This window comes from Streptomyces sp. NPDC033845, from assembly GCF_055576225.1.
In genome coordinates this window covers 675,592-731,782 of record NZ_JBVIRI010000001.1, presented here as the reverse complement: position 1 = coordinate 731,782, position 56,191 = coordinate 675,592, and the positions used below count along the sequence as shown (strand labels likewise).

At 73.1% G+C, this 56,191-nt stretch carries 51 protein-coding genes (1 of these 51 cut by a window edge); 28 read left to right on the top strand and 23 right to left on the bottom strand.

Going from position 1 to position 56,191, the window contains the following annotated elements; all coding sequences use genetic code 11:
- From ACZ50K_RS03395 to ACZ50K_RS03370, 6 genes are all read left to right on the top strand, one after another.
- Nucleotides 1-21 carry the end of a PfkB family carbohydrate kinase gene (locus ACZ50K_RS03395; protein ID WP_468896872.1) on the top strand. 1,086 nt of this gene lie to the left of the window's left edge, so only the last 21 of its 1,107 coding nucleotides appear in the window; its start codon lies off the left edge, out of view; it ends in the stop codon at nt 19-21.
- Nucleotides 22-209: 188 nt separating this feature from the next.
- Nucleotides 210-1,226, top strand: coding sequence for a PhoH family protein (locus ACZ50K_RS03390; protein ID WP_468896870.1), 1,017 nt, complete (start codon nt 210-212; stop codon nt 1,224-1,226).
- A 14-nt stretch (nt 1,227-1,240) separates the two neighbouring features.
- Nucleotides 1,241-1,738, top strand: coding sequence for an rRNA maturation RNase YbeY (ybeY, locus tag ACZ50K_RS03385; RefSeq protein ID WP_468896868.1), 498 nt, complete (start codon nt 1,241-1,243; stop codon nt 1,736-1,738).
- Complete coding sequence (locus ACZ50K_RS03380) at nt 1,735-3,039, top strand: hemolysin family protein (RefSeq protein ID WP_468896866.1); 1,305 nt, start codon at nt 1,735-1,737, stop codon at nt 3,037-3,039. Before ybeY ends, ACZ50K_RS03380 begins: the two co-directional genes overlap by 4 nt.
- Nucleotides 3,036-3,398, top strand: a complete 363-nt coding sequence (locus ACZ50K_RS03375) for an MmcQ/YjbR family DNA-binding protein (RefSeq protein ID WP_468896864.1) — start codon at nt 3,036-3,038, stop codon at nt 3,396-3,398. The genes ACZ50K_RS03380 and ACZ50K_RS03375 overlap by 4 nt, the downstream gene beginning before the upstream one ends.
- Before the next feature lie 163 nt (nt 3,399-3,561).
- Nucleotides 3,562-3,915 carry a cytidine deaminase gene (locus ACZ50K_RS03370; protein WP_468896862.1) on the top strand — a complete coding sequence of 118 codons (354 nt, stop codon included), beginning with the start codon at nt 3,562-3,564 and terminating at the stop codon, nt 3,913-3,915.
- Here the strand turns inward: ACZ50K_RS03370 and ACZ50K_RS03365 are convergent.
- The gene (locus ACZ50K_RS03365; RefSeq protein WP_468896860.1) at nt 3,912-5,267 is read right to left on the bottom strand and encodes an MFS transporter; all 1,356 of its coding nucleotides are present in this window, start codon (nt 5,265-5,267) and stop codon (nt 3,912-3,914) included. The genes ACZ50K_RS03370 and ACZ50K_RS03365 overlap by 4 nt on opposite strands.
- Before the next feature lie 19 nt (nt 5,268-5,286).
- On the opposite strand from ACZ50K_RS03365, the gene ACZ50K_RS03360 reads away from it, so the two are divergent.
- The 3 genes from ACZ50K_RS03360 (at nt 5,287) to era (ending at nt 9,704) form a co-directional block, all read left to right on the top strand.
- Nucleotides 5,287-6,285, top strand: a complete 999-nt coding sequence (locus ACZ50K_RS03360) for a GlxA family transcriptional regulator (protein ID WP_468896858.1) — start codon at nt 5,287-5,289, stop codon at nt 6,283-6,285.
- A gap of 138 nt (nt 6,286-6,423) precedes the next feature.
- Nucleotides 6,424-7,770 (top strand): beta-xylosidase, encoded by a 1,347-nt coding sequence (locus ACZ50K_RS03355; protein WP_468896856.1) that lies wholly within the window; start codon nt 6,424-6,426, stop codon nt 7,768-7,770.
- Between the two features lie 983 nt (nt 7,771-8,753).
- Nucleotides 8,754-9,704, top strand: a complete 951-nt coding sequence (era, locus tag ACZ50K_RS03350; protein WP_468897205.1) for a GTPase Era — start codon at nt 8,754-8,756, stop codon at nt 9,702-9,704.
- A 44-nt stretch (nt 9,705-9,748) separates the two neighbouring features.
- On the opposite strand, the gene ACZ50K_RS03345 is transcribed toward era, so the two are convergent.
- The 4 genes from ACZ50K_RS03345 to ACZ50K_RS03330 all read right to left on the bottom strand — a co-directional run bounded on the left by ACZ50K_RS03345 (nt 9,749) and on the right by ACZ50K_RS03330 (nt 12,717).
- A complete protein-coding gene (locus tag ACZ50K_RS03345) occupies nt 9,749-10,408 on the bottom strand; it encodes an SAM-dependent methyltransferase (protein WP_468896854.1) in 660 nt (219 codons plus the stop codon).
- Between the two features lie 128 nt (nt 10,409-10,536).
- Nucleotides 10,537-11,334 (bottom strand): GNAT family N-acetyltransferase, encoded by a 798-nt coding sequence (locus tag ACZ50K_RS03340; RefSeq protein ID WP_468896852.1) that lies wholly within the window; start codon nt 11,332-11,334, stop codon nt 10,537-10,539.
- Nucleotides 11,335-11,361: 27 nt separating this feature from the next.
- Nucleotides 11,362-11,637, bottom strand: coding sequence for a protealysin inhibitor emfourin (locus ACZ50K_RS03335; protein WP_468896850.1), 276 nt, complete (start codon nt 11,635-11,637; stop codon nt 11,362-11,364).
- Nucleotides 11,638-11,646: 9 nt separating this feature from the next.
- Nucleotides 11,647-12,717, bottom strand: a complete 1,071-nt coding sequence (locus ACZ50K_RS03330) for a M4 family metallopeptidase (protein ID WP_468896848.1) — start codon at nt 12,715-12,717, stop codon at nt 11,647-11,649.
- Between the two features lie 365 nt (nt 12,718-13,082).
- Between ACZ50K_RS03330 and leuA the strand changes: the two genes are divergently transcribed.
- The 5 genes from leuA to ACZ50K_RS03305 all read left to right on the top strand — a co-directional run bounded on the left by leuA (nt 13,083) and on the right by ACZ50K_RS03305 (nt 19,555).
- On the top strand, nt 13,083-14,855 hold the full coding sequence (gene leuA / locus ACZ50K_RS03325; protein ID WP_468896846.1) for a 2-isopropylmalate synthase: 1,773 nt from the start codon (nt 13,083-13,085) through the stop codon (nt 14,853-14,855).
- A 214-nt stretch (nt 14,856-15,069) separates the two neighbouring features.
- Nucleotides 15,070-15,771 (top strand): TerB family tellurite resistance protein, encoded by a 702-nt coding sequence (locus ACZ50K_RS03320; protein WP_468896844.1) that lies wholly within the window; start codon nt 15,070-15,072, stop codon nt 15,769-15,771.
- Between the two features lie 585 nt (nt 15,772-16,356).
- Entirely contained in the window at nt 16,357-17,877 is a 1,521-nt protein-coding gene (locus ACZ50K_RS03315; RefSeq protein WP_468896843.1) for a nucleobase:cation symporter-2 family protein, read from the top strand.
- Between the two features lie 98 nt (nt 17,878-17,975).
- Entirely contained in the window at nt 17,976-18,722 is a 747-nt protein-coding gene (recO, locus tag ACZ50K_RS03310; protein WP_468896841.1) for a DNA repair protein RecO, read from the top strand.
- An 11-nt stretch (nt 18,723-18,733) separates the two neighbouring features.
- The gene (locus ACZ50K_RS03305; protein WP_468896839.1) at nt 18,734-19,555 is read left to right on the top strand and encodes an isoprenyl transferase; all 822 of its coding nucleotides are present in this window, start codon (nt 18,734-18,736) and stop codon (nt 19,553-19,555) included.
- Between the two features lie 104 nt (nt 19,556-19,659).
- Here ACZ50K_RS03305 and ACZ50K_RS03300 read toward each other — a convergent pair whose 3' ends face one another.
- The 4 genes from ACZ50K_RS03300 to ACZ50K_RS03285 all read right to left on the bottom strand — a co-directional run bounded on the left by ACZ50K_RS03300 (nt 19,660) and on the right by ACZ50K_RS03285 (nt 22,840).
- Nucleotides 19,660-20,115 carry a Fur family transcriptional regulator gene (locus ACZ50K_RS03300; protein ID WP_468896837.1) on the bottom strand — a complete coding sequence of 152 codons (456 nt, stop codon included), beginning with the start codon at nt 20,113-20,115 and terminating at the stop codon, nt 19,660-19,662.
- A 78-nt stretch (nt 20,116-20,193) separates the two neighbouring features.
- Nucleotides 20,194-21,063 (bottom strand): metal ABC transporter permease, encoded by an 870-nt coding sequence (locus ACZ50K_RS03295; protein WP_468896835.1) that lies wholly within the window; start codon nt 21,061-21,063, stop codon nt 20,194-20,196.
- Nucleotides 21,063-21,854 carry a metal ABC transporter ATP-binding protein gene (locus tag ACZ50K_RS03290; RefSeq protein ID WP_468896833.1) on the bottom strand — a complete coding sequence of 264 codons (792 nt, stop codon included), beginning with the start codon at nt 21,852-21,854 and terminating at the stop codon, nt 21,063-21,065. Before ACZ50K_RS03290 ends, ACZ50K_RS03295 begins: the two co-directional genes overlap by 1 nt.
- Before the next feature lie 23 nt (nt 21,855-21,877).
- Complete coding sequence (locus ACZ50K_RS03285; protein WP_468896831.1) at nt 21,878-22,840, bottom strand: metal ABC transporter substrate-binding protein; 963 nt, start codon at nt 22,838-22,840, stop codon at nt 21,878-21,880.
- A 147-nt stretch (nt 22,841-22,987) separates the two neighbouring features.
- On the opposite strand from ACZ50K_RS03285, the gene ACZ50K_RS03280 reads away from it, so the two are divergent.
- Nucleotides 22,988-24,370, top strand: coding sequence for a glycine--tRNA ligase (locus ACZ50K_RS03280; protein ID WP_468896829.1), 1,383 nt, complete (start codon nt 22,988-22,990; stop codon nt 24,368-24,370).
- A 211-nt stretch (nt 24,371-24,581) separates the two neighbouring features.
- Here ACZ50K_RS03280 and ACZ50K_RS03275 read toward each other — a convergent pair whose 3' ends face one another.
- Genes ACZ50K_RS03275 through ACZ50K_RS03265 form a run of 3 tightly spaced genes read right to left on the bottom strand, consistent with a single transcriptional unit; the run spans nt 24,582 to nt 27,765 of the window.
- Complete coding sequence (locus ACZ50K_RS03275; RefSeq protein WP_468896827.1) at nt 24,582-25,175, bottom strand: TetR/AcrR family transcriptional regulator; 594 nt, start codon at nt 25,173-25,175, stop codon at nt 24,582-24,584.
- 20 nt (nt 25,176-25,195) lie between these two features.
- Nucleotides 25,196-26,227 carry an aldo/keto reductase gene (locus ACZ50K_RS03270; protein WP_468896825.1) on the bottom strand — a complete coding sequence of 344 codons (1,032 nt, stop codon included), beginning with the start codon at nt 26,225-26,227 and terminating at the stop codon, nt 25,196-25,198.
- A gap of 41 nt (nt 26,228-26,268) precedes the next feature.
- Complete coding sequence (locus ACZ50K_RS03265; protein ID WP_468896823.1) at nt 26,269-27,765, bottom strand: MFS transporter; 1,497 nt, start codon at nt 27,763-27,765, stop codon at nt 26,269-26,271.
- A 52-nt stretch (nt 27,766-27,817) separates the two neighbouring features.
- Here ACZ50K_RS03265 and dusB point away from each other — a divergent pair, with 52 nt between their 5' ends.
- The 3 genes from dusB to ACZ50K_RS03250 all read left to right on the top strand — a co-directional run bounded on the left by dusB (nt 27,818) and on the right by ACZ50K_RS03250 (nt 33,444).
- Nucleotides 27,818-28,960: a tRNA dihydrouridine synthase DusB gene (gene dusB, locus ACZ50K_RS03260; RefSeq protein ID WP_468896821.1), complete on the top strand. Its 1,143-nt coding sequence runs from the start codon at nt 27,818-27,820 to the stop codon at nt 28,958-28,960.
- A gap of 366 nt (nt 28,961-29,326) precedes the next feature.
- Nucleotides 29,327-32,038: a pyruvate, phosphate dikinase gene (gene ppdK / locus ACZ50K_RS03255; RefSeq protein ID WP_468896819.1), complete on the top strand. Its 2,712-nt coding sequence runs from the start codon at nt 29,327-29,329 to the stop codon at nt 32,036-32,038.
- Nucleotides 32,039-32,430: 392 nt separating this feature from the next.
- Nucleotides 32,431-33,444 carry an ArsR/SmtB family transcription factor gene (locus tag ACZ50K_RS03250; RefSeq protein WP_468896817.1) on the top strand — a complete coding sequence of 338 codons (1,014 nt, stop codon included), beginning with the start codon at nt 32,431-32,433 and terminating at the stop codon, nt 33,442-33,444.
- Between the two features lie 69 nt (nt 33,445-33,513).
- Here ACZ50K_RS03250 and ACZ50K_RS03245 read toward each other — a convergent pair whose 3' ends face one another.
- The gene (locus ACZ50K_RS03245; RefSeq protein WP_468896815.1) at nt 33,514-34,674 is read right to left on the bottom strand and encodes an alkaline phosphatase PhoX; all 1,161 of its coding nucleotides are present in this window, start codon (nt 34,672-34,674) and stop codon (nt 33,514-33,516) included.
- A gap of 253 nt (nt 34,675-34,927) precedes the next feature.
- On the opposite strand from ACZ50K_RS03245, the gene ACZ50K_RS03240 reads away from it, so the two are divergent.
- Together ACZ50K_RS03240 and ACZ50K_RS03235 are read left to right on the top strand one after the other, a co-directional pair.
- Nucleotides 34,928-35,404 carry a group III truncated hemoglobin gene (locus tag ACZ50K_RS03240; protein WP_468896813.1) on the top strand — a complete coding sequence of 159 codons (477 nt, stop codon included), beginning with the start codon at nt 34,928-34,930 and terminating at the stop codon, nt 35,402-35,404.
- 130 nt (nt 35,405-35,534) lie between these two features.
- Nucleotides 35,535-35,945: a VOC family protein gene (locus ACZ50K_RS03235; protein WP_468896811.1), complete on the top strand. Its 411-nt coding sequence runs from the start codon at nt 35,535-35,537 to the stop codon at nt 35,943-35,945.
- Nucleotides 35,946-35,989: 44 nt separating this feature from the next.
- Here the strand turns inward: ACZ50K_RS03235 and nirD are convergent, their stop codons facing one another.
- Genes nirD through ACZ50K_RS03220 form a run of 3 tightly spaced genes read right to left on the bottom strand, consistent with a single transcriptional unit; the run spans nt 35,990 to nt 40,208 of the window.
- Nucleotides 35,990-36,328 carry a nitrite reductase small subunit NirD gene (nirD, locus tag ACZ50K_RS03230; protein ID WP_468896809.1) on the bottom strand — a complete coding sequence of 113 codons (339 nt, stop codon included), beginning with the start codon at nt 36,326-36,328 and terminating at the stop codon, nt 35,990-35,992.
- Nucleotides 36,325-38,871, bottom strand: a complete 2,547-nt coding sequence (gene nirB, locus ACZ50K_RS03225) for a nitrite reductase large subunit NirB (RefSeq protein WP_468896807.1) — start codon at nt 38,869-38,871, stop codon at nt 36,325-36,327. The genes nirD and nirB overlap by 4 nt, the downstream gene beginning before the upstream one ends.
- 2 nt (nt 38,872-38,873) lie before the next feature.
- Nucleotides 38,874-40,208 carry an NAD(P)/FAD-dependent oxidoreductase gene (locus ACZ50K_RS03220; RefSeq protein ID WP_468896805.1) on the bottom strand — a complete coding sequence of 445 codons (1,335 nt, stop codon included), beginning with the start codon at nt 40,206-40,208 and terminating at the stop codon, nt 38,874-38,876.
- Nucleotides 40,209-40,376: 168 nt separating this feature from the next.
- On the opposite strand from ACZ50K_RS03220, the gene ACZ50K_RS03215 reads away from it, so the two are divergent.
- From ACZ50K_RS03215 to ACZ50K_RS03205, 3 genes are all read left to right on the top strand, one after another.
- On the top strand, nt 40,377-41,672 hold the full coding sequence (locus tag ACZ50K_RS03215) for a ferredoxin reductase family protein (RefSeq protein ID WP_468896803.1): 1,296 nt from the start codon (nt 40,377-40,379) through the stop codon (nt 41,670-41,672).
- A 65-nt stretch (nt 41,673-41,737) separates the two neighbouring features.
- Nucleotides 41,738-42,076 carry a hypothetical protein gene (locus ACZ50K_RS03210; protein WP_468896801.1) on the top strand — a complete coding sequence of 113 codons (339 nt, stop codon included), beginning with the start codon at nt 41,738-41,740 and terminating at the stop codon, nt 42,074-42,076.
- 37 nt (nt 42,077-42,113) lie between these two features.
- Nucleotides 42,114-42,893: a sulfite exporter TauE/SafE family protein gene (locus ACZ50K_RS03205; protein WP_468896799.1), complete on the top strand. Its 780-nt coding sequence runs from the start codon at nt 42,114-42,116 to the stop codon at nt 42,891-42,893.
- Between the two features lie 139 nt (nt 42,894-43,032).
- Here the strand turns inward: ACZ50K_RS03205 and ACZ50K_RS03200 are convergent, their stop codons facing one another.
- The 3 genes from ACZ50K_RS03200 to ACZ50K_RS03190 all read right to left on the bottom strand — a co-directional run bounded on the left by ACZ50K_RS03200 (nt 43,033) and on the right by ACZ50K_RS03190 (nt 45,556).
- Nucleotides 43,033-43,338 (bottom strand): hypothetical protein, encoded by a 306-nt coding sequence (locus ACZ50K_RS03200; protein WP_468896797.1) that lies wholly within the window; start codon nt 43,336-43,338, stop codon nt 43,033-43,035.
- An 80-nt stretch (nt 43,339-43,418) separates the two neighbouring features.
- Entirely contained in the window at nt 43,419-44,792 is a 1,374-nt protein-coding gene (locus tag ACZ50K_RS03195; RefSeq protein WP_468896796.1) for an ATP-binding protein, read from the bottom strand.
- The gene (locus ACZ50K_RS03190) at nt 44,789-45,556 is read right to left on the bottom strand and encodes a hypothetical protein (RefSeq protein WP_468896794.1); all 768 of its coding nucleotides are present in this window, start codon (nt 45,554-45,556) and stop codon (nt 44,789-44,791) included. Before ACZ50K_RS03190 ends, ACZ50K_RS03195 begins: the two co-directional genes overlap by 4 nt.
- Nucleotides 45,557-45,649: 93 nt before the next feature.
- On the opposite strand from ACZ50K_RS03190, the gene cutA reads away from it, so the two are divergent.
- Together cutA and ACZ50K_RS03180 are read left to right on the top strand one after the other, a co-directional pair.
- On the top strand, nt 45,650-46,018 hold the full coding sequence (gene cutA / locus ACZ50K_RS03185) for a divalent-cation tolerance protein CutA (protein ID WP_468896792.1): 369 nt from the start codon (nt 45,650-45,652) through the stop codon (nt 46,016-46,018).
- Nucleotides 46,015-46,467: a gamma-glutamylcyclotransferase family protein gene (locus ACZ50K_RS03180; protein ID WP_468896790.1), complete on the top strand. Its 453-nt coding sequence runs from the start codon at nt 46,015-46,017 to the stop codon at nt 46,465-46,467. The genes cutA and ACZ50K_RS03180 overlap by 4 nt, the downstream gene beginning before the upstream one ends.
- Before the next feature lie 8 nt (nt 46,468-46,475).
- On the opposite strand, the gene dnaG is transcribed toward ACZ50K_RS03180, so the two are convergent.
- The 4 genes from dnaG to ACZ50K_RS03160 form a co-directional block, all read right to left on the bottom strand.
- Nucleotides 46,476-48,389, bottom strand: a complete 1,914-nt coding sequence (dnaG, locus tag ACZ50K_RS03175) for a DNA primase (protein WP_468896788.1) — start codon at nt 48,387-48,389, stop codon at nt 46,476-46,478.
- Between the two features lie 60 nt (nt 48,390-48,449).
- On the bottom strand, nt 48,450-49,718 hold the full coding sequence (locus ACZ50K_RS03170) for an NAD(P)/FAD-dependent oxidoreductase (RefSeq protein WP_468896786.1): 1,269 nt from the start codon (nt 49,716-49,718) through the stop codon (nt 48,450-48,452).
- Nucleotides 49,719-49,811: 93 nt separating this feature from the next.
- Nucleotides 49,812-51,116: a deoxyguanosinetriphosphate triphosphohydrolase gene (locus ACZ50K_RS03165; RefSeq protein ID WP_468896784.1), complete on the bottom strand. Its 1,305-nt coding sequence runs from the start codon at nt 51,114-51,116 to the stop codon at nt 49,812-49,814.
- Nucleotides 51,117-51,152: 36 nt separating this feature from the next.
- Nucleotides 51,153-51,884 carry a sirohydrochlorin chelatase gene (locus tag ACZ50K_RS03160; RefSeq protein WP_468896783.1) on the bottom strand — a complete coding sequence of 244 codons (732 nt, stop codon included), beginning with the start codon at nt 51,882-51,884 and terminating at the stop codon, nt 51,153-51,155.
- A gap of 364 nt (nt 51,885-52,248) precedes the next feature.
- On the opposite strand from ACZ50K_RS03160, the gene ACZ50K_RS03155 reads away from it, so the two are divergent.
- The 3 genes from ACZ50K_RS03155 (at nt 52,249) to ACZ50K_RS03145 (ending at nt 56,032) form a co-directional block, all read left to right on the top strand.
- On the top strand, nt 52,249-53,031 hold the full coding sequence (locus ACZ50K_RS03155) for a SanA/YdcF family protein (protein ID WP_468896781.1): 783 nt from the start codon (nt 52,249-52,251) through the stop codon (nt 53,029-53,031).
- 75 nt (nt 53,032-53,106) lie between these two features.
- Complete coding sequence (locus ACZ50K_RS03150; protein WP_468897203.1) at nt 53,107-53,883, top strand: glucose 1-dehydrogenase; 777 nt, start codon at nt 53,107-53,109, stop codon at nt 53,881-53,883.
- A gap of 67 nt (nt 53,884-53,950) precedes the next feature.
- Nucleotides 53,951-56,032 carry a molybdopterin oxidoreductase family protein gene (locus ACZ50K_RS03145; protein WP_468896779.1) on the top strand — a complete coding sequence of 694 codons (2,082 nt, stop codon included), beginning with the start codon at nt 53,951-53,953 and terminating at the stop codon, nt 56,030-56,032.
- Nucleotides 56,033-56,191: the final 159 nt, after the last annotated feature.

The following is a 56,191-nucleotide window of genomic DNA, read 5'->3' as shown; positions in this document are numbered from 1 at the left end:
GGTTTCCGGCACTCCGCCTGAGCCGCCCGCCCGCCGGGACCGCGCCCCGGGCCGCGCCCCGGCCGCGCACCGGGCCGGCCGGGCGGCCCCGGCGGGCCCCGGAAAACCCCTCGGGCAACCCCCGGGCGCGTCGTACGCTTGGTATTCCAGAGGTCGTCGAACGGCGAGACCTCTCAACGGGAGGTATGTGCAGGCCAGAGAGCCGGCCCATGACTCAGACACCCACAGCCCAGACCCCCGCGCCGGGGCAGGCGCGAGCCCACTTCACCGTCCCCGCCAAGCATCCGATGGTGATGGTGCTCGGCTCGGGTGACGCCCTGTTGCGCGTGATCGAGAACGCCTTCCCGATGGCCGACATCCATGTCCGGGGGAACCAGATCAGCGCGGTCGGACAGGCGGCGGAAGTCGCACTGATCCAGCGCCTGTTCGACGAGATGATGCTGGTGCTCCGCACCGGGCAGCCGATGACGGAGGACTCAGTGGAACGATCCATCGCGATGCTCAAGGCGACCGAGAACGGCGACGGCCCGGAGGAGACCCCGGCGGAGGTCCTGACCCAGAACATCCTCTCCAGCCGCGGCCGGACCATCCGTCCCAAGACCCTCAACCAGAAGCGCTACGTCGACGCGATCGACAAGCACACCATCGTCTTCGGCATCGGCCCGGCCGGCACCGGCAAGACCTACCTCGCCATGGCCAAGGCGGTCCAGGCCCTGCAGTCCAAGCAGATCAGCCGGATCATCCTGACCCGCCCCGCCGTCGAGGCCGGCGAACGGCTCGGCTTCCTGCCCGGCACCCTCTACGAGAAGATCGACCCGTACCTGCGCCCGCTGTACGACGCCCTGCACGACATGCTGGACCCGGACTCGATCCCCCGCCTGATGGCGGCCGGCACCATCGAGGTCGCCCCGCTGGCGTACATGCGCGGGCGCACCCTGAATGACGCCTTCATCATTCTGGACGAGGCGCAGAACACCAATCCGGCGCAGATGAAGATGTTCCTGACCCGTCTCGGCTTCGATTCGAAGATCGTCATCACCGGTGACGTGACCCAGGTCGACCTGCCCGGCGGGACCAAGTCCGGGCTGAAGCAGGTGCAGGAGATCCTCGAAGGGGTCCCGGACGTCGCCTTCTCGCGGCTCACCTCCCAGGATGTGGTCCGGCACAAGCTCGTCGGCCGTATCGTCGACGCGTACGAGCAGTACGACAGCCGAAACGGGAAGTAGAGCCGAAGCGCACCATGTCGATCGACGTCAACAACGAGTCCGGAACCGAGGTCGACGAGCAGGCGATCCTCGACATCGCCCGCTACGCGCTCACCCGGATGCGGATCCACCCGCTGTCCGAGCTGTCCGTCATCGTCATCGACGAGGACGCGATGGAGCAGCTCCACATCCAGTGGATGGACCTGCCCGGACCCACCGACGTGATGTCCTTCCCGATGGACGAGCTCCGGCCGCCGTCGAAGGACGAGGAGGAGCCCCCGCAGGGGCTCCTCGGTGACATCGTGCTCTGCCCGGAGGTGGCCAAGCGGCAGGGCGAGGAGGCCCCGACGCAGCACTCCATGGACGAGGAGCTCCAGCTCCTGACCGTCCACGGGGTGCTGCACCTGCTGGGCTACGACCACGAGGAGCCGGACGAGAAGGCCGAGATGTTCGGTCTCCAGGCCGCCATCGTGGACGGCTGGCGGGGCGAGCGCGGTCTGACCGGGCCGTCGCCGGCGCCCACCGTCTCGTGACCGCCGCCCAGCTGATCACCGGGGCGGTCCTGCTGGTGATGGTCGCCTGGCTGGCGGCCTGCGCCGAGGCGGGCATCGCCCGGGTCTCCGGTTTCCGTGCCGAGCAGGCCGTCCGGGACGGCCGCCGGGGCAGCGCCAAGCTGATCCAGGTCGCCTCCGACCCGACCCGCTATCTGAACGTGGCCCTGCTGGTCCGGGTCACCTGCGAGATGGCCGCCGGGGTGCTGGTCACCTACGTCTGCCTGGACCACTTCGGCGAGAACTGGACCGCGCTGCTGGTGGCCATCGCCGTGATGGTGCTGGTCTCCTTCGTGGCCGTCGGGGTCTCGCCCCGGACCATCGGCCGCCAGCACCCGCTGAACACCGCGACCGCCGCCGCGTACGTCCTGCTGCCGCTGGCCCGGGTGATGGGCCCGATCCCGCAGCTGCTGATCCTCATCGGCAACGCGCTCACCCCCGGCAAGGGCTTCCGCAAGGGCCCCTTCGCCTCCGAGGCCGAGCTCCGCGCCATGGTGGACCTGGCGGAGAAGGAGTCGCTGATCGAGGACGACGAGCGCCGGATGGTGCACCAGGTCTTCGAGCTCGGCGACACCCTGGTCCGCGAGGTGATGGTGCCGCGCACCGACCTGGTGTGCATCGAGCGGTACAAGACGGTCCGTCAGGCCACCACGCTGGCGCTCCGTTCGGGGTTCTCGCGGATCCCGGTGACCGGGGAGAACGAGGACGACATCGTCGGGATCGTCTATCTGAAGGACCTGGTCCGCAAGACCCATGTGAACCGGGACGCCGAGACCGACCCGGTGTCCACCGCCATGCGGTCGGCGGTCTTCGTCCCCGACACCAAGAACGCGGGCGACCTGCTGCGCGAGATGCAGCAGGTCCGCAACCATGTCGCGGTGGTCATCGACGAGTACGGCGGCACCGCCGGCATCGTCACCATCGAGGACATCCTGGAGGAGATCGTCGGGGAGATCACCGACGAGTACGACCGGGAGATCCCGCCGGTGGAGGACCTGGGGGAGGACCGCTACCGGGTCACCGCCCGCCTCGACATCACCGACCTGGGCGAGCTGTTCGGCCTGGACTCCTTCGACGACGAGGACGTGGAGACGGTCGGCGGGCTCCTCGCCAAGGCCCTCGGCCGGGTCCCGATCGCCGGGGCCTCCGCCCTGGTGGAGCTGCCGGACGGCCGTTCGCTGCGGCTGACCGCGGAGTCCCCGGCCGGCCGCCGCAACAAGATCGTGACGGTGCTGGCCGAGCCGCTGCCCAAGGCCGAGGACGACGAGGAGGCCGCGGGATGACCCCGGCCGAGCTGCGGGCGTTCTGCCTGGGGTTCAACGCGGCGGTGGAGGAGTTCCCCTTCACCCCCGAGACCTCGGTGTTCAAGGTGCTGGGCAAGGTGTTCGCGCTGTCCGCGCTGGACGCGGAACCGCTGAAGGTCAACCTCAAGTGCGAGCCCGAGCAGGCGGTGCGGCTGCGGGCCGAGCACCCGGCCGTGGCGCCCGGCTACCACATGAACAAGAGGCACTGGAACACCGTGACGGCGGGCGGCCCGGACGGGCTGCCGGACCCTCTGCTGCGGGAGCTGATCGAGGACTCCTACGACCTGGTGGTCGCGGGCCTGCCCCGGGCGGAACGGCTCCGGCTGGACCGCCCCTGAGCCCGAACGGGACCAAGGTCACAGCGCTCCGGGCCCCTCAGGCCCGGAGCGCTGCTTATTGAGCGCTTATATTTGCTATCGCCAAGCCAGGGGGGATGGAGGGGAGAGCACCTCGGCGGGGTCGTCGCACGACCCCGCCGAGGCGCTCCATATGCTTCCGTCCATGACCGACACCACCGGGATCGACCCCGAGGACAGCAAGATCATCACGCTGGCGCGCAGCGCCCGCGCCCGCAACGGAGTGCCCGAGGGGGCCGCCGTCCGCGACGAGACCGGCCGCACCTACGTCGCCGGCACGGTCGACCTCGACTCCCTCAAGCTGACCGCCCTGCAGACCGCCGTCGCCATGGCCGTGGCCAGCGGCGCGCGCTCGCTGGAGGCCGCCGCCGTGGTCAGCGCAGCCGACGCCCCCGCCGAAGCCGACCGGGCCGCCGTACGCGACCTCGGCGGCCCGGACACCCCGGTCCTGCTGGCCGCCCCCGACGGCACCTGGAAGTCCACCACCCCGGCCGGCTAGAGGGCAGTCGGGCGGGCGGCGGGCCGCCTGATCACCATGGCCATCAGCGCGGCCACCGCGCACAGCGCCCCCGAGGCGTACCAGACCGGGTCGTACGAGCCGAACGCGTCCCGGGCCGCCCCGCCCAGGAACGCCACCAGCGCCGCGCCGACCTGGTGCGAGGCCAGCACCCAGCCGAACACGATCGCGCTGTCCTCTCCGTAGTGCTCGCGGCACAGCGCGATCGTCGGCGGCACCGTCGCGACCCAGTCCAGGCCGTAGAAGACGATGAAGAAGACCATCGGCAGGCGCACGCTCGGCGCCAGCAGCAGCGGCAGGAACAGCAGCGAGATCCCGCGCAGCGCGTAGTAGACGGCGAGCAGCCGGCGGGCCTCGAAGCGGTCGGTGAACCAGCCGGAGGCGATCGTGCCGACCACGTCGAACACCCCGATCACCGCGAGCAGCCCGGCGGCCGCCGTCACCGGCATCCCGTGGTCATGGGCGGCGGGCACGAAATGCGTCTTCACCAGGCCGTTCGTCGAGGCCCCGCAGATCGCGAAGGTGCCGGCCAGCAGCCAGAACGGCCCGGTCCGGGCCGCCTTCAGCAGCACCGTGACCGCCCGCCGGGCCGCCCCCGGCACCGGTGCCGGCTTGGCCGCGTACGTGCCCCCGTACGGGGCGAGGCCCACATCGGCCGGGTGGTCGCGCAGCAGCAGCCAGACGAACGGCACCACGGCCAGCGCGGACAGCGAGACGGTCACCGTGGCCGGCCGCCAGCCGTGGTGCTCCACCAGCCAGGCCAGCAGCGGCAGGAACACCAGCTGGCCGGAGGCCCCGGCCGCGGTCAGCACACCGGTGACCAGCCCGCGCCGCGCGGTGAACCAGCGGTTGGTGACGGTGGCCGCGAAGGCCAGCGCCATCGAGCCGCTGCCCAGCCCCACCAGCACCCCCCAGAACAGCACCAGCTGCCAGGAGGCCGTCATCCACACGGTGGCCATCGAACCCGCGGCGATCACCGTCAGCGCGCAGGCCACCACCCGGCGGATCCCGAACCGGTCCATCAGGGCGGCCGCGAAGGGCGCCGTCAGTCCGTAGAGCGCGAGGTTGACCGAGACGGCGAAGCCGATGGTGCCGCGCGACCAGTCGAACTCCCCGTGCAGCGGCTCGATCAGCAGCCCGGGCAGCGAGGCGAACCCGGCCGCGCCGATGATCGTCACGAACGCGACGGCGGCGACGAACCAGGCGCGGTGGATCCGGCCGGGCCGGCGCGGGGCGGGGCCGGGGGAGCCGGCGGGGGCGGGAACGGCTTCTGTCGAGGTCACCCGGTCAGCTTCGGGCCGCCCGGGCCGGCGCTCCAGTGGCCCGAACGCCATGGATCGATATGATCGGGCCATGGCCGCCCTCCCTCCCGCACCGCACCGCGTCGTGGTCCTCGCCCTGGCCGGACTGCTGCCCTTCGAGCTGGGCATCCCGCACCGCATCTTCGGCCGGGCCAAGGATCCGGCCGGCCGGCCGCTGTACGAGATCCTCACCTGCGCCCTGGCCCCCGGACCGGTCCGCACCGACGCCGACTTCTCGGTGCTCGTGGAGCACGGGCCGGAGCTGCTGGCCACCGCCGACACCGTGGTGGTGCCCGCCTCCTACGAGCTCGGGCCCGCCTACGAGCAGGGCCGGCTGGGCCCCGAGACGGCCGCCGCCCTGGCCCTGGTTCGCCCCGGCACCCGGCTGGTCTCCATCTGCACCGGCGGCTACGTGCTGGCCGCCGCCGGACTCCTGGACGGCCGCCGGGCCACCACCCACTGGGCCTCCGCCGAGCACTTCCAGCGGCTCTTCCCGGCCGTCCGGGTCGAACCCGACGTGCTCTACACCGATGACGGGGACGTGCTGACCTCCGCCGGGGTGGCCGCCGGGATCGACCTCTGCCTGCACATCGTGCGCCGCGACCACGGCTCCGCGGTGGCCAACGACGTGGCCCGGCGGACCGTCGTGCCCCCGCACCGGGACGGCGGGCAGAGCCAGTTCGTGGAACGCCCGGTGCCCGCCCCCGGGCTGTCCGGCACCACCGCCGCCCGCGCCTGGGCGCTGGACCGGCTCCACGAGCCGCTGCGGCTCACCGACATGGCCCGCCAGGAGGCCATGTCGGTACGGACCTTCACCCGCCGGTTCCGCGAGGAGTGCGGGATCAGCCCCGGCCAGTGGCTGGTCCTCCAGCGGGTGGACCGGGCCCGGCACCTGCTGGAGTCCACCGCGCTGTCCATGGAGCAGGTCGCCCACCGCACCGGTTTCGGGACCGCCCAGTCGCTGCGCAAGCACCTCCAGGCGGCCCTCGGGGTCAGTCCGACCGCCTACCGCCGCACCTTCCGGACCGGCACCGACCCCGCCATGACCTGATGGGCCATCAGTCGGTGGGTGGACCGTGCATTGACTTCTGCCGCCGCCCGCTCGTGAATGGCCGCCACAGACGACGCCACAGACGACGCCACAGACGACGCCACAGACGACCGGCGGACCCAGGGGGGTGGGCGGGCAGTGGGGACCACCGCGCGCAGCAGGAACTGGCCGACAGCCGTGGGATGCGCCCTGGGGATGGCCGTGCTCGCCGCCGCCGGCGGCGCCCTGGGCGGCACCGCCGCCGCCGACCCCGCCGCCGAGCCCCCGCCCGGACAGGTCGGGTTCCCCACCCAGTGCACCCCGCCGCAGGAGGCCGGACTGCCGCCCGCCGACGGCCCGACCACCGCCCGGATCACCGTGGACAACCCCGAGCCCCGGGCCGGGGACACCGTCACCGTCACCTACCAGGTCGACCGCACCCCCGCCGTGAACCCCCTGGGCACCGAACTCCCGGCCGACACCCTCACCCCCACCGGCACGGTCCTGCTGGGCGGCGCCCAGACCGGCCCGGTCACCGTGGTCGGCACCCGCCGCAACGCCCCGGTCCGGCAGGGCGCGGCCTTCGGGCCCTTCCTGATGACCGGGACCTTCACCGTCACCGCCCCCGGGGAGATCACCCTGGCCCCCGGCGGCTACTCCCTGCACACCGGCCACCTCGCCGAACTCGACACCCCCTGCGTCCCGTCCGGCCCCGCCCCGGTCGCCGGCCGGCTCACCGCGGCCCCGCTGCCCACCGCGAACCTCCGCCACCTGGCCCTCGGCACGGCGGGCGGGAAGCCCGGGGCCGTGGTGCGGGTGACCGCCGCCGGGTTCACCCCCGGGACCGCCGTCACCGTCGCCGGGCGGGCGGGCGCCGCCCAGACCACGGACCGGGCCACCGCCACCGCCGACCGGGACGGCCGCTTCACCGCCGACCTGCCGGTCACCGACCCGGCCACCACCGCCGTGGTCGGGTACGAGGGGCCCGACTGGAGCCGGGACCGGGGCTCCGGGCCCGCCGCCTACACCGTGGTCGTCCCGGCCCCCCGGCCGCCCGGCACCCAGAGGCTGACCGCCACCGTGGAACCCGGCGCGCTCTCCATGACCCAGGCCGACGGGGACGTGGCCCTGGGCGCGGTGCCCTACGGGGAGGGCGGCGGAGCCGCCGGGGAGCTGGCCACCGTCACCGTCAAGGACGCCCGCGGCGGCCCGGCCGGCTGGTCCCTGGTCGGCAAGGTCACCGACTTCGCCGGACCCGGCGGCAGCCGGATCCCGGGCGGCTCCCTCGACTGGGCGCCGCGCTGCGCCACCGCCGCCGGCAGCCCCAGCACCTGTGTGCCCGGCAGCCCTGGACCGGTCGGCGCGGACGGGGCCGTACTGGCCTCCGCCCCCGACGCCGAGCTGGTCGGCGGCACCTTCACGGTGGACGCCGGGGTCACCCTCAGGATCCCGCCGTACGCCCTGCCGGGCGCCTACACGGCGGTGCTGACCCTCACCCTGTCGTGACGGGCCGCCGGTCCGCGCCGCCGGCCGGACCGCTGCCGCTGCCGCCGCTGTCGCCTGTCCTGCTCCTGGTCCTGCTGCTCCTGCTCCTGCTGCTGGTGGGCGGGCCGGGGGCCGGCCCGGCCCGGGCCGCCGACAACGGCCAGTGGTCGGTGCTGCCCGCCGTCACCGAGGTCGGCCGGCGGCCCTACTTCTATCTGGCCGCCGCACCCGGCGGCACCCTCACCGACACCGTCACCGTCACCAACCGGACGGCCGCCCCGCGCACCTTCCGGCTCTACGCCGCCGACGCCCACCAGACCGCCCGGGACGGCGGCTTCGCCGTCAGCGGCCCCGAGGAGCCCCGCCGGGCCACCGGCGCCTGGATCCGCCTCGGCCGGGACCGGGTGACCGTGCCCGCCCGGTCGGCCGTGGACGTCCCGTTCACCCTCACGGTCCCCGAGCGGGCCGAGCCCGGCGACCACCCCGGGGCCGTGGTCGCCCTGGAGGAGGAGCCCCGGGACGCGGGCGGCGGCCTCGGGGTCCGCCAGGCCGTCGCCGCCCGGGTCCACCTCCGGGTCTCCGGGCCCCTGGCACCCGCCCTGGCGGTGGAGGACCTCACCGTCCGCACGGTGCCCGCGCCGGGCGGCGGCCACCGCGCGGAGATCGCGTACACCCTGCACAACCTGGGCAACGTCACCCTCCGGCCGCAGGTGGCCATCGACGCCGAGGGGCTGCTGGGGAGGACCCTGCTGGCGCGCACCGCCACCGGCCCGGCCGCCGGTCTGCTGCCCGGACGGCGGGTGCGGCTCACCGAGCGCTGGGCCGGGCCGCCCGCCCTCGACCGGGCCGTGGTGACGGTCCGGGCGACCGCCCCCGGCACCACCGCCACCCCCCATTCGGCCACCGCCGGATACGCCCTCCACCCCCGGCTGACCACCCTGCTGGCAGCCCTGACGGCCCTCCTGGCGGCGGCCTGGTCGGCGCGGGCAGCCGCATCGGGGAGAATGGCCCGTATGAGCGATCGTTCCCCCGAGCCCACCGCCCCGCACCGTGCGGGCTTCGCCTGCTTCGTCGGACGCCCCAACGCGGGCAAGTCGACCCTGACCAACGCACTGGTGGGCACGAAGGTCGCGATCACCTCCAACCGGCCGCAGACCACCCGGCACACGGTCCGGGGCATCGTGCACCGCCCCGACGCCCAGCTGGTGCTGGTCGACACGCCGGGTCTGCACAAGCCCCGCACCCTGCTGGGCGAGCGGCTCAACGACGTGGTCCGCACCACCTGGGCCGAGGTCGACGTGATCGGCTTCTGCCTGCCGGCCGACCAGAAGCTCGGCCCGGGCGACAAGTTCATCGCCAAGGAACTCGCCGGGATCAAGAAGACCCCCAAGATCGCCATCGTGACCAAGACCGACCTGGTCGACTCCAAGACCCTCGCCGAGCAGCTGATCGCCATCTCCCAGCTGTCCGAGGAGCTCGGTTTCGAGTGGGCCGAGATCGTGCCGGTCTCCGCGGTCGGCGACAGCCAGGTCCAGCTGCTGGCCGACCTGATCGCCCCGCTCCTCCCGGAGAGCCCGCCGCTCTACCCGGAGGGCGACCTCACCGACGAGCCCGAGATGGTGATGGTCGCGGAACTGATCCGCGAGGCCGCGCTGGAGGGCGTACGGGACGAGCTCCCGCACTCCATCGCGGTGGTCGTCGAGGAGATGATCCCCCGGGAGAACCGCCCGGCGGACCGCCCGCTGCTGGACATCCACGCGAACGTCTACATCGAGCGGCCGAGTCAGAAGGGCATCATCATCGGCCCGAAGGGCTCCCGGCTGAAGGAGGTCGGGATGAAGTCGCGCAAGCACATCGAGGCGCTGCTCGGCACCCCCGTCTTCCTCGACCTCCATGTGAAGGTCGCCAAGGACTGGCAGCGCGACCCCAAGCAGCTCCGCAAGCTCGGTTTCTGACCCCGCCGGGGCAGGGGTCAGGGGTCAGGGCGGGGCAGGCCGGGTCAGGCCGGGAGCCGGCGGACCTTGACGGCGTTGTCGGTGCGGACGCCCGGGCGGCCGTCCGGCATGATCTGGGTCCGCTCGTGCTCCGCGCACACCAGCACCTCCCAGCCGTCCTCGGCCAGCTCCAGGTCCGCCAGCACCTCCTGGGGCGAGGGCAGCGTCATGCCCGGGTGCGGGTTCTCCTGCCAGGACGGCCAGCCGCTGTGCCCGGCCACCAGCAGGACCCCGCCGGGGGCCACCGCGGCGGCCGCCCGCCGCAGGATCCGCTCGCGCGGCATCCCGCCGGGGGAGTGCAGGAAGCAGGCCGAGACCAGGTCGTACTCCCCGGCCGGGAAGGACTCGCCCAGGTCGTGCCGCTGCCAGTCCACCCGGTCGGCCAGCCCGGCCTCGGCGGCATGGCCGGACGCCCGCTCCAGGGCCACCGCGGAGATGTCGGTGCCGGTCACCGTCCACCCCTTCCGGGCCAGCCAGACGGCGTCGGCCCCCTCGCCGCAGCCGAGGTCCAGGGCCCGGCCGGGGGCGATCCCCCCGGCCTCCCGGACCAGTACCGCATTGGGTTCGCCGCTCCAGATCCGGTCGCTCTCCCGGTAGCGGCCGTCCCAGAACTCGGCCCCCGAACCTCCGGCGGGGACGCTGTGCTGCGGGGTGTGCTCGGTCACGGATACCTCCGGTGCGCTGGGGACTGCCGACCCGTCCGATGCTGCGCCCCCGCCCGGCCCCCCGACAAAGAACTTTGCCGTTCCGGCAAACCGCCCGGTCCGCCGGAGGCCCGGCAAGATCCGGAAGCCTAGGCGGGCTCGGCGATCAGGGCGGTGCCCACCCGGCGGAACCCGGCCCGGCCGTAGATCCGGGCCACGTCCTCGTCGCCCGCGGAGAGGAACACCAGCCCGGCCCCCCGGGCCCGGGCGTCGGCGACCAGCGCCGCGGTGACGCCCAGCGCCAGTCCCTGCCGGCGGGCCGCGGGCAGCGTGCCCACGCCCACCACCTCGGCGACCGCGCCGACCGGGTTGTACATGCCGGAGGCCAGCACCACCCCGTCCCGCACGGCCGCCGCCATCCCGCTCCGCCCGGAGTCCAGCCGGGCCGACACATGGGCGGTCCGGTCCGCCGCGGAGGGGTCGGCCACGGCCGCCGCCAGCTCCTCCGGCCCGGCCTCGCCGAGTCCGGTGCCGGGGGCCGCGAAGGCCAGCGCGGGCACGGTCACCGCCGCCCGCAGCCGGGGATCACCGGCCCCCAGCATCCGCACCTCGGGATGCGGCGCCGGCGGTGCGGCCTCCGGGTCCAGGGCCATCAGCGGGTGCGCGTGCACGGCCAGGCCGGCGGCCTCGGCCGCGGCCCGCAGCGAGGGGGTGGTCTCGGCGACCCATTCGAAGGCCTCCGGGACCCCCAGCTCCCGCTGCCGCTCCCGGACCCGCCGCACCTCCCCGGCGGTCACCGGGCCGCCGCCGAGCGAGGGCCGGGCGTAGTAGGGCCAGCCCTCGCCGGTCTGCACGAACAGGGTCAGGGAGCCGAACTCCTCGGTCCGGGCGCCGCCGGTCCGGGGTACCGCGTCGTAGTACCGCTCAAGGTCCTCAAGAATCGTCACCGGTCAATCCAAACAAAGACGACCAGCTCAGGCACCTTCTTTCAGGACCCGCCCGATCAGCTCCCGCTGGGCGTCCGTCAGGTGCGGGTCGGCGCACCGGACGGTCCGCCCGTCCACGGTGATCACGTAGTGGAAGCCGTCCGGGACCCCGGCGGGGCCGCCGGGCGCCCCCGTGCGGTCCGGGGCCAGGGCCCGCTCGGCCAGCGCCTGCCACACCCCGGCGTCGGGCCGGCCGGCGGTGTCCACCTCGGCCTGCCGCTCGATCCCGGCGAAACCGCCGGTCCGCTTCACATGAATCCGCATGCCGACTGTCTACCCGGCGAGCGGCACGCCCACCAGGGACCAGGCCTTCTGGAGGGCCTGGTGCTCGGCGCCGCCCTCGCCGAACCGGGCGACGGCGGCCGCGGCCGTCAGCCGGGCGAAGTCGGTGAACCCGGCGTCCGGGGCCAGCTCCCCGCCGGTCAGGGTGTCGTACCAGATCCGCCCGGCCCGCTCCCAGGCCTTGCCGCCCAGCTCGGTGGCCAGCAGGTAGAAGGCGTGGTTGGGGATGCCGGAGTTGATGTGCACCCCGCCGTTGTCCCGGGTGGTCCGGACGTAGTCGTCCATGGTGGCGGGCTGCGGGTCCTTGCCGAGCTCGTCGTCCTCGTAGGCGGTGCCGGGGGCCTTCATCGAGCGCAGTGCCTGGCCGCTGTCCACCGCCGGGCCCAGCAGTCCGGCGCCGATCAGCCAGTCCGCCTGTTCGGCGGTCTGGTCCAGCGAGTACTGCTTGATCAGGGAGCCGAAGACGTCCGACATGGACTCGTTGAGGGCGCCGGACTGCCCGTAGTACTCCAGGTTCGCCGAGTACTGGGTGACCCCGTGGGCCAGCTCGTGGCCGATGACGTCCACCGAGACGGTGAAGTCGAGGAACAGGTCCCCGTCGCCGTCGCCGAAGACCATCTGGCTGCCGTCCCAGAAGGCGTTGTTGTAGAGCCGGTCGTAGTGGACGGTGGCGATCAGGGGGAGTCCGGCGTCGTCGATGGAGTGCCGGCCGAAGGCTTGGAGGAACAGGTCGAAGGTGGCGCCCAGGCCGGCGTAGGCGCGGTTGACGCTGGCGTCCCGGCCGGGCTCCTCGCCCTCCCCGCGCACCTTGGTGCCGGGCAGCCGGGTGCGGTGCTCGGCGTCGTGGATGGTCCGGCGGGGGGTGTCGGAGACGGGGGTGCCGAGGGCGACCGCGGTGAGCGGGGCGATCTGGCGGCGGACCCGGTGGGAGGCGTCGACCTCCAGGGTGTGCTGGGCGGCGGCGGCCCGGGCGGGGTCCCCGGAGCGGGCGACGCGGTCGAGGATGTGCGGCGGCACGACCCCGCAGAAGACGGGGCGGCGGTGGGTGTGGGAGGCATCCATGTCCGGCAATGTGGCAGTGAGTGACTTCGCTGTCACTACCTGCGACCATGATTCATTCCCTCGTCTGAAACCGGCGGGGCCGGGTTGACGGATCGCCCGGACCTCGGGGGCCAGGTCGAGGCTTAGCTCACATTCGTCGCAAATCGGGCGAGCGGGTCTTGCATACTGGAACAGGACCTCGCGTACGGCGCGGCTCGGCTAGGCTCGGCCCATCATGCGTTTCGGGCTGCTTCTCCTTAGCTGCCGCGGCGAGGGCCTGTAGTCGTAGGCCGACCCCCTCCCCGCGGAGTTTGGTGTTGCGGTCATTGCGACCGCCGTCGGCCGTCCCAGCGAACTACACGCGGACACGCGAGGAGCCCAACGCCATGAGCCAGCAGCCTTTTGTCGGTCGCCCCACGCCCATCACCAGCGCGACCCACACCCAGCGCCCCTCCGGGATGCCGATCCACAAGTACGGCTTCTACGAGCAGGTGGACATCCCGGACCGCAGCTGGCCGGACGCCCGTGTCACCAAGGCCCCCCGCTGGCTGTCCACCGACCTGCGCGACGGCAACCAGTCGCTGATCGACCCGATGACCCCCGCCCGCAAGCGCGAGATGTTCGACCTGCTGGTGCGGATGGGCTACAAGGAGATCGAGGTCGGCTTCCCCTCCTCCGGCGACACCGACTTCGCCTTCGTCCGCTCCATCATCGAAGAGGGCGCGATCCCGGACGACGTCACCATCTCCGTACTGACCCAGGCCCGCGAGGACCTGATCGAGCGGACCGTGGAGTCCCTGGTCGGCGCCAAGCGCGCCACCGTCCACCTGTACAACGCCACCGCGCCCACCTTCCGCCGGGTGGTCTTCCGCGGCTCCAAGGAGCAGATCAAGCAGATCGCCGTGGACGGCACCCGCCTGGTCATGGAGTACGCCGAGAAGATCCTGGGCGAGGAGACCGTCTTCGGCTACCAGTACAGCCCGGAGATCTTCACCGACACCGAGCTGGACTTCGCCCTGGAGGTCTGCGAGGCCGTCTGCGACGTCTGGCAGCCCGGCCCCGGCCGCGAGATCATCCTGAACCTGCCCGCCACCGTGGAGCGCTCCACCCCCTCCACCCACGCGGACCGCTTCGAGTGGATGGCCCGCAACCTGACCCGCCGCGAGCACATCTGCATCTCCGTCCACCCGCACAACGACCGCGGCACCGCCGTGGCCGCCGCCGAACTGGCCCTGATGGCCGGTGCCGACCGCGTCGAGGGCTGTCTGTTCGGCCAGGGCGAGCGCACCGGCAACGTCGACCTGATCACCCTGGGCATGAACCTGTTCTCCCAGGGCATCGACCCGCAGATCGACTTCTCGCAGATCGACGAGATCCGCCGCACCAGCGAGTACTGCAACCAGATGGAGGTCCACCCGCGCCACCCCTACGCGGGCGACCTGGTCTACACCGCCTTCTCCGGCTCCCACCAGGACGCCATCAAGAAGGGCTTCGACGCCATGGAGGCCGACGCGGCCGCCGCCGGCAAGACCGTCGACGAGATCGAATGGGCCGTGCCCTACCTGCCCATCGACCCCAAGGACGTCGGCCGCTCCTACGAGGCCGTCATCCGGGTCAACTCCCAGTCCGGCAAGGGCGGCATCGCCTACGTCCTGAAGAACGACCACAAGCTGGACCTGCCGCGCCGGATGCAGATCGAGTTCTCCCGCATCATCCAGGCCAAGACCGACGCCGAGGGCGGCGAGGTCACCCCGAAGGCCATCTGGGACGTGTTCGCGGACGAGTACCTGCCGAACCCCGAAAACGCCGGGTCCCGCTGGGGGCGCATCCAGCTGCGCTCCGGCTCCACGGCCACCGACAAGGACGGCACGGACACGCTGACCGTCGAGGCGGTCGTGGACGGCGTGGAGACGGTGCTGAACGGCACCGGCAACGGTCCGATCTCCGCCTTCTTCGACGCGCTGGCCGCCATCGGCATCGACGCCCGCCTGCTGGACTACACCGAGCACACCATGAGCGAGGGCGCCTCCGCCGTCGCCGCCTCCTACATCGAGTGCGCGATCGACGGCCGGGTCCTGTGGGGCATCGGCATCGACGCCAACACCACCCGCGCCTCCCTGAAGGCGGTCATCTCGGCCGTCAACCGGGCCGGCCGCTGATCCACCCCGCCGGCACCCGGATCCCGCGTCACCCCCACGGGCGGCGCGGGATCCGCCGTCTCCGCCCCGTACCGGCCCGATCGGGCGGGGGCGCAGATCGGCCAACTCCGCGCGGCGGGGCATGTTGTCTTGTCACACGACTGACGCCCGGTCACGGATGTGGCTAACATCACGCCAGCGCGGCGATGTTGCCGCGGTGTTACGGAGGTGGGACGTGCTGCCAGTTCGGGGTGGGACCAGCCGGAAACTACGTGTCTGGGGCATCCGTACCGCCTGGAACACCGTGAGCGACGGGGAGTTCTTCTGCCCGGACTGCGGAGGCGACCGCAACTACCGCCGCCGGACCGGCCGCCGCCGGTTCACCGTGCTCGGGGTCCCGGTGCTCTCCCGGGGCCGGGTCGGGCCGGTCGTCGAATGCGCGGCCTGCCGCGAGCGGTTCGCCACCGACGTCCTGGACCACCCCACCACCGCCCGGCTCTCCGCACTGCTGCGCGACGGGGTGCACACGGTCGCCCTGGCCGTCCTGACGGCCGGCGGGGCCTCCTCCCGCAGCGCCCTAGAGGCCGCCGCGGGCGGGGTCCGCGCCGCCGGCTTCCAGGACTGTACGGAGGACCAGCTCGCCGAGCTGGTCGAGACCCTGACCTCCGAGGCGGGCCGGCTGCCCGGCCTGTACGACGGCCCCGAGTGCTGCGGGGCCGCGCTCTCCATCGAACTGCACGAGGCGCTGGAGCCGCTGGGCCCGCACCTGGCCTCGGCCGGCCGCGAGTCCGTCCTCCTCCAGGGCGCCCGGATCGCGCTCGCCGACGGCCCCTACACGCCCGCCGAGCGCGAGGTGCTCGCCACCGTGGGCGCCGCGCTGCGACTGGACTCCGACGAGGTCTCCCGGCTGCTGGCCTCGGCCCGCACCCCCCGCTGAGCACCCCCCCCGCTGAGCCCTCCGCGCTCCGCGCGTCCGGGCGTACCGGTTTCGGCCGGTGCGCCCCCTCGGCATGCCGTCCGGCAGCCGGGACCGGGGCGGCCGCGCGTATAACGATCCGGCCCGCCGGGGCTTGTGGAGCCCTGGTGAACACCCTGTGGAGCCGGTGGAGGAGATCGTTCCGTGCCGGCTCGGGCTGTCCGGAACCCATCGGCCCTCTGTGCGCAATCGAACCGGTGTCCAGGGCGTTCCCACAGTTCAGGGCCTGTCTGATGCGCAGGCGTGTGGCTCGAAACCGCTCATCCGGCGGACCCCGTCATACTCCCGGCGAAGCGGGGGCACCAGTGGAGGAAGCGACAGTTCTGGGATCCCCAGAACTCAACACTTTGTAGAAGTCGACGATATCTGTGGCGCCCTTCACAGGCGTTCAATTCCGGTCACACGAAGAGTCGCCCGCTGTAACACGGTGGGGCTTCGATCCACGTGAACGCACTGAAACCCTGGCGGAACCACGCACCACGATCCGCGCCTTGCCAGGGATAACCAGATCTCCTCTCATTTACCTCCCCGAAGGGCAAGGCAGAGATGGCACGTGTCGCCGCCCGGCTTTCCGATGACGGAAAGCAGAGCACGCACCCGGTCGACGAGGTGCTCCCCCTCCCCAAGCTCGCGCTGTACGGCTTCCAGCACGTACTCGCCTTCTACGCCGGTGCGGTGATCGTCCCGATCATCGTCGGCAGCGCCCTGGGCCTCAGCCCCGAGCAGCTCGTCTACCTGATCAACGCCGACCTCTTCACCTGCGGCATCGCCTCGATCATCCAGGCCTGGGGCATAGGCCGGATCGGAGCCCGGCTGCCCCTCATCCAGGGCGTCACCTTCACCGCGGTCTCCCCGATGATCGCCATCGGCCTCGGCGCCGGCGGCGGCACCGCCGCCCTGCTGGTGATCTACGGCGCCGTGATCACCGCGGGCATCGCCACCTTCGCCTTCGCCTGGCTGCCCCCCAAGGCCTTCCGGGCCGTGATGCGGCTGTTCCCGCCGGTGGTCACCGGCACCGTCATCACCGTGCTCGGCATCGTCCTCATCCCGGTCGGGCTCAAGGACGCGGCGGGCGGCGCCACCACCATCGGCGAGGGCGGGGTCCCGGTCCAGCTCGCCTACGCGGCCGGCACCATGGCCTTCATCCTGCTGCTGATGAAGTTCGGCGGACCGTTCCTGCGCAGCATCAGCATCCTGGTCGGCCTGGTCGGCGGCAGCCTGCTGGCCTTCGCCCTCGGCGACGCCAAGTTCGCCGGGGTCGGCGACGCCGACTGGATCGGCGTCACCACCCCCTTCCACTTCGGCGCCCCCAAGTTCGAGTGGTTCCCGATCCTGCTGATGCTCATCGTCATGCTGATCACCATGGTGGAGACCACCGGCGACACCTACGCCGTCGGCGACATCGTCGGCAAGGAGGTCGACAGCGAGACCGTGGCCCGCGCCCTGCGCGCCGACGGAGCCGCCACCGCCCTCGGCGGCGTGCTCAACTCCTTCCCGTACGTGGCCTTCGCCGAGAACGTCGGCCTGGTCCGGATGACCAAGGTCAAGAGCCGCTTCGTGGTCGTCGCCGCCGGTCTGTTCATGATCATCCTGGGTCTGCTGCCCAAGGCCGGCGCCATCGTGGCCGCCGTCCCGCACGGGGTCCTCGGCGGAGCCGCCACCGTGATGTTCGGCATGGTCGCCCTGGCCGGCATCCAGACCCTGGCCAAGGTGGACCTCAAGGAGGAGAAGAACGCCCTGATCGTCGGCGTCTCCATCGCCCTCGCGCTCTTCCCCGCCACCGTCCCGCTCTACTTCGAGAAGCACGTCGACGCCGACCTCTCCTCGCTCCTCAACAGCGGCGTCACCCTCGGCGCCACCGCCGCCATCCTCCTCAACCTGCTCTTCAACGGCCTGGGCGGCAAGAACGACCCCCACGCCACCGACATCCCGGCCCCGGCCACCGCCCCCGTCGGCCAGCCGGCCGCCGCGGTGCCCGCCCAGCCCGCCCAGCCCGCCCAGTCCGCCCAGTCCGCCGCCGGCGGCACGGCGGACGAGGCGCCCACCCCGGCCACCCCGGCCACCTGACCCTCCCAAGGGGTGACGGCCCCCGACCGGACCCACGTCCGGCCGGGGGCCGTCGCCGCCGGTACCGGGCTGTCGGCGGCACGGGCGACAATGGGCCCATGAGCCTGTTCCGCGACGACGGCATCGTGCTGCGCACCCAGAAGCTGGGCGAGGCGGACCGCATCATCACCCTGCTCACCCGCGGCCACGGACGGGTCCGGGCGGTGGCCCGCGGGGTCCGCCGCACCAAGTCCAAGTTCGGCGCCGGACTGGAACCCTTCTCCCACGCCGACGTGCAGTTCTTCGCCCGCGGCAGCGAGCTGATCGGCCGCAGCCTGCCCCTCTGCACCCAGACCCAGATCATCGCCCCGTACGGCAACGGCATCGTCACCGACTACGCCCGCTACACCGCCGGCACCGCCATGCTGGAGACCGCCGAACGCTTCACCGAGAACGAGGGCGAGCCCGCCGTGCAGCAGTACCTGCTGCTGGTCGGCGCGCTGCGCACGCTCGCCCGCGGCGAACACCAGCCCCATCTCGTGCTCGACGCCTTCCTGCTGCGCTCGCTGGCCGTCAACGGCTACGCCCCCAGCTTCCGGGACTGCGCCAAGTGCGGCATCCACGGCCCCAACCGGCACTTCTCCGTCGCCGCGGGCGGAGTGATATGCGGGGACTGCCGGGTGCCCGGCAGCGTCGTACCCTCGACGGAGGCCATCGCACTGCTCAGCGCCCTGCTGACCGGCGACTGGGCCCACGCGGACGCGTGCGAGGCGCGCCATGTGCGGGAGGGCAGCGGCCTGGTCTCCGCCTACTTGCACTGGCATCTGGAGCGCGGGCTACGCTCCCTGCGTTACGTCGAGAAATAGGAGCTGGGCACATGGCACGACGCGGGATCCTGGGACGCCGCCGCGACGACTACAAGCTTCCCGAGCCGCACCCCTCCGGTGAGCGCCCGCCGAAGATCCCGGGCGAGCTGGTCCCCAACCACGTGGCCATCGTCATGGACGGCAATGGCCGCTGGGCCAAGGAGCGCGGACTGCCCCGCACCGAGGGCCACAAGGTCGGCGAGGGCGTGGTCCTCGACGTCCTCAAGGGCTGCCTGGAGATGGGCGTCAAGAACCTCTCCCTCTACGCCTTCTCGACGGAGAATTGGAAGCGCTCGCCCGACGAGGTCCGCTTCCTGATGAACTTCAACCGCGACGTCATCCGGCGCCGCCGGGACGAGATGAACGAGCTGGGCATCCGGATCCGCTGGGTCGGCCGGATGCCGAAGATGTGGAAGTCCGTCGTCCAGGAGCTCCAGGTCGCTCAGGAGCAGACCGTCGGCAACGACGCCATGACCCTGTACTTCTGCGTCAACTACGGCGGCCGCGCGGAGATCGCGGACGCCGCCCAGGCCATCGCCCGCGATGTCGCGGCCGGCCGGCTGGACCCCTCGAAGGTGAACGAGAAGACCTTCGCCAAGTACATGTACTACCCGGACATGCCCGACGTGGACCTCTTCCTGCGCCCCAGCGGCGAGCAGCGCACCTCGAACTACCTGCTCTGGCAGAGCGCGTACGCCGAGATGGTCTTCCAGGACGTGCTGTGGCCGGACTTCGACCGCCGCAACCTCTGGGCGGCCTGCCTGGAGTACGCCCAGCGCGACCGCCGCTTCGGCGGCGCCGTCCCCAACCAGCCCGAGGGCCCGACCGGCTGACCCGCCGGTTGCGCTCTGCCCCCACCGGGGGCCGAGCGCGGCGCGGCCGGTCCGGCGCATCCGGACCGGCCGCGGGACATGCTCGACGGGCGGCTGGAACGCCTCTAGACGGCCTGGGCGCTGCCGGCGGCTGCGGTGCCGCCGGAGCAGTCGGCGCAGGTGCCGAAGATCTCCACGGTGTGGGCCACGTTCACGAAGCCGTGTTCGGCGGCGATGGACTCGGCCCACTTCTCCACGGCCGGGCCCTCCACCTCGACGGCCTTGCCGCACTTGCGGCAGACCAGATGGTGGTGGTGGTCGCCGGTGGAGCAGCGGCGGTAGACGGACTCGCCGTCGCTGGTGCGCAGCACGTCGACCTCGCCGGCGTCGGCGAGGGACTGGAGGGTGCGGTACACGGTGGTCAGGCCCACGGAGGCGCCGCGGTGCTTGAGCATGTCGTGCAGCTCCTGGGCGCTGCGGAACTCGTCCACCTCGTCCAGGGCGGCCGCGACGGCGGCCCGCTGCCGGGTGGACCGTCCTCGTACTGGCGCGGCATTCGTCTCGCCAGGGGCAGTCGCCACCGGTTCCTCCTCGTCTCGGCCTCGGCCCCCATTGTGCCAGTCATCGGAGGCCGCGACCCGGGTCACTGCCCCTTCACGTCAGTGCACCTTCACGTCGTCCCGGGTGCAGAGCTGCTCGGCCTCGCGGGCCGCGCGGGCACGGCGCCGGGCCAGCGGGGTGGACACCGCCGCCATGACGGCGAACACGGCGATGGCGAGCAGCACGATGGTGGCGCCGGAGGGCGCGTCGATGTAGTACGTGGTCACGGTGCCGCTCAGCGAGACGATCACGCCGATGGCCATGGCCAGGGTCAGGGTGGCGGTGAACCCGCGGGTGACCCGCTGGGCGGCCGCGACCGGGATCACCATCATGGCGCTGACCAGCAGCAGGCCCACGATGCGCATGGCGACGGTGATGGTGACCGCGGCGGTGACCGCGATCAGCAGGTTCAGGGCCCGTACGGGCAGGCCGGTGACGCGGGCGAACTCCTCGTCCTGGCAGACGGCAAAGAGCTGTTTGCGCAGCCCCAGGGTGACGGCGACGACGAGGGCAGCGAGGATGACCACGGCGGTGATGTCCTCGTCGGAGACGGCGGTGATGGCGCCGAAGAGGTAGCTGCTCAGGCTGGCGTTGGAGCCGCTGGGCGACAGGTTGATGATCAGGACGCCGCCGGCCAGGCCGCCGTAGAAGAGCATGGCGAGCGCGATGTCGCCGGTGGTCTTGCCGCGGGAGCGGATCAGTTCCATGCCGACGGCGCCGATGACGGCGACCAGGGTGGCCGTCCACACCGGGCTGGTGTTGAGGAGGAAGCCGAGGGCGACGCCGGTGAGGGCGACATGGCCGATGCCGTCGCCCATGACCGCCTGCCGGCGCTGGACCAGGTATGTGCCGATGGCGGGGGCGGTGATGCCGACCAGGGCGGCGGCGATCAGGGCCCGCTGCATGAAGGCGTAGTCGAGGATGTCCATCAGCTCAGCAGTCCCGTCCGCAGGGGTTCGGCGTCGTGTGCCGAGTGGGGGTGGACATGGTCGTGGCCGGGCAGCGCGTGCTGGCCCACGGCCTCGGGGGGAGGTCCGTCGTGGACGACGCAGCCGTCGCGGAGCACCACGGCGCGGTCGATCAGGGGCTCCAGCGGGCCGAGTTCGTGCAGCACCAGCAGGACGGTGGCTCCGGCGGCGACCTGCTCGCGGAGGGCGTTCGCGAGGACTTCCTGGTTGGCGAGGTCCACGCCGGCCATCGGCTCGTCCATGATCAGGAGTTCGGGTTCCACGGCGAGCGCGCGGGCGATCAGGACCCGCTGGTGCTGGCCGCCGGAGAGGGCGTTCACGGAGGTGGCGGCGTGGCCGTCCATGTCGACCAGGGCCAGGGCGCGGTCCACGGCCTCCCGGTCCGCCTTGCGGATCAGGCCGAAGCGGGTGCGTGCCAGCCGGCCGGCGGTGACCACCTCGCGGACCGTGGCGGGGACCCCGCTGGCGGCGGTGGTGCGCTGCGGCACGTATCCGATGCGGGACCAGCCACGGAAGGAGCGGAAGGGCTCGCCGAAGAGCGAGAGGGTGCCGTTGACCAGCGGGACCTGGCCGACGACCGCGCGGACGGCGGTCGACTTGCCGGAGCCGTTGGCGCCGAGCAGGGCGACGACCTCGCCGCGCTCGACGGTGAGGTCGACCCCGCGCAGCACGGGGCGGGAGCCGAGCGAGGCGGTGGCCCCGCGGAGCGATATGACGGGTCGGTCGGCCGGGGTGTCCGTCGTGGGCTGCATGGCTCGCGCCTCCGTGACTGCCATTACTTGCTCCCGAGTGCCTTCTGGAGGTTCTTCAGGTTGGACCGCATGACCTCGAAGTAGTCGGCGCCCTGGGACTTGTCGGTGATGCCTTCGAGGGGGTCGAGGACATCGGTCTTCAGGCCCGTGTCACCGGCGAGGGTCTTGGCGGTCTTGTCGCTGGCCAGGGTCTCGAAGAACACGGTGGAGACATTGTCCTTCTTCGCCAGGGCCTGGAGCTCCTTCAGCCGGGCCGGGCTGGGCTCGGACTCGGGGTCCACCCCGGAGATGCCCTCCTGGTCGAGGCCGTAGCGCTCGGCGAGATAGCCGAAGGCGGAGTGGGTGGTGATGAAGGTCCTGGTGGCGGTGTTCTTCAGGCCGTCCTTGAACTGGGTGTCCAGGGCGTTCAGTTCGGTGACCAGGTCGGCGGCGTTCTTGGTGTAGTCGGCCGCGTGGGCGGGGTCGGCCTTGGCGAGGGCGGCGCCGACCCCCTTGGCGACCTCGGCGTACTTCACCGGGTCCAGCCAGATGTGCGGGTCCTCGCCGGCCTCGCCGTGGCTGTGGCCGTGCTCCTCGCCCGCGGCGTGGTCCTCGTGGCCGGAGGTGCCGTGGGTCTCCAGGGTGGTCAGGGTGGCGGCGTCGACCTTGGTCTTCGCGCCGGACTGGGCGACGGCCTTGTCCACGGCGGGCTGGAGGTGCGCCAGATAGAGGACCACGTCGGACTCGTCGAGCCGGGCGGTCTGCTTGGGGGTGATCTCCAGGTCGTGCGGCTCGACTCCCGGCTTGGTCAGGGAGGAGACCTGCACGTGGTCCTTGCCGATCCGCTCGGCGAGGAACTGCATCGGATAGAACGAGGCGACGACGTCGAGCTTGCCGTCCTTGCCGGGACCCGCGGCGTCCGCGCCGGAGCAGGCGGTCAGGGCCGCGCCGCCGAGGACGACGGAGGCGGTGAGGGCGGTCGCGGGTATGAGGCGTCGTACGTTCATGACATCCATTTTCATCAAAGATGGAAACGATTGTCAAAAAGCCTGGTGGGGGGCGGCGAGCGGGACCGGGAACCGATTTGAAAGGGGAGGGGAGGGCGCCGGTAACCTAAAGGCTTCGCCGTTCGTCCTCGTAATGAAGAGAGCACCGTGGCCGCCGACAAGATCGACACCATCGTCAGCCTCAGCAAGCGCCGTGGCTTCGTCTACCCGTGCAGTGAGATCTACGGCGGCTCCAGGGCCGCCTGGGACTACGGCCCGCTGGGTGTCGAGCTCAAGGAGAACATCAAGCGCCAGTGGTGGAAGGCGATGGTCACCGGCCGTGAGGACGTCGTCGGTCTCGACTCCTCGGTGATCCTGGCCCCCGAGGTGTGGGTGGCCTCCGGCCACGTCGCCACCTTCTCGGACCCGCTGACCGAGTGCACCTCCTGCCACAAGCGGCAGCGCGCCGACCACCTGGAAGAGGCGTACGAGGCCAAGCACGGCCGCCTCCCCGCGAACGGCCTGGCCGACGTCAACTGCCCCCACTGCGGCGTGAAGGGCCAGTTCACCGAGCCCAAGCAGTTCTCCGGCATGCTGGAGACCCACCTCGGCCCCACCCAGGACACCGGCTCCAAGGCGTACCTGCGCCCGGAGACCGCCCAGGGCATCTTCACCAACTTCGCCCTGGTGCAGACCAGCTCGCGCAAGAAGCCGCCGTTCGGCATCGCGCAGATGGGCAAGTCCTTCCGGAACGAGATCACTCCGGGCAACTTCATCTTCCGCACCCGCGAGTTCGAGCAGATGGAGATGGAGTTCTTCGTCAAGCCCGGCGAGGACGAGCAGTGGCACGAGTACTGGATGGAGCAGCGCTGGAACTGGTACCGCGGCCTCGGCATCCGCGAGGAGAACATCCGCTGGTACGAGCACCCGAAGGAGAAGCTGTCCCACTACTCGAAGCGCACCACTGACATCGAGTACCGCTTCAACTTCGGCGGCAACGAGTTCTCCGAGCTGGAGGGCGTGGCCAACCGCACCGACTTCGACCTGAAGGCCCACTCCGCTGCCTCGGGCCAGGACCTCACCTTCTTCGACCAGGAGTCCGGTGAGCGCTGGACCCCTTACGTCATCGAGCCGGCGGCCGGTGTGAACCGGGCCATGCTCGCCTTCATGCTCGACGCCTACATCGAGGACGAGGCCCCCAACGCCAAGGGCGTCATGGAGAAGCGCACCGTGATGCGCCTCGACCCGCGACTGGCCCCGGTCAAGGTCGCGGTGCTGCCGCTGTCCCGCAACGCCCAGCTCTCCCCGAAGGCCAAGGGCCTCGCGGACGACCTGCGGCGCAACTGGAACATCGAGTTCGACGACGCGGGCGCCATCGGCCGCCGCTACCGCCGCCAGGACGAGATCGGCACGCCGTTCTGCGTGACCGTCGACTTCGACACCCTGGACGACAACGCGGTGACCGTGCGCGAGCGCGACACCATGCAGCAGGAGCGCGTCTCCCTGGACCAGATCCAGGCCTACCTGGGCGCCCGTCTGCTGGGCTGCTAGTCCCGCCGGGAACGAGACGAGGACCGCCGTCCCGGTGCGCCGCCCGCGCACCGGACGGCGGTCCTTCCGCGTTCCCAGGCCCCAGCCCCGCGGCCCTCGGCTCGGGAGCCCCCAGCTCCGCGGGCCGCAGCCCGGCAGCTCTCAGCTAGGGAGCCCTCTGCTCCGCGGGCCTCGGCTCCGCAGGGCCGGAGCCCCGGAGATCTGCGGGCCGTCAGGCCCGTAGGCCACGGATCACCAGGGAGCTGACGGCCTCGAACTCGGCGGTGATGGACGGCGACAGCCAGTCCGCGGCGAACTGCGGGTCATGGAACCGGGCCGTCGCGTCGAAGACGGCGCGGGCCGCCCCCGGCACGTCCGGCGCGACCAGGGTGCCGGAGTCCACGCCCTCCCCGATGATCCGCGCCAACTGCCCGATCAGTTCGACCAGATGGGCCTCCACCACCCCGCTGTTCTCGGTGAGCAGCACGGTGTAGGTGGCGAACAGCTCCGGGTCGTCGCCCGCCTTGTGCCGCTTGGCCTCGAACAGGCCCTCCAGCCAGGCCTCCAGCCGGCCGGCCGCGGGCCGGCCGTCGGCCGCCACGATCTCCTCCAGCCGCTCCGCGGTGCGGCTGAGCCAGCGGTCGGTGACCGCCTCGCGCAGGGCGGCCTTGGACGGGAAGTGCCGGTAGACGCTTCCGTGGCTCACCCCCAGGGCGCGTGCCACGTCCACCACGGTGGCCTTCGCCGGGCCGTAGCGGCGCAGCACCTCCTCGGTGGCTTCGAGGATGCGCTCGGGGGTCAGGGGTTCGGCGGCTGCGGGTGGCATGTGTCGACCGTACAGCCGGGTCAGTGCTCGCTGTCCAGGTGGGCCATCTGCGCCTGGGGGTAGCGGTCGCCGGCGGCGGCCCCGGCCGGCACGGCCTCCTCGATGGCCGCGAGGTCCGCGGGCTCCAGGGTGGTCTCCAGGGCCCCCAGTGCCTCGGCCAGCCGGTCCCGGCGGCGCGCGCCGATCAGCGGCACGATGTCCTCGCCCCGGGAGAGCACCCAGGCGATCGCGGCCTGGGCCACGGTGATCCCCTTGTCCCCGGCCACCTTGCGCAGGGCCTCGACCAGATCGAGGTTGTGGTCGAGGTTGGCGCCCTGGAAGCGCGGGCTCATGCCCCGGAAGTCGCCGGGGGCCAGCTGGCGGTCCCGGCTGAAGTGCCCGCTGATCAGACCGCGGGACAGCACCCCGTACGCCGTCACGCCGATGCCCAGCTCACGGGCGGTGGGCAGGATCTCCGCCTCGATGCCCCGGGAGACCAGCGAGTACTCGATCTGGAGGTCGGCGATCGGGGCGACGGCCGCGGCCCGCCGCAGGGTGTCCGCACCGACCTCGGAGAGCCCGATGTGCCGGACGTGCCCGGCCCGCACGGCGTCGGCGATCGCCCCGACGGTCTCCTCGATCGGGACGTCCGGGTCGACCCGGGCGATCCGGTAGATGTCGATGTGGTCCCGGCCGAGGCGCTGCAGGGAGTAGGCCAGGAAGTTCTTCACGGCGTCCGGACGGCCGTCGTACCCGGTGAACCCGCCCTCGACGGTGCGCAGCGCGCCGAACTTGACGCTGGTCAGAGCACGCTCGCGGGCCGCCGCCGGGGCGGTCCGCAGGGCTTCGCCGATCAGCAGTTCGTTGTGCCCCATGCCGTAGAAGTCGCCGGTGTCGAGCAGGGTGACGCCGGCGTCCAGGGCGGCATGCAGGGTGGCGATCGACTCGGCCCGGTCGGCCTCGCCGTAGAGCGCGGACATGCCCATGCAGCCGAGGCCGAGCGGGAAGACGGCCGGACCGGTGCGGCCGAGGGGGCGGTGTGCGGGGACGGGGACGTTCTCGTATGAGGTCATGGAAGAACCATGGCATGACGGGTGACAGATTTCAATATCTGTCACTCCATCGAGTCCCGGGCCGGCCGGTGGGCGGGAGGTCCGGTTGGTCCGGTGGGTCCGGTGGGTCTTGCGGGGCCGGCGGGTCTGGCGGGCTCCAGTTCGGCCGCCGTGCGGGCCGCCGTCTCGCGCGCCCAGCGGCCGCTGCTCAGCAGCCCCAGCACCAGCACGGCCAGCCCGCAGCCCGAGATGATCCACCAGCCGGGCCGGGCCGCCGCCGCGTAGCCGCCGCCTCCGGACAGGCCGGCCGCCAGCACCGCCCCGACCACCGCCACGCCCAGGGTGCCGCCGGTCTGCCGGCTGGTGGAGGCGATGGCCGCCGCCACTCCCGCCTGGCTGCGCGGCATCCCCGACACCGCCGTGTAGGTGACCGGGGCGTTCACCATGCCGAAGCCCACCCCGAACATCAGGTACGCGGTGAACAGCAGCGGATCGGAGGTCTCGGCGGACAGGACGGCGAACATCAGCCCGCTGCCGCCCATCGCCACCCCGGCCACCACCAGCGGCAGCCGCGGCCCCCGGGTGCCCACCAGCCGCCCCGACAGGGGGGCGAACAGCAGGGTCGGCGCGGCCAGCGGGATCATGTACAGCCCGGCGTGCAGCGCGGACAGCCCGCGCACCTCCTGGAGGTACAGGGTGTTCAGGAACAGGAACCCGGCCAGCCCGGCGAAGGTGCAGATGGCGATCACGTTCGCGCCGCTGAACGGCACGCTGCGGAAGAACCGCAGGTCGATCAGCGGCTCCTCGCGGCGCGGCTCGTACCAGAGCAGTCCGGCCAGCGAGGCCACCGCGACCAGCGCGCACCCCAGGATCAGCGGGGAGGTCGCCCCGGCGGCCGGGGCCTCGATGATCCCGTAGGTCAGCGAGCCCAGCATGGCCATGATCAGCAGCTGTCCGACCGGGTCCGGCCGGCGGGGCCGCTCGGCCCGCGACTCCGGGACGTACCGCAGGGTGAGCAGCAGGGCGGCCAGTCCGATCGGGATGTTGATCCAGAAGATGGACCGCCAGCCCACCGTGTCGACCAGCACCCCGCCGATCAGCGGTCCGGCCGCCATCGAGATGCCCGCCACCGCACCCCAGACCCCGATCGCGCGGGCCCGTTCCCGGGGGTCGGTGAAGGTGTTGGTGATGATCGACATGGCCACCGGGTTGAGCATCGCCCCGCCCACCGCCTGGACCATCCGGAACACGATCAGCCAGTCCAGGCTCGGGGCCATCGAGCAGAGCAGCGAACCCGCCGAGAACAGCACCAGCCCGGTCAGGAACACCTTGCGGCGGCCGATCCGGTCCGCGGTGGAGCCCGCCAGCATCAGCAGCGAGCCGAGCACCAGCGTGTAGGAGTCGACCGTCCACTGCATGCCCGCCACCGAGGCGTGCAGCTCGCGCCGCATCTCGGGCAGCGCGACGTTCAGGACGGTGTTGTCGAGGCTGACGATCAGCAGGCTGATGCAGCAGATCGACAGGATGAGCATGCGACGCCGGGGACTCAGCTCGTGCATGCGGCCGACTCTAAGGCCGACCGCCCCCCGGGGCATGCGCGACAATAGGGGGATGACCACGCTGCCCCCCGCCCTCGCGATCGGCCCGCACACCGTGCAGCCGCCGGTGGTGCTCGCCCCCATGGCCGGCATCACCAATGCCCCGTTCCGCACCCTCTGCCGCGAGTTCAGTGGCGGCAAGGGGCTGTTCGTGAGCGAGATGATCACGACGCGTGCGCTGGTCGAGCGCAACGAGAAGACCATGCAGATGATCCACTTCGACGCGACCGAGAAGCCGCGCTCGATTCAGCTGTACGGGGTGGACCCGGCCACCGTGGGCAAGGCGGTCCGGATGATCGTCGAGGAGGACCGGGCCGACCACATCGACCTGAACTTCGGCTGCCCGGTCCCCAAGGTCACCCGCAAGGGCGGCGGCTCGGCCCTCCCGTACAAGCGGAACCTGCTGCGCGCCATCCTCAAGGAGGCGGTCGCCGGGGCCGGGGACCTGCCGGTCACCATGAAGATGCGCAAGGGCATCGACGACGACCACCTGACCTATCTGGACGCCGGCCGGATCGCCGTGGAGGAGGGCGTCACCGCCATAGCCCTGCACGGCCGCACCACCGCCCAGCACTACGGCGGCACCGCCGACTGGGAGGCCATCGCCCGGCTGAAGGAGCACGTCCCGGAGATCCCGGTGCTCGGCAACGGGGACATCTGGTGCGCCGAGGACGCCCTGCGGATGGTCCGGGAGACCGGCTGTGACGGCGTGGTCGTCGGCCGGGGCTGCCTGGGCCGTCCGTGGCTGTTCAACGACCTGGTGGCGGCCTTCGAGGGCCGTCCGCAGGACTACTACGCCCCGGCGCTGCGCGAGGTCGCGGCGGTCATGGTGCGGCACGCGACCCTGCTGGGGGAGTGGATCGGCGACGAGGCCCGCGGGGTGATCGACTTCCGTAAGCACGTGGCCTGGTACCTCAAGGGCTTCTCGGTGGGTTCCGAGATGCGGAAGAAGCTGGCGGTGACCTCCTCCCTGGCCGAGCTCGATGCTCATCTGAGCGAGCTCGACCTGGACCAGCCCTGGCCCGAGGGGGCCGACGGCCCGCGCGGCCGGACCTCCGGAAACAACCGGGTGGTCCTGCCCGAGGGCTGGCTGAAGGACCCGTACGACTGCGCGGGCGTCAGCGAGGACGCCGAGCTGGATACGTCCGGCGGCTGAGAATCCGACCCGCGGGCGGCGTGAGATACGCCACGCATGGGTGGGGTTGCGCTCAGATGAGCGGCGAAATCACGGCTAAGACCCTTCAAGGGGTGGCACTGGGTGCCACCCCTTGTTCGTTCAAGAGTTGAACGCAAATGTATCGATGATCGCTCATCCGAGCGTGAACAAGCCTCAATCGAGGGTTTCATCTTCGGGATCTGAAGGCTGTTCGTAGGTTTTGGCTACTCATCAGTTACTTTCGATCTGGTGGCGCACGGGTGGTTACGGCCGTATGACGACCAAGTGGACGTACCCAGAAGCCTTCGATCTGGGTATGTTCCTCGCCGTCAGGGCAGCCACCGAGTCCTCGAGGAGTCGAGACCCGTGTCGGAAAACAAAGATCAGAAGTTCGTCTACGACTTCACCGAGGGCAACCGGGACCTCAAGGACCTTCTCGGCGGCAAGGGGGCCAACCTCGCCGAGATGACCAACCTGGGTCTCCCCGTCCCTCCCGGCTTCACCATCACCACCGAGGCCTGCAAGGTCTACCTGGAGAGCGGCGAGGCCCCGGCCGAGCTGCGCGAGGAGGTGTCCGCGCACCTGGTCGCCCTTGAGGCGAAGATGGGCAAGAAGCTCGGCCAGTCCGACGACCCGCTGCTGGTCTCCGTCCGGTCCGGCGCCAAGTTCTCCATGCCCGGCATGATGGACACGGTCCTCAACATCGGCCTCTCCGACGCCTCGGTGAAGGGCCTGGCCAAGCAGGCCGGCGACGAGCGCTTCGCCTGGGACTCCTACCGCCGCCTCATCCAGATGTTCGGCAAGACCGTCCTCGGGGTGGAGGGCGAGCTCTTCGAGGAGGCCCTCGAAGAGGCCAAGGCCGCCAAGAAGGTCACCGTCGACACCGACCTCGACGCCGCCGACCTCAAGAAGCTGGTCACCCGCTTCAAGAAGATCGTCGCCAAGGAGGCCGGCCGGGAGTTCCCGCAGGAGCCCCGCGAGCAGCTCGACCTCGCCGTCTACGCCGTCTTCGACTCCTGGAACGGCGACCGCGCCAAGCTCTACCGCCGCCAGGAGCGCATCCCCGGCGACCTGGGCACCGCCGTCAACATCTGCTCCATGGTCTTCGGCAACCTGGGCCCCGACTCGGGCACCGGTGTCGCCTTCACCCGCGACCCGGCCAGCGGGCACCAGGGCGTCTACGGGGACTACCTGCAGAACGCGCAGGGCGAGGACGTGGTCGCGGGCATCCGCAACACCGTGCCGCTCGCCGATCTGGAGGGCCTCGACAAGAAGTCCTACGACCAGCTCATGAGCATCATGGAGACCCTCGAAACGCACTACAAGGACCTGTGCGACATCGAGTTCACCATCGAGCGCGGCCAGCTGTGGATGCTGCAGACCCGGGTCGGCAAGCGCACCGCCGGTGCCGCCTTCCGGATCGCCACCCAGCTCGTGGACCAGGGCCTGATCGACGAGGCGGAGGCCCTCCAGCGGGTCAACGGCCACCAGCTGGCCCAGCTGATGTTCCCCCGGTTCGACGAGGACGCGGCCGTCCGGCTGCTGGGCCGCGGCATCGCCGCCTCCCCGGGCGCGGCCGTCGGCAAGGCCGTCTTCGACTCCTACACGGCCGTCAAGTGGTCCCGGTCCGGCGAGAAGGTCATCCTGATCCGCCGCGAGACCAACCCGGACGACCTGGACGGCATGATCGCCTCCGAGGGCATCCTGACCTCCCGCGGCGGCAAGACCTCGCACGCGGCCGTGGTCGCCCGCGGCATGGGCAAGACCTGTGTCTGCGGTGCCGAGGAGCTCGACGTCGACACCAAGCGCCGCCGGATGACCACCTCCGACGGCACGGTGATCGAGGAGGGCGACGTCGTCTCCGTGGACGGCTCCACCGGCAAGGTGTACCTCGGCGAGGTACCGGTCGTACCCTCCCCGGTCGTCGAGTACTTCGAGGGCCGGATGCACGCGGGCGCCGACGACGCCGACGAGCTGGTCGCCGCCGTGCACCGGATCATGGCCTACGCGGACCGGGTCCGCCGGCTGCGGGTGCGCGCCAACGCCGACAACGCCGAGGACGCGCTGCGCGCCCGCCGGTTCGGCGCCCAGGGCATCGGCCTGTGCCGCACCGAGCACATGTTCCTCGGCGAGCGCCGGGAGATGGTGGAGCGGCTGATCCTCGCCGACACCGACTCCGAGCGCGAGGAGGCACTCAGTGCCCTCCTGCCGCTGCAGAAGAAGGACTTCATCGAGCTGTTCGAGGCGATGGACGGGCTGCCCGTCACCGTCCGGCTGCTCGACCCGCCGCTGCACGAGTTCCTCCCCGACATCACCGAGCTGTCGGTCCGGGTCGCGCTCGCCGAGTCCCGCAAGGACCCCAACGAGAACGACCTGCGACTGCTCCAGGCGGTGCACAAGCTGCACGAGCAGAACCCGATGCTCGGTCTGCGCGGGGTCCGTCTCGGCCTGGTCATCCCCGGTCTGTTCGCCATGCAGGTCCGGGCGATCGCCGAGGCCGCGGCCGAGCGGAAGAACGCCAAGGGCGACCCGCGGGCCGAGATCATGATCCCGCTGGTGGGCACCGTCCAGGAGCTGGAGATCGTCCGCGAGGAGGCCGACCAGGTCATCGCCGAGGTGGAGGCCGCCACCGGCACCACCCTCAAGCTGTCCATCGGCACGATGATCGAGCTGCCCCGGGCCGCGCTGACCGCCGGCCAGATCGCCGAGGCCGCGCAGTTCTTCTCCTTCGGCACCAACGACCTGACCCAGACGGTGTGGGGCTTCTCCCGCGACGACGTCGAGGCCAGCTTCTTCACCGCCTACCTGGAGAAGGGCATCTTCGGGGTCTCCCCGTTCGAGACCATCGACAAGGACGGGGTCGGCTCCCTGGTCCGCAGCGCCGTCCAGGCCGGCCGGGCCACCCGCCCCGACCTCAAGCTCGGCGTCTGCGGCGAGCACGGCGGCGACCCGGAGTCCGTCCACTTCTTCCACGAGGCGGGTCTGGACTACGTCTCCTGCTCCCCGTTCCGGATCCCCGTGGCCCGGCTGGAGGCCGGCCGCGCCGCCGCCGAGGCGAAGGGCTCCGACAGCCGCTGAGTGCCGCCGACAGGCACCTGGCGCCCGTTGACCGCGCCCGCCCCCGGGATCCCTGACACCCGGCGGCGGGCGCGTCCCCATTCGCGGACTTGTTTGTCACCGGTTCACGCAGCAGGCGGCGGACGGATCCCCACCCGTCCACCGCCTGCTGTCAAACTGCCGGGCACGTCGGCGCTTCCCGGTGCGACCGACCGCCAGGCCCCGCAAAGCCCCCCACGGCCTTCGCGGAGCGTTTCGGTCGCGCCGGAGTGTGCCCGGCGGAGTACAGGATTTCGGTTGTCACGCCTTCGCCGAAAGGGGTTTCAACTGTGGCCGAAAGGGCGTGGTGACGTCGTGTGACGGCATGCATACTCATGGGGCGGGGGGATTGCGGTTGCACAGGTGGGGGTTCGGTGCTGCGTATCCATTTCACTGGAGTGGACCTGGCACGCGTAAGGATGGCAGGGCGTCCCGATGCGTTGTGGGAAACGATTCTCAGTTTTCACCGCTTAAGAGACCGGAGGGATGCCCGGCTGTTCGGTGAATGGCGCACGGAAACGCGAAGCAGGTTGAATGGTGAAACACGTCTGCTGGGCGCGCTGATACCGGGTCGCGGCTATTTCCCCGATTTCCTGACCCCTTCCGAGGGGCAGTACGGGTGGGATGTCGGACTCGACGCGCTGCGCGGGATCCGGGCGGACCGGCTGCGCCGCGAGCTGGCGCTGGTCGGCGGTGGAGCGGGGGCCCAACGGCCCACGAGGCTAAGGGAGTTCGCGGAGGCGGGCAGTTCCCACCTGCCCCGGCTGCTGGGGGAGCTGCGGGGGTACCACCGGGCTGCCGTGGAGCCGTACTGGCCGCACATACAGGCCCAGATAGAGGCCGAGCGGGCGGCCCGCGGCCGCGCATTGCTGGACGGCGGGGCCGATGAACTCCTGGCCTCGCTGCCGCCGATGCTGCGCTGGCGGGCGCCGGTCCTGGAATGCGACTACCCGGTGGACCGGGACGTCCGGCTGCGCGGCCGGGGGCTGCTGTTGCAGCCCTCGTTCTTCTGCCGGCGCACCGCGGTCACCCTGCACGATCCGGAACTGCCGCCGGTGCTGGTCTATCCGGCGGCCGCCCAGCTGGCCTCCGCGCCGGCCGGGGTGGACACGGTCGGCCGGCCGGCCGGGCCGGAGGAGCGGCGGGTGCGGACCCTGGGCAAACTCGTCGGGCACACCCGGTCGGTGGTGCTCCGGGCGATCGGCGACGGTGCCACCACCAGCGAGCTGGCCCGGCGGGCCGGGGTCTCGCTGGCCTCGGCCAGCCAGCACGCCTGTGTGATGCGGGAGGCCGGTCTGGTGACCACCCTCCGGCACGGCAACGCGGTGCTGCACACCGTCACCCCGCTCGGCGCGGCCCTGCTGAACGGGGGCGCGGTGGCCTCCTGAGCGCGGGACTCCGGAACACGGCCGCACCCCGGCGGGCCCGGGCCCGCCGGGGTGCGGCCGTCCGCCGGGTCAGACCCGGAACGGGCCGGTGACCTCGTAGGTGATGCCGGCCGAGGAGCTGCCGCTGGTGCCGCGCTGGCTGGAGAAGTACAGCCGGTTGCCGGCCGGGGAGAAGGCCGGGCCGGTGATCTCCGAGGAGGACTGGCCGTTGATCCGCAGGAACGGCGCGACCACGTCGTCCGGGGTGATCATGCAGATCTCCATGTTGCCGCCGTCCTCGGCGATGTACAGGTCGCCGAAGGTGGAGCCGGTGACGTTGTCGACCCCGGTCAGCGGGGCGCTCCCGCCGGGGACCAGGGAGTCGTCGTAGGCGAGCTCGTAGGTGTTGGTGAGCAGGTTGAGCTGCCAGACCCGGTTGTCGCCCTTGGTGGTGAACCAGACGGTGTCGTTGGCGTAGTGGCAGCCCTCGCCGCCGTTGAACTTCTTGGAGCCGGAGACCTGGCTGCGGGTGGCGGTCGGCGAGCCGTCCGGGTCCGGGACGTTGGCCCAGGTGAAGGAGCCGGAGGTGGCGGTGCCGGCCTTGAGGACCTGGAGGGTGCCGGCGGAGAGGTTGCCCCAGGTGGTGGGGACGAAGCGGTAGAAGCAGCCGCTGGTCTCGTCCTCGGTGAGGTAGACCACCTTGCGGACCGGGTCGGCGGCCGCGGCCTCGTGCTTGAAGCGGCCCATCGCGGGACGCTGCACGGCGGCGTTCACCCCGTACGGGTCGGTCTCGTAGACGAAGCCGCGGTCGACCTCCTCGCAGGACAGCCAGGTGTTCCAGGGGGTCTTGCCGCCGGCGCAGTTCTGCCGGGTGCTGCCCAGGATGCGGTAGGCGCCGGTGACGGTGCCCGAGGAGTTGAACTTCACCGCGCTGGCGCCGCCGCCAGGGTTGATCTCCGAGTTGGAGACGTAGATCCATCCGGTGCCGTCGGCGTAGCAGGCGCCGCCGTCGGGGGCGTTGTGCCAGGTGTACGAGGTGCCGGCGACGGTCTGGCCGGAGCGGGCGATGATCCGGCTGGTGAACCCGGCGGGCAGCATGATGCCGTTGGCGTCGGCCGCGCCGAGGGCCCCGTACGGGCCGGTGCCGGGCTGGGCCGGGGCCGCGTAGGCGGCACCCCGGGCCAGGGTCCCGCCGAAGGCGGCGGCCGAGGAGCCGATGACGGCACCGCGCAGGAAGGTACGACGTTCCACGGTCACTCCTGTGGGAGGAAGGCCCCGGGGCCGGTCGGCCGCACGGGGTCGCACGCGTCGAGGAACCTAGGAGCCCAGAATTGACTGGACGTCAATTCCTCATTACGCCCGGGCGACCGGCCGGGGTTCAATCCCGCGTTCGGCCGTCGGACCGGGCATTTCCGGACACGGCCGGGACGCCTTGGCCGAAAGGCCCGGCATTTCGGGACCTTCCGCCCTGGGGCGGCCGGACGGCGGGGAGGAGGGTGGAGGCATGGACCAGCCCCGTGCCGTCACCGGCCCGCGCGCCGACATCGCCGGGCGCGCCGATCTCGACGCCCTGCTGCGCCGCTTCTACACGGTGGCCTTCGCCGATCCCCGGATCGGGCCGTTCTTCACCCGGATCGCCGGCACGGACCTGGAGGTCCATCTGCCGCGGATCACCGACTTCTGGGAGCGGGCGCTGTTCCGCACCGCCGACTACCGGCGGAACGCCTTCGCGCCGCACGCCGCCCTGCACTCGGCCCGGCAGCTGACCGCCGAGGACTTCGGCCGCTGGGTGCAGCTGTGGCACGCCGCGGTCGACGGACTGCACCGGGGGCCGAACGCCGAGCGGGCCAAGGCCCAGGGGGAGCGGATCGCGGTGGCCCTCTACCGGCGGCTGGCCGGCCAGGATGCCCCGCTGACCGGCCCGGGCCCCGGGTTCATCCCCCTTTCGGCCCTGGAGCTGCGCGCCCCCGCACTCCGCTGACCGCTCTGACCTGCGGTTTCCTCGGCCGGAAAAAATTCTCGCGAGCGGCGATGAGTTTTCCCGGGGCCGCCGGTCTACCTCTCAGAAGCGGCGCACGGAGCGCGGCGTCCGAGAGAAGAGAGAGACCGAGATGTCCCAGCCCCAGACGATCTTCGTGAACCTGCCGGTCAAGGACCTGGACGCGGCCAAGGCCTTCTGGGCCGCCCTCGGCTACGCCACCAACCCGCAGTTCACCGACGAGAACGCCGCCTGCGTGGTGATCAGCGAGACCATCTGCACGATGCTGCTCACCGAAGGCCACTTCAAGCAGTTCGCCACCAAGCCGATCGCCGACGCCTCCCAGAGCACCGAGGTGATGCTGGCGCTGAGCGCCGAGAGCCGCGAGAAGGTCGACTCCGTGATGGCGGCGGCGCTGGCGGCGGGCGGCACCGAGCCCCGCCCCGCCATGGACCTCGGCTTCATGTACGGCCGGGCCTTCGAGGACCTCGACCACCACGTCTGGGAGCTGGTCTGGATGGACCCGGCGGCCCTCCAGGGCTGAACCGCACCGGGGGCCGGCCCTGCCCGGGCCCGCTCAGTACCCGATCAGCGCCCGGAGGTCGCGGCGGTCCGTACCGGATACGTCCGGACCGCCACCTCCGCGTCGTCCAGACAGCGCCCCGACTCCAGGTCGAACCGCTGCTTGAGCAGCGGGGACGCCACGAAGGGGCGGCCCGCCGAGGTCCCCAGCAGCCCCCGGGAGAGCACCTGTGCCCCGGTGAACGGATCCCGGTTGGCGATCGCGTACGGCCGGCCGGACCGGTCCAGGAACACCGCGGCCTGTGTCCCGTCGGGCAGCAGCGCCGCCACCCCCCGGCCCGGGATCAGGGCGGCCAGCTCGCAGACGGTCAGCCAGCCCTCGTCCGAGCGCAGTTCCACGGTCATCGGGTGGCTCCCAGGGTGAGGACGGTGAGATCGGGCTTGACCTGGTCGCGTTCGGGCACGAACCGGACGGTGGGATCGGGGGCGCCGGGCGCGTTGACGAAGGACACGAACCTGCGCAGCCGCTCCGGATCGTCCAGGGTCTCGGCCCATTCGTCCCGGTAGTGCGCCACGTGCTCGGCCATCAGGGCCTCCAGCTCCGCGCACAGCCCCAGCGAGTCCCGGACGACCACCTCCCGCAGGTGCTCCAGGCCGCCCTCCATCCGCTCCAGCCAGGTGGAGGTCCGCTCCAGCCGGTCCGCGGTGCGGATGTAGAACATCAGGAACCGGTCGATCAGCCGGACCAGTTCGGCGTCGGAGAGGTCCTGGGCGAGCAGGTCGGCGTGGCGCGGGGAGGCCCCGCCGTTGCCGCCCACGTAGAGGTTCCAGCCGCCGGCCGTGGCGATCACCCCGAAGTCCTTGCTCTGCGCCTCGGCGCACTCGCGGGCGCAGCCGGACACCGCCGACTTCAGCTTGTGCGGGGCGCGCAGGCCCCGGTAGCGGAGCTCCAGGTCGATGGCCATCCGGACGCTGTCCTGCACCCCGTAGCGGCACCAGGTCTGCCCCACGCAGGACTTCACGGTCCGCAGGGCCTTGCCGTAGGCGTGCCCGGACTCGAACCCGGCCTCGACCAGCCGGGCCCAGATCCGGGGGAGCTGGTCGACGGCGGCCCCGAACAGGTCGATCCGCTGACCGCCGGTGATCTTCGTGTAGAGCCCGAAGTCCCGGGCCACCTCGCCGATCACGATCAGCTTCTCCGGGGTGATCTCACCGCCGGGGATCCGGGGCACCACCGAATAGGAGCCGTTGCGCTGGAGGTTGGCGAGGAAGTGGTCGTTGGTGTCCTGGAGGGCGGCCTGCTCGCCGGCCAGGACATAGCCGCTGGCGCCGATGGCGGGGGCCAGCGAGGCGATGATCGAGCCGACGGCCGGCTTGCAGACCTCGCAGCCCTCGCCGCCGCGCGCGCCCTCCCGGCCGTGGCCGTCGAGGAGCGGGGCGAAGGAGGTCAGCCGGCGGGTGCGGACGATCTCGTAGAGCTCGGCCCGGGTGTGGGCGAAGCAGCCGCACAGCCCCTGGTCGGTCTTCTCGGGCAGCAGCCGTTCGATCACCTTGACGCAGGAGCCGCAGCCGGTGCCGGCCCGGGTGCACTTCTTCACCTCGGCGAGGGTGTCGCAGGCGGCGATCGCCTTCTTGGTCACGTTGTGGCAGGAGCAGACCACCGCCTCGTCGGGCAGCGCCGCCGGACCGAACGCGGCCGGCGCCCCCGCCCCGGCCGGCAGCACCAGCCGCTCGGGGGAGACCGGCGGCACCGTGCCGGTCAGCGGCCGCAGCAGGCCGTACGAGTCGGCCTCGCCGACCAGCACCCCGCCGAGGAGCACTCCGTCGGGGGCCACCACCAGCTTCTTGTACACCCCCGAGCGGGAGTCGGAGTAGACCACGTCCAGGCTGTCCGGGGTGGTGCCGTGCGCGTCGCCGAAGGAGGCCACGTCCACCCCGAGCAGCTTCAGCTTGGTGGACAGGTCGGCGCCGGTGAACTCCCGCCCGCCCGGCCCGTCCGGTCCGTCGGCCAGATCCGCCGCCGCGGTCTCGGCCATCTCGTAGCCGGGGGCGACCAGGCCGTAGACCCGGCCGTCCGCGGCCAGCGCGCACTCGCCGATGGCGTACACCCGCGGGTCGGAGGTGCGGCAGCGGGAGTCCACGGTGATCCCGCCGCGCTCCCCGACGGCCAGTCCGCAGTCCCGGGCCAGCTGGTCGCGGGGCCGGACCCCGGCCGAGAACACCACGAGCTCGGTGTCCACGGCCGTTCCGTCGGACAGCAGCATCCCGCTGACCGCCCCGTCCTGCCCGGTGAGCACCTCCTGGGTGCCCACCCCGGTGTGCACGGTCAGCCCCATGGACCCGATGGTGCGCAGCAGGGCCGCGCCGCCGCCCTCGTCCACCTGGGCGGGCATCAGCCGGGGCGCGAACTCCACGATCCGGGTGGTCAGGCCCAGTCCCTGGAGCGCGCCGGCCGCCTCCAGGCCGAGGAGTCCGCCGCCGACCACGGCGCCGAGGGTCCGCTCCCCGGCGTACTCCTCGATGGCGAGGAGGTCCTCGACGGTGCGGTAGACGAAGCAGCCGGGCGCGTCCCGGCCGGGCACCGGCGGGACGAACGGGTAGGAGCCGGTGGCCAGCACCAGCACGTCGTACGGGAAGACCCGGCCGGAGCGGGCGGTGACCGTGCGGGCCGCCCGGTCGACGGCGGTGGCCGGGTCGTCGAGGTGGAGTTCGATGCCGTGTCCGGCCATGAAGTCCGCGGGGGTGAGGGAGAGGTCCTCGGGGGTGCTGCCGGTGAAGTAGGAGCTGAGGTGGACGCGGTCGTAGGCGGGGCGGGGCTCCTCGCACAGCACGGTGATCCGGTGCGTGGCGGTGGTCCCGTGTTCGGCGAGCGCTTCGAGGTAGCGCTGGCCGACCATGCCGTGCCCGATGAGCACGATCGAGGGCTTGGGGGGCCGGTGGTCGGTCATGGTCAGGAGCCTCCGTCGTCGGTGAGCAGGTGGATCAGCGGGTGCGCGGCCTTCAGGGGTTCGTCGCCGGCCCAGGCGCGGGCCAGGGTGCCCACGGCGGAGAGCTCGCCGAGGAGCACCCCGCCGACCAGCCGGTCGCCGCGGACGACGACCTTGCGGTAGGTCCGGCGGGTGGCGTCGGTGAGTCGCACCACGTCGTCCCCGGGGCGTGCGGTGGGTTCGCCGAAGGCGGCGAGGTCGAGGCCGGTGGGCAGGGTGAGGCGGGTGAGGGCCCTGGTGCCGGTGTAGCGGCGCGGGGGGTTGACGGTCACGGCGGGCGCGAGAGCGGGCACGGGCGCGAGCGCGAGAGCCGGGTCGGCGTAGGCATCGGCGGCTGTGGCTGGATCGGGGTCCGGTGCCGGTTCGCTCAGCAGGGTGGCCAGCACCTCCGCCTGCTCCAGGGCCGGCCCGGCCAGCCCGTAGACCCGTCCGGCGTGCTCGGCGCAGTCGCCGACGGCATGGACGCGGGGGTCGCTGGTGCGCAGCTCGTCGTCGACCAGCACCCCGGTGCCCACCGCCAGCCCGGCGGCCCGCGCCAGCCCGGTCCGCGGCCGCACCCCGCAGGCGAGCACCACCAGTTCGGTGTCCAGCCGGTAGCCGTCGGCGAGCTCCACCCCGGTGACCCGCCGCCGCCCCCCGCCGGCCGGGGCGCAGCCGACCCCGCGGACCCGGCAGTCGGTGTGGACCTCGACCCCGAGGCCGACCAGATGGGAGTGCAGCAGGGCGGAGGCCTCCACGTCCAACTGGCGTTCCATCAGCCGCTCGCCCTGCTGGGTCAGCACCACCCGGACGCCCCGGGCGGCCAGCGCCCGGGCCGCCGAGACGCCGAGCAGCCCGCCGCCGACCACCACGGCGCGCAGCCCGGGCCGGACCGCCCCGGCCAGCGCCAGGCAGTCGTCCATGGTGCGGAACGGGTGCACCCCGTCCGGCAGGTCCCGGCCGGCCGGCTCGAACAGCCCGCGCAGCGGCGGCAGCACCGGGTTGGAGCCGGTGGCCAGCACCAGCGTGCCGTAGGGCTCGACCGAGCCGTCGTCGCAGTGCACCCGCCGCTCGGCCCGGTCGATCCGGACCGCCCGCACCCCCCGGCGCAGCTCCGGTCCGGCCGCCGGGAGGTCGATGACCTCGGGCGGGTAGCGGCCGGCGAGGACCTCGGCGAGCAGCACCCGGTTGTAGGGGTGGTGGCGTTCCTCGCCGAGCACGGTCACGGGGGCCGGGTCGGGGCCGGTGGTGAGGCGCTGGGCGAGACGGAGGCCGGCGAGGCCGCCGCCGATCACCAGCACCCGCTGTCGGGAGGTCATGGCAGGAGCCTGCGCCCCCGCTGTTTCCCCGCCGCATCGCCGTGGTTACCCGGACGGAACGCCGGTCTCCCCGCCCGGGTTAAGGGCCGGTGAGGCCTTCCTCAAGCCGGGCTTAAGGATCTTCCGGTAGGGCTCGGAGCGGGTGCGGGGCCGCCTAGCGTGCCCGGTATGCGCGATGCGGTGGGGCTGGTCAGGGGCGGGATCCTCGGGGGTGCGGGGGCCGTGGCCCTGCTGTGGGCGGTCCAGGTGCGGCCCTCCGCCCGGCTCGACGCGCTGTTCGCCACCGCCGCCCACCTCACCGGCCTCCTCGCCGGGTACGGGGTGCTGGTCCTGCTCTTCCTGATGGCCCGGGTGCCCGCCGTGGAGCACGGGGTGGGCGCCGACCGGCTGGCCCGCTGGCACGCCGCCGCCGGCCGGTACGTCCTGCTGCTCTGCTTCGGGCACGGCCTGTTCGCCCTCCTCGGATACGCCGTGCACGAGCGGGTCGACGTGCTCACCGCCGCCCGCGGGCTCCTCGGCTATCCGGCGCTGGCCGCCGCCGCGGCCGGGACCGCGCTGCTGGCCGCCGTCGGCCTCAGCTCGGTGCGCGCCGTGCGCCGCCGGGTCTCCCACGAGACCTGGCGCGGCATCCACCTCACCGTCTACGCGGCCGCCGCCCTCGGGTTCGCGCACCAGCTCGCCGGGCCCGACCTGGCCGCCCTCGGCTGGTTCTGGGCCCTCGCCCACACGGCGGTCGCCGTGCTGCTGCTCTGGTACCGGGCGGTTGTCCCGGTCCGGCAGGCCCTGCGGCACGGACTGCGGGTGGCGGCGGTCCGCGACGAGGGGCCCGGGGTGGTGTCCGTCCTCGTATACGGCGCCCACCTCGCGGAACTGCGCGCCGAGCCGGGACAGTTCCTGCGCTGGCGGTTCCTGCACCGGCGGCTCTGGCACACCGCCCTGCCGTTCTCGCTGTCCGCGCCGGTCCGCGGCGACACCCTGCGGATCACCGTGAAGGCCCTCGGCGGCCACTCCCGGCGGATCCGCCGGCTCCGGCCCGGCACCCGGGTGATCGCCACCGGCCCGTTCGGGGCGCTCACCGCCGCCCGCCGGACCCGCCCCAAGGTGCTCCTCATCGCGGGCGGGGTCGGCATCACCCCGCTGCGCGCCCTGTTCGAGACCCTGCCGGGCGGCCCCGGCGACCTCACCCTGCTCTACCGGGCGGGCGCCGAGGAGCACCTGGTGCTGCGGTCCGAACTGGAGGAGATCGCGGCAGGCCGGCAGGCCGGACTGCACTATCTGCTGGGCCCCTCGGACGGCGCCTACGATCCGCTGGCCCCGCAGGCGCTGCGCGCCCTGCTCCCGGACCTGGCCGAGCACGACGTCTATCTGTGCGGGCCGCCCGGGATGGCCGGGGCCACCCGGTCCGCGCTGCTGCGGGCCGGGGTGCCGGCCGCCCGTGTCCACTCCGAATGCTTCAGCGTCTGACCCGTCTGACCCGTCTGACCCGTCTGAGCCGTCCGGCGCGTCCGAACCCGAGAGGCCCCCGATCCATGCCCGACCCGCGCCACCCCCTGCACGTCTCCCTCGCGGGCCCCGCCCCGGTGTACGCCCCCGTGGTCGCCGCGGCCGGGCGGCCGTCCCGGCACCGCAGGCCGTCCGCCCGGGAGGCCGCGCTGGCCCGTGCGGCGGGCTCGGCCCGGACGGCCCGGACCGCGGTCGCCGCCGCGCTGGCCTCCGTACCCCCGGCACGCCGGCTGGCCGCCGGGCTGGGGCTGGCCAGCGTGCTCGCGGCCAGTGCGCTGACCTCGCTGGTCGATCCGGCGGCACCGGCCGCGCCGGACCGGGTGCCGGCCGGAAGCTCAAGCCTTGCGCAGGAATCCCGGGATTGATGGATCATGCACCCATCCGTTCCCTAGGGTCTTCCCCGTGCCCGACATATCCCTGACGATGATCATCGTGCTGTGCCTCGCCGCGGCCGCCGCCGGCTGGATCGACGCCGTGGTCGGCGGCGGCGGCCTGCTGCTCCTGCCCGCCCTGCTGCTGGGCCTGCCCGCCGAGGTCCCGCTGACCCACGCCCTGGGCACCAACAAGGCGGTGGCCATCGTCGGCACCACCGGGGCGGCCGTGACCTATGCGCGCAAGGCCCCGGTGGACGTGGGGGTGGCCGCCCGGATCGGGCTGGCCGCGATGGCGGGAGCGGCCGGCGGCGCGCTGCTGGCCGGGGCCTTCCGCAAGGAGACCATGACCCCGGTGATCATGGTGGTGCTGCTGCTGGTCGCCGCCTTCGTGATCTTCCGGCCCTCGTTCGGCGCGGCTCCCGCCGGCGGCCCGGTCACCCGGCAGCGGATCGTCGCCGCGATCCTCCTCGCCGGGGTCGGCATCGGCTTCTACGACGGCCTGATCGGCCCGGGCACCGGCACCTTCCTGGTCCTCGCCCTCACCGGACTGCTCCGGCTCGACCTGCTGACCGCCTCCGCCACCGCCAAGATCGTGAACGTCGGCACCAACGGCGGCGCCCTGCTGGTCTTCTCCCTCCACGGCGCGGTGATGTGGCGGCTGGCCGCGCTGATGGCCGTCTTCAACCTGCTGGGCGGCACCGCCGGGGCCCGGCTGGCCCTGAAGAAGGGCAGCGGATTCGTCCGCGCGGTGCTGCTGACCGTGGTCTGCGCGCTGGTGCTGAAGCTCGGCATGGAGCAGTGGGGCTGAGGGGGCCGGCCGACCGGACGGCGGACGGCGCCGACGGATCGGTGGCCGTCGCCCGGCCCCGCGAACGGGGGGACCTCGCGGGGCGGGCGACGGGGGCGGTACCGGACGGTTCCGCGGCCGGGGCCGCGGCGGGCGCCCGTCAGTCCTGCGTGCCGCTCGCCCGGCGACGCAGGATCCTGGTACCGCCGACGGCGGTCGCGGCCAGCACTGCCGCTCCCGCCGTGATCGTGGCCGGGCCGGCGGAGGTGTCCGCACCACCGCCCGCTCCGGTCGAGCGGCCGCCGGTACGGGTGCGCGGCCCGGCCGCCGGGACCCCGACCCCGACCGCGCCCGCGACCGGCCCGGCGAACGCGTCGGCGGCCGGTGTGGCGGCGGGGTGCGGGTGGGCGGTGCGGCGGCGCATGGGTTCCTCGCTCCGGTGGCGGCGGGCTCGTGGGTCGATCACACCCCGCCGCCACCCCGTCCGCCTGCTGATGCCCCGTCACATTCCCGGCGGCAGCCCCCGATCCCGCAAGTCCGCCCAGGTCAGCCCCGGGAAGGGGGTGCGGTGGCGGCCCCGTCCGTCCGGGTGAGCGGCTCCGCCGTCGGAGGCAGCACCACCAGCGCCAGGGCACCGCCGGACGGCGGGTTCGACAGCTCCACGGACGCGCCGATCACCGCCGCCTGGCCCAGCGCGATGGTCAGCCCCAGCCCGGTGCCCTGGCCCCGCTCCACCGCCCCGGTCAGGAACCGCTGGGGCCCGTCCCGCAGCAGCCTCTCCGGATAGCCCGGCCCCCGGTCCCGGACGGCGACGGTCCGACCGGACACCGACACCGACACCGTCCCACCGCCGTGCCGCCGGGCGTTGACGATCAGATTGGCCAGGATCCGCTCCAGCCGCCGCGCGTCCGTCCGCACGTACACCTCCCCGGACTCCTCACCGGAGACCGGCACCGGCACCGGCCCCCTCTCCGTCCGGGTCTCCGTCACCGTCACCGACGGATCGGACCGGCGCACGATCGACTCCACCAGCGGCCGCAGCGGATGAGCCGACAGCGCCGGCTCCTCCCGGTCGGCATCCAGCCGGGCCACCTCCAGAAGGTCCTCGGTCAGCGTCCGCAGGGCCGCCACCCGGTCCCGCACCAGCTCCGTCGGGCGGCCCGGCGGCAGCAGCTCGGCCGCCGTGTGCAGACCCGTCAGCGGGGTCCGCAGCTCGTGCGCCACATCGGCGGTGAACCGCTGCTCGGCCTCCAGCCGCCGCTGCAGGCTCGCCGCCATCGTGTCCACGGCGGAGGCCAGATCGGCGACCTCGTTCCGGGTCCCCGGCACCCCCGAGGGCCCGATCCGCGCGTCCAGATCGCCCGCGCTGATCCGCCGCGCGGTCTCCGCCGCCGTCCGCAGGTCCTTGCTCAGCCGGCTGGCCAGCAGCGCCCCGCCGACCGCGGACAGGGCCACCACCGCGGCCCCGGAAGCCATCAGCTGCCGGTCCGTCTCCACCAGCTCGTCCCGCTCCTCCCGCAGCGACTGCCGTACGGACAGCACGTGCTCCCCGCCGATCGGCCGGGCCGCCCACACCACCGGGTCGGACCCGTCCATGTCCAGGAAGGTGGTCCGGCGGCCGGACAGCGCCGCCTCCCGCAGCTCGGGCGGCAGCCCCGGGCAGTCGATCCCGGCGTCCGTCTCGCCGACCTTCGCCGCGTCCAGCTGACCGGTCAGCTCGTACACCTGCCGGACCCGCATCAGCTGGGCGACCGCGCCGGCCCGGGCCCCGTCGGCGACCTGCCGGGCCCGCACCTCGTGGATCAGCACACCGATGGTGACGGCCACCAGGGAGCAGCCGACCGCCAGCAGCACCGCGATCTTCCAGCGCAGCCCCAGCGACCGCAGCAGGGCCCGCAGCGGCGGGACCGTCCCGGTCACCGGCCCGCCCGCCCCTCGGCGAGCGAGGAGGAGGGCGAGGGCAGCGGGAGCTCCTCGTCGGCCCGGGCCGCCGCCCGGTCCCGGCCGGCCGCCGGTGCCGCCCCGGGCAGGTCCTTGCTGTAGCGCATCTCATCGCTGACCACGGCCATCCGGCGGCCGTCCCAGCGGTAGCGGACGGCCTGTTCGGCACCGGTGTTCGCGGCCGTCCGCACCAGCAGGTCGCGGCCCAGCGACTCCACCGCCATCCGGCGGCCCAGGGTGAACAGCACCGGCACCACCCGTCCGCGCACCGCCGTGTACACGGCCAGCGCGGACCGCCCGCTCGGCAGATCGGCGGCGGCGATCAGCTCGGGCCGGCCGTCCCCCGTCACGTCCTGGTAGACCACCGGCCGGATCCCGGCCTTCCCGGGGCCGTCGATCCAGCCCTTCCCGGCGACCATCCGCATCGCGTTGTCCGCGCACAGGATCTTCAGCGGATCCATCGCCGGCAGGCCCTCCGCCGGCACCGCGAGGTCCGCCCGGAGCGGCCCGGGGGCCGGCTGCCGGGTGGACACGTCCGCGCCGGGAGCCTCCGGCGAGGGGTCCGTCCAGGCCGCCCACAGCGGTTCCGGGCGGGGCTGGGCGGACACCGTGGGCACCGGCTCGCCCTCCGCCAGCCCGCCGGGCGCGGCGCAGCCGCCCAGCAGGAAGGCGCCGACGGCGAGGACGACGAGGACGACGAGCGCGGGGGCGGCGGCGGCACGGCGGGGCAGGGGCATGGGCATGGGGGCGGAACGGTCCGGTCCGGGGGAAGGGGTGGGGCCGGCGGGAGTGCCGGGGGAGAATCTCCCTACCGTTCTAATCCCAGGGAGGACCCCGTGACATCGGTCGATCGGCCAGTACCGGCCGCTCCGGCGGTGGCGCTCGTCACCGTGCTGACCACCGTGGACTCGGCCGCCGCCGCCGAGGCGCTCGCCCGGGAAGCGGTGGAGACCCGGACCGCCGCCTGCGCGCAGATCTCCGGCCCGGTCACCTCGGTGTACCGGTGGCGGGGCACGGTCGAGACCGTCCGGGAATGGCAGGTGCTGTTCAAGACCACGGAGTCCGGGTACCCGGCCCTGGAAGCCGTGCTGACGGCCGCCCACCCCTACGAGACCCCGGAGATCGTCGCCACCCCGGTGCTCCGCGCCGCCCCCGGCTACGCGGCCTGGATCGTCGCCGAGACCGGCCCGGAGGGCACCCCGTGACCGGTCCGGACCCTGGGCGGGCCGTGCACCCGGAGCCGGAACTGCCCTTCTTCGTCTACGGGACCCTCCGCCCCGGGGAGTACAACCACACCCTGTTCCTGCGCGGCCGCACCGCCGCCGAGGAGCCGGCCCGGCTGCCGGACGCCCGGCTCTACGCCGGCCCCGGCTACCCGTACGCCGTCCACCACCCCGGCGGCTGGATCACCGGCGAGCTGCTCACCGCCGCCCCCGGCACCTACCGGGAGCTGCTGGCCGAGCTGGACCGGCTGGAGGAGTACCACGGCCCCGGCCGCCCCCGGAACGTCTACGACCGGATGTCCCGGGAGGCCCGGCGCCCGGACGGCACCCCGGTCCGCGCCTGGGTCTACCTGGCGGCCCCGGACGTGGCCCGCCGGCTGGCCGAGACCGGCACGGTGATCCCCGGCGGCGACTGGCTCCGCCCCCGCTAGGAAGGCCGCTACAGCCCGGCCGCGCCCTGGGCGCGCAGCCGCAGCCCGTACTGCCGGAGCACCCACAGCTCCTGGTTGACGGCCTGGTGCTGCTCCGCCTGGGTGTGCGGGTTCAGCCGGGCGATCGAGCTGTTGAGCTCGTTGACCCGGCGTTCCACGGCCCGCAGCCGGACCGCCACCAGCTGCTCCCCGGCATAGACCTCGTCCACCGTCTTGCTGAGGACCGCCTCCACCGCCAGCTCGGTGACCATCGCCCGCACGGTGTCGTCGGGGGCCGCCTCCCGCACCCGGGCGAGATAGCCCTCCCCGGCCTGGGTGGTGCCGCCCGCGTCGAGGACGGCCTGCCGGACCGCCGCGTACGGCGGGGCGGTGAACTCGTCCGCCCCGTAGGCGTCGAAGGCGGGGGAGACCAGCTCCGGCCGCTGCAGGGCCAGCTTCAGGAGCTCCCGCTCGGTGCGGTGCGCCGGGCTGCGCAGGTTCAGCGCCGGGCCCGCCGGGGCGGCGGGGGCCGGCGGCCCCTGCTCGTACGCGGGTCCGCGCTGCTGCCGGTCGCCGCGGCCGGGCGGGGCGACCGCGCCGCCGCGCTCGCGCGCCCAGCGGGCCAGCTGGGCGACCCGCTTGACCACGAACTGCTCGTCGCGGACCCCCAGCATCCCGGCGAGCTGCACCGCGGACTCGTGCTGGATGGCGATGTTCTTGATGTGGGCGACCACCGGGGCGGCCTCGTCCAGCGCGGCCGCCCGCCCGGCCGGGTTGTCCAGGTTGTGCCGGGCCACGATGTGCCGCAGCGCGAACTCGAACAGCGGGGTGCGCGAGTCCACCAGCCCGGCCACCGCCGCGTCCCCCTGCGCGAGCCGCAGCTCGCAGGGGTCCATGCCGCCGGGGGTGATCGCGATGGAGGTCTCGGCGGCGAACTTCTGGTCGTCCTCGAAGGCCCGCAGCGCGGCCTTCTGGCCGGCCGCGTCCCCGTCGAAGGTGAAGATCACCTCGGCGGTGGCGTTGTCCATCAGCAGCCGGCGGAGGATCTTGATGTGGTCCCCGCCGAAGGCGGTGCCGCAGGTGGCGATGGCGGTGGTCACCCCGGCCAGATGGCAGGCCATGACATCGGTGTAGCCCTCGACCACCACCGCCCGGGAGGTCTTCGCGATCTCCTTCTTGGCCAGGTCGATGCCGTACAGCACCTGGGACTTCTTGTAGATCGCCGTCTCGGGGGTGTTCAGGTACTTCGGGCCGTTGTCGTCCTCGCGGAGCTTGCGGGCGCCGAAGCCGACCACCTCGCCGCTGATGTCGCGGATGGGCCACATCAGCCGGCCGCGGAACCGGTCGATGGGCTTGCCGCTGCGGCTGTCCTGGGCGAGCCCGGAGGTGATCAGCTCCTTGTCGGTGAAGCCCCGGCCGCGCAGGAACCGGGTCAGGTGGTCCCAGCCGGCCGGGCTGTAGCCCACGCTGAAGTGGGCGGCCGCGGCCTGGTCGAAGCCGCGCTCGGCCAGGAACTTGCGGCCGATCTCCGCCTCGGGGGACTCCAGCTGCTCCACGTAGAACTGGGCGGCCGCCTTGTGCGCCTCGACCAGCCGGATCCGCTCGCCGCGGCCGCTGGTGCCCGCGGTGTAGCCGCCCTCCTCGTACCGGAGGGTGATGCCGGCCTGGCCGGCCAGCCGCTCCACCGCCTCCGAGAAGGAGAGGTGGTCGATCTTCATGATGAAGTCGAGGGTGTCCCCGCCCGCCTGGCAGCCGAAGCAGTGGTAGAGCCCCTTGCCGGGGCTGACCTGGAAGGACGGGGACTTCTCGTCGTGGAAGGGGCAGAGGCCCTTGAGGTTGCCGCCACCCGCGTTGCGGAGCTGGAGGTACTCGGAAACGACGGCGTCGATCGGGACCGCGTCCCGTACCGCCTTCACGTCGTCGTCGTTGATCCTGCCGGCCACGCGTGAATTCTACGGCCGGGTCAGGACATTCCCGCCCCGAGGCCCTCCGCCCGCCGCCCGCTACCCGGCCGGGACCAGCGAGGACAGGGAGGTACCGGCGTCCGCGAGGGCGTGCGGGTCCACCGCGGCCCCCGAGCGGATCAGCCGCTGGATGTCCTCGGTGACGTCCCACACGTTCACGTTCATCCCGGCGAGCACCCGGCCCTCGGACAGCCAGAAGGCGATGAACTCCCGGCGGGCGGCGTCCCCGCGGAGCACGATCTGGTCGTAGGCGCCGGGCGGGGCGTACCCCGAGTACTCCAGGCCCACGTCGTACTGGTCGGAGAAGAAGTACGGCACCCGGTCGTAGGACACCTCCTGGCCGAGCATCGCGCGGGCCGCGGCCGGGCCGCCGTTCAGGGCGTTCGCCCAGTGCTCCACCCGCAGCCGGGTGCCGAGCAGCGGGTGGTGGGCGGCCGCCACGTCGCCGGCCGCGAAGACGTCCGGGTCGGAGGTGCGCAGCGAGGCGTCCACCGCGATGCCGCCGCCGTGCGCCCGGTCGACCAGGGCCAGGCCGGAGGTCTCGGCGAGCGCGGTGCGCGGGGCGGCGCCGATCGCGGCGAGCACCGCGTGCGCCGGGTGCTCCTCGCCGTCGTCGGTGCGGGCGGCGAAGACCATGCCGTCCTGGCCGGTGATCTCGGTCAGCCGGGCGCCGAAGTGGAAGCGGACCCCGTGCTCGGCGTGCAGGTCCCGGAAGACCGCGCCGATCTCCGGGCCGAGGACCGAGTGCAGCGGGCCGGCCTCCGGTTCGACCACGGTCACCTCCACCCCGTACCCGCGGGCGGCGGCCGCGACCTCCAGGCCGATCCAGCCGGCGCCCGCGATCAGCAGGTGGCCGTTGTCCCGGCCCAGCGAGGACAGCACCCCGCGCAGCCGCTCGGCGTGCGCCAGCCGGCGCAGGTGGTGCACCCCGGCCAGGTCGGTGCCGGGGATGTCCAGCCGGTGCGGTTCGGCGCCGGTGGCCAGCAGCAGCTTGTCGTAGTGCAGGGCGGTGCCGTCGCCCAGCACCACCTTCCGGGCCTCCCGGTCCAGGTGGACGGCCGGCTGCCCCAGGTGCAGCTCCACGTCCTCGCGGGCGTACCAGCCGGGCTCGTGCACGAAGACGCTGTCCCGTTCCTCCTTGCCCAGCAGATAGCCCTTGGACAGCGGAGGGCGTTCGTACGGGTGGTCGCGCTCGTCACCGATCAGGATCACCCGGCCGGTGAACCCCTCCGCCCTGAGTGTTTCCGCCGCCTTTGCCCCGGCGAGACCTCCGCCGACGATGACGAACGTCCGGTGTGCGTCGACCACCTGATGCCTCCTCATAACCTCTGTGTCACATGCGGGCCCCAGCGAGCGTCCCGCACGGATCCTGTCGCGTGAAGGGGGAATGGCCCGATCGGCTCACCCCGCGGCGCGCCGCCCGCGGCGGGTGAGACGGGTGTGCAGGGAGCGGGCGGAGGCGTCGGTGAGGGAGGCGATCTGGTCGATGACCGCGCGTTTCCTGGCCCGGTCGTCGGGCGCGTCGTCGAACAGGGCCCGGAACTGGGGGTCCAGCCCCTCGGGCGCGCGGGCGTACAGCGCCTCCGCCAGTTCGGCCAGGACGATGCGCTGGTCGGCCCGGACCCGCTCCTGTGCGGCGCGCTGCATCACGTACAGATCGGCGACCGCCTTGAGTACGGCGCATTCCTCGCGGGTCTCCCGGGGTACCACCAGCTCCGCCGCGTACCGGGTGAGCCGGCCGGGGCCGTGGGCCTCCCGGGTGGCGGACTCGGCGGCCAGGCAGAACCGGCCGATGAGCTGGCTGGTGGCGTCCTTGAGGCGGGCCTGGGCGACGGCCGAGCCGTCGTATCCGTGCGGCCACCACTCCTGTTCCATCAGCCGGTCCAGGGCCTCGCGCAGCTGCTCGGGATCGGTGTCGGCCGGGACGTAGCGGCCGATGGCCACCCGCCAGATGGCCTCCCGCTCCGGCTCGGCGAACAGCAGGTTGGGATCCAGGTGGCCGGCGTGCAGACCGTCCTCGAAGTCGTGCACGGAGTAGGCCACGTCGTCGGCCCAGTCCATCACCTGGGCCTCGAAGCACTTGCGGTCCGCGGGCGCGCCGGCCCGCAGCCATGCGAACACCGGCAGGTCGTCCTCGTACGCCCCGAACTTCACCGAACCGGGATCGGTGGGGTGGCCGCCGCGCGGCCAGGGGTACTTGGTGGCGGCGTCCAGGCAGGCCCGGGTGAGGTTGAGGCCCACGCTGACCGGTTCGCCGGTGCGCGGGTCGGGGACGAACCGCTTGGGCTCCAGCCGGGTCAGCAGGCGCAGCGACTGGGCGTTGCCCTCGAAGCCGCCGCAGTCCGCGGCGAACTCGTTGAGCACCTCCTCGCCGTTGTGCCCGAAGGGCGGGTGGCCCATGTCGTGGGAGAGGCAGGCGGCCTCCACCAGATCGGGGTCGCAGCCCAGCGCCCAGCCCAGTTCGCGGCCCACCTGGGCGCATTCCAGGGAGTGGGTGAGCCGGGTGCGGGGGCTGGCGTCCCAGTCGTAGGAGCGGGTGCCGGGGGTGACCACCTGGGTCTTCCCGGCCAGCCGGCGCAGCGCGCCGGAGTGCAGCACTCGGGCCCGGTCGCGTTGGAAGGCGGTCCGGCCGGGTCGTTTGTCGGGCTCGGCGGCCCAGCGTTCGGTGGCGGACGGGTCGTACGGGTCGTGCAGGGTGCCTTCCATGCCTCGACGTTAACCGGAAGGAACGACAAACCGGGATCAGGCGGTGGCGAGTTCCCGCCCGGTGGGGGCCGTGGCGGGGCCGCCGGGGGCGGTGTGCCGGGCCCGGTCGAAGCGGTGCAGCAGCAGCCGGGCCAGGGCCGGGTGGTCGCCGAGCGGTGCGGCGGCCGGCCCGGATCCGGCCGCGGCGGCGGCCCGGGCGGCGAAGAGGCCGGGGGCGGCGAAGCAGGAGGCGACGGCGACCCGGTGGCCGCGGGCGGTGAGGGAGCGGACGGCCTCGCGCACGGTGGGGGCGGCGGCGGAGGCGTAGCCGGGCAGCACCGGCACCCCGCCGAGGCGTTCGGCGAGCAGGGCGGCCGTACGGGCGGTGCCGCGGGCCGAACCGGGGTCCAGGGACCCGGCGGCGGCGAGCACCACGGCGGTGCCGGGGGTCCAGCCGGCCTCCAGCAGCCGGTCCCGCAGGGCCTCCACCAGCAGCGGGTGCGGGCCGAGCGGGCGGGCGAGGGCGGGGCGCGGTCCGGGGGCGCGGCCGGCGGCCAGCGGGAGGTCGTGCCGGACGTGGTGGCCGGGGGAGAAGAGCAGCGGCACCAGCACGGCCTCGCCGTGGAGTTCCCGCAGGGTGTCGTCGAGCAGCGGGGAGGTCAGCCCGAGGTGGCCGAGCCGGACGTCGAGGCGGGGGCGGAGTTCGCGGACCCGGTCGAGCAGGGCGAGGGTGCTGTCGAGGGCGCGCGGGTCACGGCTGCCGTGGGCGACGGCGACGAGGGTGGGCATGCGGGGTCTCCGTGGTGCCGGGCTCCGGGCGGGCGCAGGCCGCTGAGCTGGGTGCCGAGCTGGGCGGTGATCCGGCCCAGCAGCTCGGCCGCACTGCCGAAGGGGAGGGAGGGGAGGGAGGGGAGGGCGGGGAGGGCGGACAGCGGAGGGTGCACCGGCTCTGTCATGGACCGATCCTGGCGGGTGCAGGTTGCCGGGCCGTTGCGCCGGGGTGACGGGTCTTTGCCGGAACCTCACTCGGTCATTCGTACGGGTGAAAGGGGGTGGTGGGGGAACTGGGGTGCGGGTCCCGCTCGTCGGGATCTATGCAGGCCGAAGGTGATGGCGATGACGATGGCGATGGCGCGGGACACGGGGGACGGGCATGGGGCTGGGCACGAGCGGGCGGGGGAAGGAACGGCCCGGGACCGGGTGGCGCGGGACCGGATGGCCCAGGATCGGGCGGCGGGGGACCGGGTGGCGCGGGACCGGGCGGCGCGGGACGGGATGGCTCAGGACGGTCGCCGGGCGGCGGCGGGCGGTCCAGGCGGTGGTGCTGGGCTGCGTGCTGATGCTGCTGCCCTCGGCCTGGACCCACGCGGTGGCCGAGGACCGGCTGCACACCACGGCCGACGTGCCCGCCACCGATGTGGCGGTGGTGTTCGGGGCGGGCCTGCTGGGCGAGCGCCCCACCCCGTATCTGGCCCGCCGGCTGGACGCGGCCGCCGAGCTCTACCGGACCGGCCGGGTCAAGGTGGTCCTGGTCACCGGGGACAACAGCCGCGAGGAGTATGACGAGCCCGACGCCATGCGGGCCTACCTCCGCTCCCAGGGGGTGCCGGACGCCCGCATCGTCAGCGACTACGCGGGCTTCGACAGCTGGGACTCCTGCGTCCGGGCCAAGGAGATCTTCGGGGTGGACCGGGCCGTGCTGATCAGTCAGGGCTTCCACATACGCCGGGCGGTCGCCCTCTGCCAGGCGGCCGGTATCGACTCGTACGGCGTCGGGGTCTCCGATGTGCACGACGCGACCTGGTACTACGGCGGGGCCCGGGAGGTGCTCGCCGCGGGCAAGGCCGCGCTGGACGCGGTGTTCACCCCCGATCCGACCTTCCTCGGACCGAAGGAGCAGGGGGTGTCGCGGGCCCTGGGCACTCTGGCAGACTGACAGGACTATTCCGAATAGTCATATGACTTTCTGTCGTGTGGTCGTCTCGAACGGTAGAGGTGGATTCCCGTGGCTGTGGTGGATCTGACCGGCAAGGTCGTCGTCATCACCGGTGGCGCCCGAGGGCTGGGGGCGGCGGCCGCGCAGGCCGTGGTGGACGGCGGCGGCAAGGTGCTCATCACCGACGTGCTGGAGGAGGAGGGCGCGGCCACCGCCGCCAAGCTCGGCGACTCCGCCCGCTTCCTGAAGCACGACGTCACCAGCGAGGCCGACTGGCAGGCCGCGCTGGACCACGCGGTCGCCGAGTTCGGCCGGCTCGACGGCCTGGTCAACAACGCGGGCATAGCCACCGGCCAGTTCCTGGAACACGAGAGCGTCGAGCACTTCCGCCGCTGCCTGGAGATCAACCTGCTGGGGGTGTTCATCGGCATCAAGACCGCCGTCCCGCTGCTCCGGGCCTCCGGCGGCGGATCCATCGTCAACATCTCCTCGGCGGCCGGACTCACCGGCCTCGCCCTCACCGCCGGGTACGGCGCCTCCAAGTGGGGGGTCCGCGGCCTGTCGAAGATCGGCGCGGTGGAGCTCGCCGAGGACCGGATCCGGGTGAACTCGGTGCACCCCGGCATGACCCTCACCCCGATGACCGCCCCGGTCGGCATCCAGACCGGCGAGGGCAACTACCCGGGAGCCCCGATGGGCCGGGTCGGCGTCCCCGAGGAGATCGCCGCCGCCGTGGCCTTCCTGCTCTCCGACGCCGCCGGCTACATGACCGGCTCCGAACTGGCCGTGGACGGCGGCTGGACCGCCGGCCTCACCGTCCGCCACCTCACCGGCCAGGACGCCCCGCGCTGAGGCGGAGCACCCCCGCCCTTAACGCGGGACGCGGACCGGCGTAACACCCGGGACGCAGCCTGGACCCATGCACACCACCGCGACCCACTGCCCGTACTGCGCGCTCCAGTGCGGGATGAACCTCCGAGCCGCCGCCGGGGACCAGGCGGTCGAGGTGGTGGAGCGCGAGGACTTCCCGGTCAACCGGGGAGCCCTGTGCGGCAAGGGGCGCACCGCCCCCGCGCTGCTCGCCCCCGGGCTGCGGCTCACCGAACCGCTGGTCCGCCGCAGGACGGGGCGGCTGGAGCCGGCCGGCTGGGAGGAGGCCCTCGACACCGTCGCCGAGGGCCTCGCCCGGACCCGGCGGGCCCACGGCCCGGACGCCGTCGGGGTGTTCGGCGGCGGCGGGCTCACCAACGAGAAGGCCTACGCCCTGGGCAAGTTCGCCCGGACCGTGCTCGGCACCTCGCAGATCGACTACAACGGCCGCTTCTGCATGTCCTCGGCCGCCGCCGCCCACCAGCGGGCCTTCGGCCTGGACCGCGGGCTGCCCTTCCCGCTCGCCGACATCCCCCGCACCGGCTGTGTGATCCTCGTCGGCTCCAACCCGGCCGACACGATGCCGCCCGCACTCCGCTACTTCACCGAACTGAGGGAGAACGGCGGCACCCTGATCGTCGTCGACCCGCGCCGCACCCGCACCGCCGAACAGGCCGACCTGCACCTCGCCCCCCGCCCCGGCACCGATCTGGCCCTCGCCCTCGGCCTGCTCCACCTGGTGGTCGCCGAGGGCCGCACCGACGAGGAGTTCATCGCCGCCCGCACCACCGGCTGGCCCCAGGCCCGGGCCGCCGCCATGGCCCACTGGCCCGAACAGGTGGAACGGATCACCGGGATCCCGGTGCCCCGGCTCCGCGAGGCCGTCGCCCTGTTCTGCGCCCCCGACACCGGCATGGTGCTCACCGCCCGGGGCCCCGAGCAGCAGTCCAAGGGCACCGACACCGTCTCCGCCTGGATCAACCTCTGCCTGGCCACCGGCCGGGCCGGCCGCCCCCGCTCCGGCTACGGCTGCCTCACCGGCCAGGGCAACGGCCAGGGCGGCCGGGAGCACGGCCAGAAGGCCGACCAACTCCCCGGCTACCGCAAACTCACCGATCCGGCCGCCCGCGCCCATGTGGCCGCCGTCTGGGGAGTCGACCCCGACTCCCTGCCCGGCCCCGGCCGCAGCGCCTACGAACTCCTCGACGCCCTCGGACAGGACGTCCGCGCCCTGCTGCTGATGGGCTCCAACCCGGTCGTCTCCGCCCCGCACGCCTCCCGGGTCGAGGACCGCATCCGCTCCCTGGACTTCCTGGCCGTCGCCGACGTGGTGCTCTCCGAGACCGCCGCCCTCGCCGACGTGGTCCTCCCGGTCACCCAGTGGGCCGAGGAGACCGGCACCACCACCAACCTCGAAGGCCGGGTGCTGCTCCGCCGCCGGGCCCTCGACCCGCCCCCCGGGGTCCGCGGCGACCTCCGGGTGCTGCACGGCCTCGCCGCCCGGCTCGGCCCGCCCGGGGCGGCGGACAAGGCCTTCCCCGAGGACCCCGAGGAGGTCTTCGAGGAGCTCCGCCGCGCCTCGGCCGGCGGCCCCGCCGACTACTCCGGCATCTCCTACCGCGCCATCGAGGAACACCAGGGCGTCTTCTGGCCCTGCCCGGACGGCACCCCGGCCCCCGGCACCCCGCGGCTCTTCCTGGACCGGTTCGCCACCGAGGACGGCCGGGCCCGGTTCGTCCCCGTCGCCCACCGCGAGGCGGCCGAGGTCACCGACGCCGACTACCCGTTGCTGCTGACCACCGGCAGGGTCCTGGCCCAGTACCAGTCCGGGGCCCAGACCCGCCGGGTCGCGGACCTCAACTCCGCGGCCCCCGGCCCCTTCGTGGAACTCCACCCCCGGCTCGCCGAGCGGATCGGCGCCACCGAGGGCCTTCCGCTGGCCGTCACCTCCCGCCGGGGTCGCGCGGTGGCCCCTGCCCGGATCACCGACGCCATCCGCCCCGACACGGTCTTCATGCCTTTCCACTGGCCGGGGGAGGGCCGCGCCAACTCCCTCACCAACCCGGCCCTGGACCCGGTCTCCAAGATGCCCGAGTTCAAGTCCTGCGCCGTCCGCGTCGAACCCGCCTAGCCGGCCCGGGGTGGACCGGACCGGACCGGACCGGAGCGGACCGGGGCGGACCGGCCCGGGCCCGGCGGGTCCGCCCCTTCCGGATCCCGTCGGACATGTGTGCGGTATGCGTCGGAGTTCCGGTCGGGGGGTAACCATGCGGTCACGCACCGGACTCAG

Coding starts and splice junctions, on each gene's coding strand:
- ACZ50K_RS03335 (WP_468896850.1), bottom strand. CDS start 11,637: ATGCGGATTCATGTGAAGCGGACCGGCGGTTTCGCCGGGATCGAGCGG.
- ACZ50K_RS03360 (WP_468896858.1), top strand. CDS start 5,287: ATGGCCGCCCTCCCTCCCGCACCGCACCGCGTCGTGGTCCTCGCCCTG.
- ACZ50K_RS03210 (WP_468896801.1), top strand. CDS start 41,738: ATGCCCGACCCGCGCCACCCCCTGCACGTCTCCCTCGCGGGCCCCGCC.
- ACZ50K_RS03235 (WP_468896811.1), top strand. CDS start 35,535: ATGTCCCAGCCCCAGACGATCTTCGTGAACCTGCCGGTCAAGGACCTG.
- ACZ50K_RS03165 (WP_468896784.1), bottom strand. CDS start 51,116: ATGGAAGGCACCCTGCACGACCCGTACGACCCGTCCGCCACCGAACGC.
- era (WP_468897205.1), top strand. CDS start 8,754: ATGGCCCGTATGAGCGATCGTTCCCCCGAGCCCACCGCCCCGCACCGT.
- leuA (WP_468896846.1), top strand. CDS start 13,083: ATGAGCCAGCAGCCTTTTGTCGGTCGCCCCACGCCCATCACCAGCGCG.
- ACZ50K_RS03265 (WP_468896823.1), bottom strand. CDS start 27,765: ATGCACGAGCTGAGTCCCCGGCGTCGCATGCTCATCCTGTCGATCTGC.
- ACZ50K_RS03315 (WP_468896843.1), top strand. CDS start 16,357: ATGGCACGTGTCGCCGCCCGGCTTTCCGATGACGGAAAGCAGAGCACG.
- ybeY (WP_468896868.1), top strand. CDS start 1,241: ATGTCGATCGACGTCAACAACGAGTCCGGAACCGAGGTCGACGAGCAG.
- ACZ50K_RS03370 (WP_468896862.1), top strand. CDS start 3,562: ATGACCGACACCACCGGGATCGACCCCGAGGACAGCAAGATCATCACG.
- ACZ50K_RS03145 (WP_468896779.1), top strand. CDS start 53,951: ATGCACACCACCGCGACCCACTGCCCGTACTGCGCGCTCCAGTGCGGG.
- ACZ50K_RS03160 (WP_468896783.1), bottom strand. CDS start 51,884: ATGCCCACCCTCGTCGCCGTCGCCCACGGCAGCCGTGACCCGCGCGCC.
- ACZ50K_RS03190 (WP_468896794.1), bottom strand. CDS start 45,556: ATGCCCATGCCCCTGCCCCGCCGTGCCGCCGCCGCCCCCGCGCTCGTC.
- ACZ50K_RS03390 (WP_468896870.1), top strand. CDS start 210: ATGACTCAGACACCCACAGCCCAGACCCCCGCGCCGGGGCAGGCGCGA.
- ACZ50K_RS03285 (WP_468896831.1), bottom strand. CDS start 22,840: ATGAACGTACGACGCCTCATACCCGCGACCGCCCTCACCGCCTCCGTC.
- ACZ50K_RS03305 (WP_468896839.1), top strand. CDS start 18,734: ATGGCACGACGCGGGATCCTGGGACGCCGCCGCGACGACTACAAGCTT.
- ACZ50K_RS03330 (WP_468896848.1), bottom strand. CDS start 12,717: ATGGATGCCTCCCACACCCACCGCCGCCCCGTCTTCTGCGGGGTCGTG.
- ACZ50K_RS03295 (WP_468896835.1), bottom strand. CDS start 21,063: ATGGACATCCTCGACTACGCCTTCATGCAGCGGGCCCTGATCGCCGCC.
- nirD (WP_468896809.1), bottom strand. CDS start 36,328: ATGACCGTGGAACTGCGCTCGGACGAGGGCTGGCTGACCGTCTGCGAG.
- ACZ50K_RS03270 (WP_468896825.1), bottom strand. CDS start 26,227: ATGACCTCATACGAGAACGTCCCCGTCCCCGCACACCGCCCCCTCGGC.
- ACZ50K_RS03215 (WP_468896803.1), top strand. CDS start 40,377: ATGCGCGATGCGGTGGGGCTGGTCAGGGGCGGGATCCTCGGGGGTGCG.
- recO (WP_468896841.1), top strand. CDS start 17,976: ATGAGCCTGTTCCGCGACGACGGCATCGTGCTGCGCACCCAGAAGCTG.
- nirB (WP_468896807.1), bottom strand. CDS start 38,871: ATGACCGACCACCGGCCCCCCAAGCCCTCGATCGTGCTCATCGGGCAC.
- ACZ50K_RS03240 (WP_468896813.1), top strand. CDS start 34,928: ATGGACCAGCCCCGTGCCGTCACCGGCCCGCGCGCCGACATCGCCGGG.
- ACZ50K_RS03375 (WP_468896864.1), top strand. CDS start 3,036: ATGACCCCGGCCGAGCTGCGGGCGTTCTGCCTGGGGTTCAACGCGGCG.
- dusB (WP_468896821.1), top strand. CDS start 27,818: ATGACCACGCTGCCCCCCGCCCTCGCGATCGGCCCGCACACCGTGCAG.
- ACZ50K_RS03290 (WP_468896833.1), bottom strand. CDS start 21,854: ATGCAGCCCACGACGGACACCCCGGCCGACCGACCCGTCATATCGCTC.
- ACZ50K_RS03220 (WP_468896805.1), bottom strand. CDS start 40,208: ATGACCTCCCGACAGCGGGTGCTGGTGATCGGCGGCGGCCTCGCCGGC.
- ACZ50K_RS03365 (WP_468896860.1), bottom strand. CDS start 5,267: ATGGCGTTCGGGCCACTGGAGCGCCGGCCCGGGCGGCCCGAAGCTGAC.
- ACZ50K_RS03275 (WP_468896827.1), bottom strand. CDS start 25,175: ATGCCACCCGCAGCCGCCGAACCCCTGACCCCCGAGCGCATCCTCGAA.
- ACZ50K_RS03155 (WP_468896781.1), top strand. CDS start 52,249: ATGGGGCTGGGCACGAGCGGGCGGGGGAAGGAACGGCCCGGGACCGGG.